The organism is Streptomyces sp. NPDC004788 (assembly GCF_053601115.1).
In genome coordinates this window covers 1-56,472 of sequence record NZ_JBSGBF010000007.1, presented here as the reverse complement: position 1 = coordinate 56,472, position 56,472 = coordinate 1, and the positions used below count along the sequence as shown (strand labels likewise).

Annotated in this window: 47 protein-coding genes (1 of these 47 only partly in view); 17 read left to right on the top strand and 30 right to left on the bottom strand. The window is 72.9% G+C overall.

What is annotated here, in order from left to right; translation table 11 throughout:
* Positions 1-370: the 5' portion of a TetR/AcrR family transcriptional regulator gene (locus ACWEJX_RS05955; RefSeq protein ID WP_451606299.1), read on the bottom strand. It extends 332 nt beyond the left edge of the window; 370 of the gene's 702 nt are visible here — the first part of the coding sequence; its start codon is at positions 368-370; its stop codon lies beyond the left edge, outside the window.
* Between the two features lie 127 nt (positions 371-497).
* Here ACWEJX_RS05955 and ACWEJX_RS05950 point away from each other — a divergent pair, with 127 nt between their 5' ends.
* Entirely contained in the window at positions 498-1,130 is a 633-nt protein-coding gene (locus ACWEJX_RS05950) for an NADPH-dependent FMN reductase (RefSeq protein WP_451606298.1), read from the top strand.
* 13 nt (positions 1,131-1,143) lie between these two features.
* Entirely contained in the window at positions 1,144-2,562 is a 1,419-nt protein-coding gene (locus ACWEJX_RS05945) for a DHA2 family efflux MFS transporter permease subunit (RefSeq protein WP_451606297.1), read from the top strand.
* A 202-nt stretch (positions 2,563-2,764) separates the two neighbouring features.
* On the opposite strand, the gene ACWEJX_RS05940 is transcribed toward ACWEJX_RS05945, so the two are convergent.
* Positions 2,765-3,559: an alpha/beta fold hydrolase gene (locus ACWEJX_RS05940; protein WP_451606296.1), complete on the bottom strand. Its 795-nt coding sequence runs from the start codon at positions 3,557-3,559 to the stop codon at positions 2,765-2,767.
* Between the two features lie 161 nt (positions 3,560-3,720).
* Between ACWEJX_RS05940 and ACWEJX_RS05935 the strand changes: the two genes are divergently transcribed.
* Positions 3,721-4,587 carry a helix-turn-helix transcriptional regulator gene (locus ACWEJX_RS05935; RefSeq protein WP_451606295.1) on the top strand — a complete coding sequence of 289 codons (867 nt, stop codon included), beginning with the start codon at positions 3,721-3,723 and terminating at the stop codon, positions 4,585-4,587.
* Between the two features lie 20 nt (positions 4,588-4,607).
* Here the strand turns inward: ACWEJX_RS05935 and ACWEJX_RS05930 are convergent, their stop codons facing one another.
* From ACWEJX_RS05930 to ACWEJX_RS05900, 7 genes are all read right to left on the bottom strand, one after another.
* Positions 4,608-7,130, bottom strand: coding sequence for a DUF4118 domain-containing protein (locus tag ACWEJX_RS05930; protein WP_451606294.1), 2,523 nt, complete (start codon positions 7,128-7,130; stop codon positions 4,608-4,610).
* Complete coding sequence (locus ACWEJX_RS05925) at positions 7,123-7,821, bottom strand: response regulator (RefSeq protein WP_451606293.1); 699 nt, start codon at positions 7,819-7,821, stop codon at positions 7,123-7,125. Before ACWEJX_RS05925 ends, ACWEJX_RS05930 begins: the two co-directional genes overlap by 8 nt.
* Before the next feature lie 93 nt (positions 7,822-7,914).
* Positions 7,915-8,643, bottom strand: coding sequence for a potassium-transporting ATPase subunit C (locus ACWEJX_RS05920; protein WP_451606292.1), 729 nt, complete (start codon positions 8,641-8,643; stop codon positions 7,915-7,917).
* A gap of 6 nt (positions 8,644-8,649) precedes the next feature.
* The gene (gene kdpB, locus ACWEJX_RS05915; RefSeq protein WP_451606291.1) at positions 8,650-10,776 is read right to left on the bottom strand and encodes a potassium-transporting ATPase subunit KdpB; all 2,127 of its coding nucleotides are present in this window, start codon (positions 10,774-10,776) and stop codon (positions 8,650-8,652) included.
* On the bottom strand, positions 10,773-12,437 hold the full coding sequence (kdpA, locus tag ACWEJX_RS05910; RefSeq protein ID WP_451606290.1) for a potassium-transporting ATPase subunit KdpA: 1,665 nt from the start codon (positions 12,435-12,437) through the stop codon (positions 10,773-10,775). Before kdpA ends, kdpB (ACWEJX_RS05915) begins: the two co-directional genes overlap by 4 nt.
* 8 nt (positions 12,438-12,445) lie before the next feature.
* Complete coding sequence (kdpF, locus tag ACWEJX_RS05905) at positions 12,446-12,535, bottom strand: K(+)-transporting ATPase subunit F (protein ID WP_327354689.1); 90 nt, start codon at positions 12,533-12,535, stop codon at positions 12,446-12,448.
* Positions 12,536-12,973: 438 nt separating this feature from the next.
* Positions 12,974-14,389 (bottom strand): hypothetical protein, encoded by a 1,416-nt coding sequence (locus ACWEJX_RS05900; RefSeq protein ID WP_451606289.1) that lies wholly within the window; start codon positions 14,387-14,389, stop codon positions 12,974-12,976.
* Between the two features lie 640 nt (positions 14,390-15,029).
* Between ACWEJX_RS05900 and kdpB (ACWEJX_RS05895) the strand changes: the two genes are divergently transcribed.
* The 4 genes from kdpB (ACWEJX_RS05895) (at position 15,030) to ACWEJX_RS05880 (ending at position 19,022) form a co-directional block, all read left to right on the top strand.
* The gene (gene kdpB / locus ACWEJX_RS05895) at positions 15,030-17,132 is read left to right on the top strand and encodes a potassium-transporting ATPase subunit KdpB (RefSeq protein WP_451606288.1); all 2,103 of its coding nucleotides are present in this window, start codon (positions 15,030-15,032) and stop codon (positions 17,130-17,132) included.
* Positions 17,133-17,414: 282 nt separating this feature from the next.
* On the top strand, positions 17,415-18,233 hold the full coding sequence (locus tag ACWEJX_RS05890) for an SDR family NAD(P)-dependent oxidoreductase (RefSeq protein ID WP_451606287.1): 819 nt from the start codon (positions 17,415-17,417) through the stop codon (positions 18,231-18,233).
* Positions 18,234-18,247: 14 nt separating this feature from the next.
* Positions 18,248-18,325: a 50S ribosomal protein bL37 gene (locus tag ACWEJX_RS05885; protein ID WP_389489116.1), complete on the top strand. Its 78-nt coding sequence runs from the start codon at positions 18,248-18,250 to the stop codon at positions 18,323-18,325.
* Positions 18,326-18,470: 145 nt separating this feature from the next.
* Positions 18,471-19,022 (top strand): hypothetical protein, encoded by a 552-nt coding sequence (locus tag ACWEJX_RS05880; protein ID WP_451606286.1) that lies wholly within the window; start codon positions 18,471-18,473, stop codon positions 19,020-19,022.
* 144 nt (positions 19,023-19,166) lie between these two features.
* Here the strand turns inward: ACWEJX_RS05880 and crcB are convergent, their stop codons facing one another.
* From crcB to ACWEJX_RS05865, 3 genes are read right to left on the bottom strand one after another with little or no spacing between them, the layout of a single operon-like run.
* Entirely contained in the window at positions 19,167-19,520 is a 354-nt protein-coding gene (gene crcB / locus ACWEJX_RS05875; RefSeq protein ID WP_451606285.1) for a fluoride efflux transporter CrcB, read from the bottom strand.
* Positions 19,517-19,876, bottom strand: coding sequence for a DUF190 domain-containing protein (locus ACWEJX_RS05870; RefSeq protein WP_451606284.1), 360 nt, complete (start codon positions 19,874-19,876; stop codon positions 19,517-19,519). Before ACWEJX_RS05870 ends, crcB begins: the two co-directional genes overlap by 4 nt.
* Positions 19,873-20,286 carry a FluC/FEX family fluoride channel gene (locus tag ACWEJX_RS05865; protein WP_451606283.1) on the bottom strand — a complete coding sequence of 138 codons (414 nt, stop codon included), beginning with the start codon at positions 20,284-20,286 and terminating at the stop codon, positions 19,873-19,875. The genes ACWEJX_RS05870 and ACWEJX_RS05865 overlap by 4 nt, the downstream gene beginning before the upstream one ends.
* 623 nt (positions 20,287-20,909) lie before the next feature.
* Between ACWEJX_RS05865 and ACWEJX_RS05860 the strand changes: the two genes are divergently transcribed.
* Positions 20,910-22,055: an IS701 family transposase gene (locus tag ACWEJX_RS05860; RefSeq protein WP_451606352.1), complete on the top strand. Its 1,146-nt coding sequence runs from the start codon at positions 20,910-20,912 to the stop codon at positions 22,053-22,055.
* A 204-nt stretch (positions 22,056-22,259) separates the two neighbouring features.
* Here the strand turns inward: ACWEJX_RS05860 and ACWEJX_RS05855 are convergent, their stop codons facing one another.
* The 4 genes from ACWEJX_RS05855 to ACWEJX_RS05840 all read right to left on the bottom strand — a co-directional run bounded on the left by ACWEJX_RS05855 (position 22,260) and on the right by ACWEJX_RS05840 (position 26,968).
* Positions 22,260-24,572 carry a helix-turn-helix domain-containing protein gene (locus tag ACWEJX_RS05855; protein WP_451606282.1) on the bottom strand — a complete coding sequence of 771 codons (2,313 nt, stop codon included), beginning with the start codon at positions 24,570-24,572 and terminating at the stop codon, positions 22,260-22,262.
* A gap of 176 nt (positions 24,573-24,748) precedes the next feature.
* A complete protein-coding gene (locus tag ACWEJX_RS05850) occupies positions 24,749-25,630 on the bottom strand; it encodes an AfsR/SARP family transcriptional regulator (protein ID WP_451606281.1) in 882 nt (293 codons plus the stop codon).
* Positions 25,631-25,866: 236 nt separating this feature from the next.
* Complete coding sequence (locus ACWEJX_RS05845; RefSeq protein WP_451606280.1) at positions 25,867-26,553, bottom strand: ScbR family autoregulator-binding transcription factor; 687 nt, start codon at positions 26,551-26,553, stop codon at positions 25,867-25,869.
* Positions 26,554-26,827: 274 nt separating this feature from the next.
* A complete protein-coding gene (locus tag ACWEJX_RS05840; RefSeq protein WP_451606279.1) occupies positions 26,828-26,968 on the bottom strand; it encodes a hypothetical protein in 141 nt (46 codons plus the stop codon).
* Between the two features lie 239 nt (positions 26,969-27,207).
* Here ACWEJX_RS05840 and ACWEJX_RS05835 point away from each other — a divergent pair, with 239 nt between their 5' ends.
* Positions 27,208-27,918 carry a DNA-binding response regulator gene (locus ACWEJX_RS05835; protein WP_451606278.1) on the top strand — a complete coding sequence of 237 codons (711 nt, stop codon included), beginning with the start codon at positions 27,208-27,210 and terminating at the stop codon, positions 27,916-27,918.
* Positions 27,919-28,020: 102 nt separating this feature from the next.
* Here the strand turns inward: ACWEJX_RS05835 and ACWEJX_RS05830 are convergent, their stop codons facing one another.
* Complete coding sequence (locus ACWEJX_RS05830; protein ID WP_451606277.1) at positions 28,021-28,863, bottom strand: ABC transporter permease; 843 nt, start codon at positions 28,861-28,863, stop codon at positions 28,021-28,023.
* Positions 28,860-31,493 (bottom strand): alpha/beta fold hydrolase, encoded by a 2,634-nt coding sequence (locus tag ACWEJX_RS05825; protein WP_451606276.1) that lies wholly within the window; start codon positions 31,491-31,493, stop codon positions 28,860-28,862. The genes ACWEJX_RS05830 and ACWEJX_RS05825 overlap by 4 nt, the downstream gene beginning before the upstream one ends.
* 126 nt (positions 31,494-31,619) lie before the next feature.
* Here ACWEJX_RS05825 and ACWEJX_RS05820 point away from each other — a divergent pair, with 126 nt between their 5' ends.
* Positions 31,620-32,039: an N-acetyltransferase family protein gene (locus tag ACWEJX_RS05820; RefSeq protein WP_451606351.1), complete on the top strand. Its 420-nt coding sequence runs from the start codon at positions 31,620-31,622 to the stop codon at positions 32,037-32,039.
* A gap of 84 nt (positions 32,040-32,123) precedes the next feature.
* On the opposite strand, the gene ACWEJX_RS05815 is transcribed toward ACWEJX_RS05820, so the two are convergent.
* The 5 genes from ACWEJX_RS05815 to iolC form a co-directional block, all read right to left on the bottom strand.
* Entirely contained in the window at positions 32,124-32,720 is a 597-nt protein-coding gene (locus ACWEJX_RS05815; RefSeq protein WP_451606275.1) for a DUF4291 domain-containing protein, read from the bottom strand.
* Between the two features lie 63 nt (positions 32,721-32,783).
* Positions 32,784-34,286: a CoA-acylating methylmalonate-semialdehyde dehydrogenase gene (mmsA, locus tag ACWEJX_RS05810; protein WP_451606274.1), complete on the bottom strand. Its 1,503-nt coding sequence runs from the start codon at positions 34,284-34,286 to the stop codon at positions 32,784-32,786.
* A 14-nt stretch (positions 34,287-34,300) separates the two neighbouring features.
* The gene (iolD, locus tag ACWEJX_RS05805; protein ID WP_451606273.1) at positions 34,301-36,172 is read right to left on the bottom strand and encodes a 3D-(3,5/4)-trihydroxycyclohexane-1,2-dione acylhydrolase (decyclizing); all 1,872 of its coding nucleotides are present in this window, start codon (positions 36,170-36,172) and stop codon (positions 34,301-34,303) included.
* Positions 36,169-36,987: a 5-deoxy-glucuronate isomerase gene (gene iolB / locus ACWEJX_RS05800; protein ID WP_451606272.1), complete on the bottom strand. Its 819-nt coding sequence runs from the start codon at positions 36,985-36,987 to the stop codon at positions 36,169-36,171. Before iolB ends, iolD begins: the two co-directional genes overlap by 4 nt.
* A 29-nt stretch (positions 36,988-37,016) precedes the next feature.
* Positions 37,017-38,153: a 5-dehydro-2-deoxygluconokinase gene (gene iolC / locus ACWEJX_RS05795; RefSeq protein ID WP_451606271.1), complete on the bottom strand. Its 1,137-nt coding sequence runs from the start codon at positions 38,151-38,153 to the stop codon at positions 37,017-37,019.
* Between the two features lie 147 nt (positions 38,154-38,300).
* On the opposite strand from iolC, the gene ACWEJX_RS05790 reads away from it, so the two are divergent.
* Positions 38,301-39,218, top strand: a complete 918-nt coding sequence (locus ACWEJX_RS05790) for a sugar phosphate isomerase/epimerase family protein (RefSeq protein ID WP_451606270.1) — start codon at positions 38,301-38,303, stop codon at positions 39,216-39,218.
* A 224-nt stretch (positions 39,219-39,442) separates the two neighbouring features.
* Positions 39,443-39,634, top strand: coding sequence for a helix-turn-helix transcriptional regulator (locus ACWEJX_RS05785; protein WP_451606269.1), 192 nt, complete (start codon positions 39,443-39,445; stop codon positions 39,632-39,634).
* Here ACWEJX_RS05785 and ACWEJX_RS05780 read toward each other — a convergent pair.
* Complete coding sequence (locus ACWEJX_RS05780) at positions 39,631-41,973, bottom strand: MMPL family transporter (protein WP_451606268.1); 2,343 nt, start codon at positions 41,971-41,973, stop codon at positions 39,631-39,633. The two genes, ACWEJX_RS05785 and ACWEJX_RS05780, sit on opposite strands and share 4 nt — an antisense overlap.
* Before the next feature lie 163 nt (positions 41,974-42,136).
* Between ACWEJX_RS05780 and ACWEJX_RS05775 the strand changes: the two genes are divergently transcribed.
* Positions 42,137-42,805: a TetR/AcrR family transcriptional regulator gene (locus tag ACWEJX_RS05775; RefSeq protein ID WP_451606267.1), complete on the top strand. Its 669-nt coding sequence runs from the start codon at positions 42,137-42,139 to the stop codon at positions 42,803-42,805.
* Here the strand turns inward: ACWEJX_RS05775 and ACWEJX_RS05770 are convergent.
* Positions 42,783-44,024: a cation:proton antiporter gene (locus tag ACWEJX_RS05770; protein ID WP_451606266.1), complete on the bottom strand. Its 1,242-nt coding sequence runs from the start codon at positions 44,022-44,024 to the stop codon at positions 42,783-42,785. The two genes, ACWEJX_RS05775 and ACWEJX_RS05770, sit on opposite strands and share 23 nt — an antisense overlap.
* A gap of 160 nt (positions 44,025-44,184) precedes the next feature.
* On the opposite strand from ACWEJX_RS05770, the gene ACWEJX_RS05765 reads away from it, so the two are divergent.
* Both ACWEJX_RS05765 and ACWEJX_RS05760 read left to right on the top strand, forming a co-directional pair.
* Complete coding sequence (locus ACWEJX_RS05765; protein ID WP_403792700.1) at positions 44,185-44,418, top strand: cation transporter; 234 nt, start codon at positions 44,185-44,187, stop codon at positions 44,416-44,418.
* 125 nt (positions 44,419-44,543) lie between these two features.
* Entirely contained in the window at positions 44,544-46,778 is a 2,235-nt protein-coding gene (locus ACWEJX_RS05760) for a heavy metal translocating P-type ATPase (protein ID WP_451606265.1), read from the top strand.
* A 369-nt stretch (positions 46,779-47,147) separates the two neighbouring features.
* Here ACWEJX_RS05760 and ACWEJX_RS05755 read toward each other — a convergent pair whose 3' ends face one another.
* The 5 genes from ACWEJX_RS05755 to ACWEJX_RS05735 all read right to left on the bottom strand — a co-directional run bounded on the left by ACWEJX_RS05755 (position 47,148) and on the right by ACWEJX_RS05735 (position 54,254).
* The gene (locus ACWEJX_RS05755) at positions 47,148-48,437 is read right to left on the bottom strand and encodes a citrate synthase (protein ID WP_403792697.1); all 1,290 of its coding nucleotides are present in this window, start codon (positions 48,435-48,437) and stop codon (positions 47,148-47,150) included.
* 179 nt (positions 48,438-48,616) lie between these two features.
* Positions 48,617-50,830: an SF1B family DNA helicase RecD2 gene (gene recD2 / locus ACWEJX_RS05750; RefSeq protein WP_451606264.1), complete on the bottom strand. Its 2,214-nt coding sequence runs from the start codon at positions 50,828-50,830 to the stop codon at positions 48,617-48,619.
* Positions 50,831-50,911: 81 nt separating this feature from the next.
* Positions 50,912-51,805 carry a sugar phosphate isomerase/epimerase family protein gene (locus ACWEJX_RS05745; protein WP_451606350.1) on the bottom strand — a complete coding sequence of 298 codons (894 nt, stop codon included), beginning with the start codon at positions 51,803-51,805 and terminating at the stop codon, positions 50,912-50,914.
* A 26-nt stretch (positions 51,806-51,831) separates the two neighbouring features.
* The gene (locus tag ACWEJX_RS05740) at positions 51,832-52,998 is read right to left on the bottom strand and encodes a dihydrodipicolinate synthase family protein (RefSeq protein WP_451606263.1); all 1,167 of its coding nucleotides are present in this window, start codon (positions 52,996-52,998) and stop codon (positions 51,832-51,834) included.
* Positions 52,999-53,096: 98 nt separating this feature from the next.
* Complete coding sequence (locus ACWEJX_RS05735; protein ID WP_451606262.1) at positions 53,097-54,254, bottom strand: Gfo/Idh/MocA family protein; 1,158 nt, start codon at positions 54,252-54,254, stop codon at positions 53,097-53,099.
* Between the two features lie 186 nt (positions 54,255-54,440).
* On the opposite strand from ACWEJX_RS05735, the gene ACWEJX_RS05730 reads away from it, so the two are divergent.
* Both ACWEJX_RS05730 and ACWEJX_RS05725 read left to right on the top strand, forming a co-directional pair.
* Complete coding sequence (locus ACWEJX_RS05730; RefSeq protein ID WP_451606261.1) at positions 54,441-55,484, top strand: LacI family DNA-binding transcriptional regulator; 1,044 nt, start codon at positions 54,441-54,443, stop codon at positions 55,482-55,484.
* Positions 55,485-55,828: 344 nt separating this feature from the next.
* A partial coding sequence (locus tag ACWEJX_RS05725; RefSeq protein ID WP_451606260.1) for an RCC1 domain-containing protein occupies positions 55,829-56,472 on the top strand: 644 nt, incomplete at its 3' end.

Sequence of the window (56,472 nt, the reverse complement as noted above, 5' to 3'; positions counted from 1 at the left end):
GGTAGTCGCTGATCAGGTCGGCGAAGGCGCGGGCGACGGCGACGAGATCGCGTTCGAGGGTGTCGGGGTGGGGCAGCCGCTCCGGGTTCAGCAGGGTGTGGATCCTGCCCAGTTGGGCGTCCCGCACCTCGTTGGCCGTCCAGGTGATGACGGTCTGGAACAGCTGGGCCTTGCCACCCGGGAAGTGGTTGTAGAGCGTGCGCGTCGAGACGCCGGCCGCGGCGGCGAGCGAGTCGACGGAGGCGCGCGCGTAGCCCTCGCGGCCGAAGACCCGGCAGGCCTGGCGGACGATCGCGATCTGTTTCTCCAGCTTGCGGGGCGGAACCTCGCGCCGGGCCCGTTCGATCCAGGCGTCGTTGCTGCTGCTCATATCGGCACCTTACCCCCGTACGGCCAGCCAGGTACAACGGGCGTTGCACTTTTTACAACGAGCGTTGTACCTTCTTGGTGTGCCGGACGCAGCGGGCGTCCCGGCCGCTCCTGGAGGGGAAACAGCCATGTCCACGACCGCCGTTGAGAACCGTGAGAACGCCATCGACGCCCACGCCCCGCTGCGCGTCGCCGTCCTCGTCGGCAGCGTCCGCGAGGGCCGGCAGGGCCGCGCCGTCGCCGACTGGTTCCTGGGCGTCGCCCAGCGGCACGGCGGCATGGAGTTCGACGTGATCGACCTCGCCGAGGTCGACCTGCCACTCGCCATGCCCGGCTGGGGCGGCACGCCCGGCGCGCAGGCCACCGCCGCGCTCGCCCAGGTCACGCCGAAGCTGGCCGCCGCCGACGCCTTCGTGGTCGTCACGCCCGAGTACAACCACAGCTTCCCCGCGGCCCTGAAGAACCTCATCGACTGGCACAACCCGCAGTGGCAGGCCAAGCCGGTCGGCTTCGTCTCCTACGGCGGGCTCAGCGGCGGTGTCCGCGCGGTCGAGCAGCTGCGCACGGTCTTCGCCGAGCTGCACGCCACCACCGTGCGCGACCAGGTCAGCCTGCACGGCCCGTGGAACGGGCTCGGCGAGGACGGCACCCCGCTCGACGGGACGATCGCCGAGGGCGCGGCCAAGGGCATGCTGGGCCAGCTCACCTGGTGGGGCCGGGCCCTGCGTACCGCCCGCGCCGAGCGCCCGTACCAGGCGTGAGGAGGCACGCACCATGAGCACCACCCAGCTCGGCGCGCGCCGCGCCTCCGAGGACGGCACGGCCGGGACCCCGCTCCGCCTCGTCCTCACCGTCACCGTCATCGGTTCCGTCATGTCCGTCCTCGACATGACCATCGTCAACGTCGCGCTGCGCAGCCTCTCGACGGCCTTTCACGCGCCGCTGACCACCATCCAGTGGACCGCCACCGCCTACACCCTCGCGCTCGCCGCCGTCATCCCGGCCGCCGCCTGGGCGATGGGCCGGATCGGCGCCAAGCGCACGTACCTCACCGCGCTCACCCTCTTCACCCTCGGCTCGCTGCTCGCCGCCTGCGCCTGGGACGCGGGCAGCCTGATCGCCTTCCGGGCGGTGCAGGGGCTCGGCGGCGGACTGCTGATGCCGGTCGGCATGGCGATGACCATGCGCGCCGCCGACCCGGCGCGGCTCGGCAAGGCGATGGCCGTGGGCGGACTGCCCATCCTGGTCGGCCCGGTGATCGGCCCCACGCTCGGCGGCTGGCTCGTCGACGCCGCCTCCTGGCACTGGATCTTCCTGGTCAACCTGCCCATCGGCGCGGCCGCCCTCTTCCTCGCGGCCCGGCTGCTGCGCCCCGACGCGCCGCGCGCCGGCGCCCGGGCGCCGCGCCTTGACGTCCCCGGTCTGCTGATGCTCTCCCCCGGTCTCGCCGTGCTGCTCTACGGGCTCGCGCGCGGCGGCGAGGCCGGCGACTTCACGGCCCTCGGGGCGTGGCTGCCCACGACCGCCGGCGTGCTGCTCGTCGCGGCCTTCGTCCGGCGCGCCCTGACGGCCCGTGCGCCGCTGCTCGACCTGCGGCTGCTGCGCGACCGCACCTTCGCCACGGCGATCGGCACCCTGGCCCTGTTCACCTGCGGCTACTTCGGCTCGATGCTGCTCGCCCCGCTCTACTGGCAGGGGGTACGCGGCTTCAGCGCGAGCTCGGCCGGCCAGCTGTCCATTCCGGTCGGCCTGACGGTCGGGCTGGCCATGCAGCTCGCGGCCCGGCGCATCGACCACGTCGCGCCCCGGCGCATGATCCCGGCGGGCGTCGCGCTCGCGGCGCTCGGCATGGCGCTGAGCGCGGTGCAGACCGGCCGGGACGGGGCGCCGGTCTGGCAGGTGGTCGGCTCGGCGATGGTGATGGGCGCCGGCGCGGGCATGGTCCTGATGCCGACGATGACCATCGCGAGCCGCGGCCTGCCGAAGGACCGGCTCGCCGCCGCCAGTACGGCCCTGAGCATCAACTCGCAGGTGGGCGCGTCGGTCGGCACCGCCCTGTGCTCGGTGGTGCTCGGCTCGACGGGCATCGACCCGGCCGGCTTCCGGACCACGTACGCGGTGGCGGCGACGCTGCTCGCCCTGGCCCTCGTACCGGCCCTGTTCCTGCCGGGCAGGTCACGGGCGGGCCGCTGACCTGGCCCTCGTACCGGCCTGCTCCTGCCGGGCAGGTCACGGGCGGGCCGCTGACCTGGCGCTCCTGCCGGCCAGGTCCCCGCAACAGGCGGGGACCCGGCCGTCGTCGCCTGCGGGCGGCCGCGGGACCGCCGCGTCAGCGCGTTCCGCTTCGGGGGAATGTCCGGCCGAGCCGAAGGCGGCCGCCGGAAGGCCTCGCGGCTCAGGAACCGAGTATCGCGCGGATCCGTGCCGCGGTTCCGCGCGGGTGGAAGACGTAGCCGTTGTGGCCGCCGGGAAACATCTCCAGGTGCGCCCCCAGTTCCCCGGCGAGCATCGCGGCGCACGTGTAAGGCCAGAGGTGGGCCGAGTTCTCGCTCGCGGCGGGCACGACGCGGGCGGGCGAGGACCTGAGCGCGGCCACGTCGAGGGCGTTGGCCCTGATGGACGGCATGTCGTGGGTGAGGAGAGCCTCCGCGTTCCGCAGGTGGTCGGGGTTCGGAGCGCGTGCCGGGACATCCGGCTCGCAGTCGTCCGGATCGATGTCGAGGTCGGCCGCGAACCTGCGCATCGCGGCGGCCGGGCCCGCCGCCTCGAAGGTCTCCTCGACGGTGAGCAGTTGCCGCAGGGCGAGGGCGCGCCCGGCTTCCGGAAGCAGGTGCGCGGCGGGCGGCTCGTGCGCGATGACCGCCTCGACCTGCTCGGGGTGCCGGACGGTCAGCTCCAGCGAGATCAGCCCGCCGATGCTGGTGCCGTAGACGAGTGCGGGTTCCGCCGTGAGGGCGGCGAGCAGGTGGGAGATGTCGTCGGCGTGCGTGGCGAGCGTCGTCGCGGGGGCGTCGGTGGTGCTCCCGGACAGGCCGCGCCGGTCGTAGGTGAGGACGGTGTACCGGTCGGCGAGGTGGCGGGCGAGCGGTTCGTTCGCGTCGGCACCGTGGTGGCCGCCGGCCACGAGCAGGAGCAACGGGCCCTCGCCGCGGACGACGTAGCGCAGTCGCGCGCCCGGCACTTCCAGCATGGATTCCCTCATGGTGCGACCACCGATCCTCTCGTCGGACAGGCCCTGGACGGGCCCTGTGTCGATCGTGCGGCCTCCGCCGGCACCGCGGGAGCGGAGCGCTTTCCCTAGGATCGGCGGTCCCAGGATCCCCCTTCACGACGTCGGTAGGCTCGGCGGACATGACACCGAACCGTCCCGACCTCGCCGACTTCCTGCGCCGGTCCCGGGAGCGGCTGACGCCGCGCGACGTCGGGCTCGTCGAAGGGCCGAGGAGGCGGACGCCGGGCCTGCGTCGCGAGGAGGTCGCGATGCTCGCCGGGATGTCGGCCGACTACTACATGCGGCTCGAACAGGCCCGCGGCTCCCAGCCCTCGGTGCAGGTGCTCGCCGCGCTGACGGGCGCGCTGCGGCTGAGCGAGGACGAGCGGGACCACCTGTATCTGCTCGCCGGGCACCGCCCGCCGGAGGACGCGCGGGCCGGGGAGTACCTGCGGCCGGGCCTGCGCTTCCTCCTCGACCGGCTGGACGGCGTGCCCGTACAGGTGGTGAGCGATCTGGGCGACCTGCTGGCGCAGAACGACCTGGCGCTCGCGCTGTTCGGGTGCGTGTGCACGGTCGCCGAGGAGGACCGCAACATCGTGCTGAGCTGGTTCACCGACCCGGGCGTCCGCGGTCACTTCGCGGTCGAGGAACACGAGGAGCAGGCCCGGCAGTTGGTCGCCGACCTGCGGGCCGCCACGACCCGCCGTGGCGACGACGCGGCGTCCCGCTCGCTCGTGACGCGGCTCCGGACCGCGAGCCCGGAGTTCGCGGCGCTGTGGGACCGGCACGAGGTCGCGGTGCGCAGGTCGCACCCGTACCGGCTCGTCCATCCCGACCTGGGCAGGATCGACCTGGACTGCGAGGTGCTCGCGACACCCGCGGCGGACCAGCGCCTGCGGATCTTCACCCCGCCGCCCGGTGGCACGACCGTGCTCGACGAGCTGCGGGCGCTCGGCCCGCGGCACCGGCACGACACCCGCACGGCGGGCGTGACCGCACCGTAGCTCCCGGGCGCAGCAGGCCCCTACGGCCGCACCGGCACCGTGATCGCGCGCGGCACCGTGATCGCCATCGACAGCCCGCCGCCCGGTGTGTCCTCGGCGGTCAGCGAGCCGCCCATCGCCTCGACGAAGCCACGGGCCACCGCGAGGCCGAGGCCCACGCCCGCGCCGCGCGGGGCGTCGCCGTAGCGCTGGAAGGCGCCGAAGATGCGGTCCTTGGCCTCGTCGGGGACGCCGGGGCCGCGGTCGACGACGCGGAGTTCGACGCGGTCGGCGAAGGCGCCCGCCTTGACGAGGACGGGGACGCCGGCCGGGCTGTACTTGACGGCGTTCTCCACGATGTTGGCGACGGCCCGCTCCAGCAGGCCGCGGTCGACGGCGACCATCGGCAGGGTCTCGGGGATGTCGAGGTCGACGCTGCCCTCGGGGACGCCGCCGAGGGCCATCGGCACCACCTCGTCGAGATCGGTCTCGCGTATCACCGGGGTGACCGTGCCGGTCTCCAGACGGGACATGTCGAGGAGGTTGCCGACGAGGTGGTCGAGCCGGTCGGCGCCGTCCTCGATGCCCTCCAGGAGCAGTGCCCTGTCGTCCTCGGTCCACTCGACGTCGTCCGAACGCAGCGACGACACGGACGCCTTGATGCCGGCGAGCGGGGTGCGCAGGTCGTGGCTGACGGCGGCGAGGAGGGACGTACGGATCTTGTTGCCCTCGGCGAGCCGGCGGGCCTCCTCGGCCTCGTCGACCAGCCGCTGCCGCTCCAGGACGACGGCGGCCTGCGCGGCGAACGCGCCGAGGACGCGCCGGTCCTCGGCGGGCAGCACCCGGCCGGTGAGGGCGAGCGCGAGATGGTCGCTGACCGGCATGTCGACGTCGGCGTCCTCGGGCCGGGCCACCGGCGCGGCGGCGCCCACGCTCGCCGTGCAGCTCCAGGGCTCCAGGTCACCGGCCCGTTCCAGGAGCGCCACGGACTCCATGGAGAAGGTCTCCCGGACCCGTTCGAGCAGCGACGCGAGCCCGGTCTCGCCGCGCAGCACGCTGCCGGCGAGGAAGGACAGGGTCTCCGCCTCGGCCCTCAGCCGGGCCGCCTGGTGGGTGCGGCGGGCGGCCAGGTCCACGACCGAGGCGACGGATATGGCCACGCCGACGAAGATCACCAGGGCGACGATGTTCTCCGGGTCGGCGATGGTCAGCTTCCCGACCGGTGGGGTGAAGTAGTAGTTCAGTACGAGGGAGCCGACGCCCGCCGCCGCGAGAGCCGGCAGCAGTCCGCCGAGCAGGGCCGCGGCGACCGTCAGCGAAAGGAACAGCAGCATGTCGTTGGCGAGCCCCATGTCCGGGGCCAGCCAGTCGAGCAGCAGTGCCAGCGGCACCGGGCCGAACACGCCGACCAGCCAGCCCCAGACGAGCCGGGCCCGGCCGAGCCGGGCCGTCCGGGCGGCCGGCAGACCCCGGCCCTTCGCCATCGCGTCGTGCGTGACGATGTGGACGTCCAGGTCGGGCCCGGACTCGCGGGCGACGGTGGCGCTGACACCGGGGCTGAGCACCGACTGCCAGGAGCGGCGGCGGCTGACGCCGAGCACGATCTGGGTGGCGTTGACCCCGCGGGAGAAGGACAGCAGCGCGGTCGGGACGTCGTCGCCGACGACGTGGTGGAAGGTGCCGCCGAGGTCCTCGACGAGGGTGCGCTGGACCGCAAGTTCCTTCGGTGACGCCGAAGTCAGGCCGTCGCTGCGGGAGATGTAGACGGCGAGCACCTCGCCGCCCGCGCCCTTCTCGGCGAGCCGGGCGGCGCGCCGGATCAGGGTGCGGCCCTCGGGGCCGCCGGTCAGGCCGACGACGATGCGCTCCCGGGAGGCCCAGATCTTCGAGACGCGGTGCTCGGTCCGGTACTCCTGGAGGTATTCGTCGACCCGGTCCGCCGTCCACAGCAGCGCCAGTTCGCGCAGGGCGGTGAGGTTGCCGGGGCGGAAGTAGTTGGACAGGGCCGCGTCGACCTTGTCCGGCTTGTAGATGTTGCCGTGGGCCATGCGCCGCCGCAGCGCCTGCGGCGACATGTCGACCAGCTCTATCTGGTCCGCCCGGCGCACGACCTCGTCCGGGACGGTCTCCCGCTGCCGTACTCCGGTGATCGACTCGACGACGTCGCCCAGGGACTCCAGGTGCTGGATGTTCACCGTGGACACGACGTCGATCCCGGCGGCGAGCAGCTCCTCCACGTCCTGCCAGCGCTTGGAGTTGCGCGAGCCGGGCACGTTGGTGTGCGGGAGTTCGTCGACGAGGGCGACGGCCGGCCTGCGGGCGAGCACGGCGTCGAGGTCCATCTCGGGGAAGGTGCTGCCCCGGTACTCGATCTCCTTGCGCGGTACGACCTCCAGGCCGTGCAGCATCACCTCCGTACGCGGCCGGCTGTGGTGCTCGACGAACGCCACCACGCAGTCCGTGCCGCGCTCGACGCGCCGGTGGCCCTCGGAGAGCATCGCGTACGTCTTGCCGACGCCGGGCGCCGCGCCCAGATAGATCCGCAGCCTGCCGCGCCTAGCCATCGGCCGTGTCCCCCGGTTCGAAGCGGTAGCCCATGCCGGACTCGGTGATCAGATAACGCGGGTGCGAGGGGTCGGGTTCCAGCTTGCGCCGCAACTGCGCCATGTAGACGCGCAGGTAGTTGGTGTTGCCGCGGTAGCTCGCGCCCCAGACCTCCTCCAGGAGCCGGCCCTGGGCGATCAGCCGGCCCGGGTTGCGGACCAGGATGTCGAGCAGGTGCCATTCGGTCGGCGTGAGCCGGATGTCGCTCCCGCCGAGGCGTACCTTGCGGGCCACCAGGTCGACGGTGAAGTGCGCGGTCTCGACGGTGGTGACCTCCGTCTCCGGGACGGCTTCGCGGCGCCGGGCGGCGGCGCGCAGCCGGGCGAGCAGCTCGTCCATGCTGAACGGCTTGGTCATGTAGTCGTCGGCGCCGACGTCGAGGGCGAGCACCTTCTCCTCGGAGGCGGTGCGGGCGGAGAGCACCAGGATCGGCACCCGCGTCCAGCCGCGCAGCCCCGCGATCACGTCGAGCCCGTCCATGTCGGGCAGTCCGAGGTCGAGGACCACGACGTCCGGCCGGCGGTCGGCGGCCAGGCGTAGCGCGGTGGCTCCGTCGGGCGCGGCGTCGACCTCGTACGTACGCGCCTGGAGGTTGATGACCAGTGCCCGCGAGAGCTGCGGGTCGTCCTCCACGACCAGTACCCGGGTCATCCGTGTGGGCCTTCCTGTTCGGGGGTTTCATGGCCGAAGGGCCCGGGAGGGTGTCCCGGGCCCGCGGCCTGCTGTGTGGTTGTCGTGCCGTGCTCAGCCCTTGGCCGAGACCAGCGCCTTCAGTGCGATGTTGAGCTGGAGCACGTTGACCCGGGGCTCACCCATGAAGCCGAGGATCCGGCCGTCGGTGTGGTCGGCGACCAGCTTGTCGACCTGGGCGACGGTGAGGTGGTTCAGCTCGGCGACCCGGTGGACCTGGAGCCTGGCGTACTCAGGGGAGATGTGCGGGTCGAGGCCGGAGCCCGAGGAGGTGACGGCGTCGGCGGGGACGTCGGACGGCTTCACCGTGAAGTCGGCGGTGGAGTTGTCCTTGATCACGGCCGCCTTGGCGTCGATGACCTGGGCACAGAGCGTGCCCTCCGCGGGCTTCTCCGGGCAGTACGCCTTGCCGTTCTTGTCCGTGACGGCGCCGTTGTCGGCGGAGCGGTTCGTCGCACCCGAAAGGATGATCTTGTACTGGGTGTTGACGGAGTTGGCGCCGAGGCCGTTCGACGGGCGCGGCTGGAACCACTTGAGGTCCGCGCTCGCCGTCTCCTCGCCGTTCTTCAGGGGCAGGTTGTAGGTCTGCCCGATGAGCTCGGAGCCGACGACCCTGCCGCTCGCGTCCTTGATCTCCGAGCCGTTGGCCTTGTTGTTGAACAGACCCTGGGCGATGCCGGTGACGACGAGCGGGTAGATCACGCCGCACACGACCGTGAGGACGAGGAGGGCACGCAGGCCCGCCCAGAGCAACCGCCCCGCGTTTCCAACAGAGTTATTCATTGGAGATCAGCCGATTCCGGGGATGAGGGAGATGAGCAGGTCGATGATCTTGATGCCGATGAACGGGGCGATCAGGCCGCCGAGTCCGTAGAGCCCGAGGTTGCGGCGGAGCATCTTGTCGGCGCTGGTCGGCTTGTACTGCACGCCCTTGAGGGCGAGCGGCACGAGCGCGATGATGATCAGCGCGTTGAAGACGACCGCGGAGAGGATCGCGGACTCCGGCGAGGCGAGCTGCATGATGTTCAGCTTGTCCAGGCCCGGGTAGGCGACCGCGAACATCGCGGGGATGATCGCGAAGTACTTCGCCACGTCGTTGGCGATGGAGAAGGTGGTCAGCGCGCCCCGGGTGATGAGGAGCTGCTTGCCGATCTCGACGATCTCGATGAGCTTGGTCGGGTTGGAGTCGAGGTCGACCATGTTGCCGGCCTCCTTCGCGGCCGACGTGCCCGTGTTCATCGCCACGCCGACGTCCGCCTGCGCGAGCGCCGGGGCGTCGTTCGTGCCGTCACCCGTCATCGCCACGAGCTTGCCGCCGGCCTGCTCGCGCTTGATGAGGGCCATCTTGTCCTCGGGGGTGGCCTCGGCGAGGAAGTCGTCGACGCCCGCCTCCTCGGCGATGGCCTTGGCGGTCAGCGGGTTGTCACCCGTGATCATGATCGTCTTGATGCCCATGCGGCGCAGCTCGTCGAACCGCTCGCGCATGCCTTCCTTGACGACGTCCTTCAGGTGGATGACGCCGAGGACGCGGGCGCCCCTGTCGTCCTCCACGGCGACGAGCAGCGGGGTGCCGCCGGCCTCGGAGATCGCGTCGGTGAGGGTACGGGCGTCGGCGGCGACGCTGCCGCCGCGCTCCTCGACCCAGGCGATGACGGAGCCGGTCGCGCCCTTGCGGACGCGGCGGACCTTGCCGTCCTCGGTGAGGTCGACGCCGGACATCCGGGTCTGGGCGGTGAACTCGATCCACTCGGCGTGGGCGAGCTCGCCCTGGTGGCGCTCGCGCAGCCCGTACCTCTCCTTGGCGAGGACGACGATCGAGCGGCCCTCGGGCGTCTCGTCGGCCAGCGAGGAGAGCTGGGCGGCGTCGGCGACCTCCGCCTCCGTCGTACCGCGTACGGGCACGAACTCGGCGGCCTGGCGGTTGCCGAGGGTGATCGTGCCGGTCTTGTCGAGCAGCAGCGTCGACACGTCGCCGGCGGCCTCGACGGCGCGGCCGGACATGGCGAGGACGTTGCGCTGGACCAGGCGGTCCATGCCGGCGATGCCGATCGCGGAGAGCAGCGCGCCGATGGTCGTCGGGATGAGGCAGACCAGCAGGGCGGTCAGCACGATCATCGACGTCTGCCTGTCGGCGCCCGCGTAGATCGCGAAGGGCTTCAGGGTGACGACGGCGAGCAGGAAGACGATGGTGAGCGACGCGAGCAGGATGTTGAGGGCGATCTCGTTGGGCGTCTTCTGCCGGGCGGCGCCCTCGACCAGGTTGATCATGCGGTCGATGAAGGTCTCGCCGGGCTTCGTCGTGATCTTGATGACGACGCGGTCGGACAGCACCTTCGTACCGCCGGTGACGGCCGAGCGGTCGCCGCCGGACTCACGGATGACGGGCGCGGACTCGCCCGTGATCGCCGACTCGTCGACCGAGGCCACGCCCTCGACGACGTCACCGTCGCCGGGGATGATGTCGCCGGCCTCGCAGACCACCAGGTCGCCGATCTTCAGCTCGGTGCCCGGGACCTGCTCCTCGCCCGTCTCGGTGATCCTCCGCGCCACGGTGTCGGTCTTGGCCTTGCGCAGGGTGTCGGCCTGGGCCTTGCCGCGACCCTCGGCCACGGCCTCCGCCAGGTTGGCGAAGATGTTCGTCAGCCACAGCCAGGCGGCGATCGCCCAGCCGAACCAGTCGCCCGGGTTCAGAATCGCGAGCACGGTGGTGACCACCGAGCCGACCAGGACCACGAACATGACCGGCGACTTGACCATCACGCGCGGGTCGAGCTTGCGCATCGCGTCCGGCAGCGACTTCAGCAGCTGCTTGGGGTCGAACAGGCCCCCGCCGACCCGTCCTGCGTCGGACTCCTTGTGCGGAGCCCGGTTCGCGTCCTCGTCGTGCGGGGCGCGAGTGGGTGTGAGGGTGCTCATGCTGCGAGTCCTTCGGCGAGCGGGCCAAGGGCCAGGGCCGGGAAGTAGGTGAGACCGGTGATGATCATGATGGTGCCGACGAGCAGGCCGGTGAAGAGCGGCTTCTCGGTGCGCAGGGTGCCCGCCGTCTCGGGGACGGGCGTCTGCTCGGCGAGCGAGCCGGCCAGCGCGAGCACGAACACCATGGGCAGGAAGCGGCCGAGCAGCATCGCGATGCCGATCGTCGTGTTGAACCACGTGGTGTCGGCGTTCAGGCCGGCGAAGGCGGAGCCGTTGTTGTTGGCGCCGGAGGTGTAGGCGTAGAGGATCTCGGAGAAGCCGTGCGCACCCGTGTTCGTCATCGAGTCGGCGGGCGTCGGCAGGGCCATCGCGAGCGCGGTGAAGATCAGCACGAGCGCCGGGGTGACGAGGATGTAGCAAGCCGCGTACTTCATCTCGCGGGTGCCGATCTTCTTGCCCAGGTACTCGGGGGTGCGGCCGACCATCAGGCCGGCGATGAACACCGCGACGATCGCCATGATCAGCATGCCGTAGAGGCCGGAGCCGGTGCCACCGGGCGCGATCTCGCCGAGCTGCATGCCCAGCATGGCGATGCCGCCGCCGAAGCCGGTGAAGGAGGAGTGGAAGGAGTCCACCGCGCCGGTCGAGGTCAGCGTGGTGGAAACCGCGAAGATCGACGAGCCGCCGATGCCGAAGCGGGTCTCCTTGCCCTCCATGGCGCCGCCCGCGATGTCGAAGGCGGGGCCCGGGTGCGCGAACTCGGTCCACATCATCAGCGCGACGAAGCCGAGCCAGATGATGCCCATGGTCGCCAGGATCGCGTAGCCCTGCTTGATCGAGCCGACCATGCGGCCGAAGGTGCGGGTCAGCGCGAACGGGATGACCAGGATCAGGAAGATCTCGAAGAGGTTCGTGAACCCGTTGGGGTTCTCGAAGGGGTGGGCGGAGTTGGCGTTGAAGTAACCGCCGCCGTTGGTGCCCAGCTCCTTGATGACCTCCTGCGAGGCGACCGCGCCGCCGTTCCACTGCTGCGTGCCGCCCATGAACTGGCCGACCTCGTGGATGCCGGCGAAGTTCTGGATGGCGCCGCACGCGACCAGGACGATCGCGCCCACGACGGAGATCGGCAGCAGGATGCGGACGCAGCCGCGGACCAGGTCGGCCCAGAAGTTGCCGAGCTCACCGGTGCGGGACCGGGCGAAGCCGCGCACGAGGGCCACCGCCACGGCGATCCCCACCGCCGCCGAGACGAAGTTCTGCACCGCGAGGCCGCCGGTCTGCACGACGTGGCCCATGGCCTGCTCGCCGTAGTACGACTGCCAGTTGGTGTTCGACACGAAGGACGCGGCGGTGTTGAACGCCTGGTCCGGGTCGATGGAGACGAAGCCGAGCGAGCCGGGCAGGGAGCCCTGGACGCGCTGCAGCAGGTAGAGGAAGAGGACGCTCACCGCGGAGAAGGCGAGCACGCCGCGCAGGTACGCGGGCCAGCGCATCTCGGTGTCGGGATTGGCTCCGATGGCCTTGTAGATCCACTTCTCGGGCTTGAGGTGCTTGTCCGAGGAGTAGACCTTCGCCATGTAGTCACCCAGCGGCCGGTACGACAGGCCGAGGGCGACGATCAGCGCCAGGAGCTGGAGAACCCCAGCAAGAACGGGACTCATGTCGGGGCTCAGAACCTCTCCGGCTTGACGAGGGCGAGGACGAGGTACCCGAGCAGGGCGACGGCGACGACGAGGCCGACGATGTTCTCGGCACTCACAGCTTCGCCACCCCCTTGGCGATGAAGGCCACCAGCGCGAAGACCGCGAGCGTGGTGACCACGAAGGCCACGTCGGCCATCGTGAGCTCCTGACAGAGAGAGCGGATTTTCTGACGTCATGAGGAAACCGCCTTTCGGCCAGGTCACCGCCGCTGTTGACGGGCCCCTAACGCCGTTGACGGTCGTCTTGACGCGTCCTCTACGCCGGTTTCGGTCAGGACCGGTCAGGCGGCCTCAGCGCGGCCCGGAAGGGTGCGGCCGGACCCGCGTCAGCAAGAAGTCGAGGCCCCGGCTCGTGGTGGCCAGAACCACCCGGTCCCCGGCCCGCAGCACCCGCCCGTGCGCCGGCCGCCAGTCCAGGCCGGGCTCCGCGGTCGGCCGGAACCCGGCCAGGGTGTCCGTCGACGACGCCGGTACGGGCCCGCCGGCCGCCCCGTCTCAGCGGTACTCGGCGAGGCGCGGTCGCAGGCCGAGGGCCAGCAGCCCGGCGGCGAGCAGCAGGGCCGCGCCGGAGGCCGGGAGGAGGGTGCCGAGGTCGGCCCGGCCCTCGCCGACGGCGCTCGTGAAGTGGGCGCGGTTGATGTCGGTGAGCTTCTGGAGCTCGGTCATCCAGGCGCCGAAGTGGGCGTTGGACTGGCCGGGCTGCCAGCCGATGCAGAAGACGACGGCCTCGCGCTCCCTGCCCTGCTTGATGAGCGTGCGCAGGGTGTGGTCGTCGTGCTGGTAGGTGGCGTACGCGTCGACGGTGCGCTCGGCGGCGGCGCGCTCGCCCGGGAAGGTGATGTTGTCGAGTTCGCGCCGGAACTCGCCGGTGAAGCGCAGGTCGGAGTGGTCGGCGCGGTAGGCGGCCCAGGTGGTGTCGAGCCGGGCGGGGTACGCGTCGAGGCCGGTGCCCTTGATGCCGTACAGCTTCTGGGACTTCTCCAGGAACAGGCCCTCGTAGGTGGTCCGCAGGTCGGGGAAGAGCAGGTAGCGGCTCTCGTCGGCGTTCGCCCGGTAGGCGAGGGCACGCGCCCGGGAGAGGGCGACGACCGAGTCGTACGAGTCGTGGCGGGCGGCCCGCATCTGCTCGGCGCTGCCCGAGAGGCCCTGTCCGCCGAGGACGAGCGCGGTGACGGCGCACAGGGTGGCGGCGACGAGGCCCGGGTTGAGGATCCGCTGGAAGCTACGGGCCAGGAACCACTGCAGGGCGCCGAGCGCGAGCAGGAGCAGGCCGCCGAGGGCGAGCAGGGTGAGGTTCTCGGCGTCGAGCGCGTCGCGGGCGTCGGTGGAGTCGGCCAGGTAAGCGTTGTCGTTGACGCGGACGAGGGTCTCGGACTCGGGCAGCAGCTCGTCGCCGAGGAGCTGGTTGGCCGACTGGTAGTCGGCACGGGCGGCGGCCTTGCCGCCGGGCCTGGCGTCGTTCTCCAGGGCGCGGCCGATGCGCTCCTGGTAGATCGCGAAGTTCTCGGTGAGCTGGTCGACGGTCTTCTCGGCGGCCGGGTCGCCCTCGGCGGCGACGGCGAGCACCCGCAGCTCGTGGCTGACGGTGCGGCGGGCGTCGTCGTAGAAGCCGGTGGCCTTGACGTACGACTCGTCGAGCCGGCCCTTTCCGGCGTCGCCGCTGGACAGCAGGATGTTGACGGCCTGGGCGTCCATGTCGTCGAGCGCCAGGTCGAGTCCGGCGGCGCTGGTGATGGTGGGCGCGTGGCTGTGCTCGGCGGTGTCCCAGGCGCGCCCGGCGGCGAGGCCGGAGCGCAGCAGCAGGGCTCCGAGCAGGGCGAGGACCAGCAGGACGGCGGCGCGGGCGAGTTTCAGCCGGGCCGGGGTGGTGGCGGTGTGGCGGCGGGCGGTGTCGGCGAACCGGCCCGCCACTCGGCGGAGGAACGGTTCCTCGGAACCTTCCTCCGCCGGGTGTCCGGACCGCGACCCCCCTCGTGATCGCGGCCCGGACGGGCCCGATGGCCGTACGGCCGTCGCTTGGCGTGAGTGTGCGGCTGGTGTCCGGGCCCCCGCGCCCGGACCGTGCTGCGCATTTCCGGCGGTGAGACTCACTCGCCCTCCAAGATCACGCCGCGGACCGGTCGTCCGCCCCCCGTGTCGATCAGTCTTGGCCGGTTCGAGCACCTGATCGACGCCCCTGACGCCCTCCTGACGAGGTGTCGGCCCTTCCTGACGCCACCTTGACGGGATCCGTCAGAGTGACGTCAACACGCGCCCGAGAGCGGGGTGTTCGCCCCCGGCGGGGCCTAGAGTCCTGTCCGGCCGCTCTACTTCGAGCAGACGGGACGTCAGTGGCCTGACCCCGCTCGAAGGCTGCCGACGCGGCGCAGCGCCTCCTCGCCCGCCGCGCCCCGCCCAGCGGCCCGCCGGTCCGCGGTACACCCATCCCTCGACCGGCGGGCCGCGACGGCTCGACCGAACCGCTGACCGTTCACCGTTCACCGTTCACCGCTCGCCGCCGCCCCGCCACCGCGGGACGGCGGCTCCTTCATGACGTCACGAAGGTGTCCCCATGTCCTCCGCCACCTCCCGCGCCTCCCACCGGGCCGTCCAGGGCGGCCTCCTCGACCCCGTACAGCTCCTCACCTCCTTCCCGGAGGCGCTGCGCAAGCTCCATCCACGCGTGCTCGTGCGCAATCCGGTGCTGTTCGTCGTGGCCGTCGGCTCGGTCCTCACCACCCTCTCCGCGCTGATCCATCCGTCCGTCTTCACCTGGGTGATCAGCGTCTGGCTGTGGCTGACGGTCGTCTTCGCGAACCTCGCCGAGGCCGTCGCGGAGGGCCGCGGCCGCGCCCAGGCCGAGTCGCTGCGCCGGGCCCGTACGGACACGGTGGCGCTGCGCCTCAAGCACTGGCGGTACGGGACCAACCTGCACACCGCGGAGACGGAGGCGGTCCCGGCCACCGACCTCAAGCAGTTCGACTTCGTCCTCGTCGAGGCCGGCGAGCTGATCCCGGCGGACGGCGACGTCGTGGACGGGGCGGCTTCGGTCGACGAGTCGGCCGTGACGGGCGAGTCCGCGCCGGTGATCCGCGAGGCGGGCGGCGACCGCTCCGGCGTCACGGGCGGTACGACGGTGCTGTCCGACCGGATCGTCGTACGGGTCACCTCGCGGCCCGGCCACTCCTTCCTGGACCGGATGATCGCCCTGGTGGAGGGCGCCCGGCGGCAGAAGACGCCCAACGAGATAGCGCTCAACATCCTGCTGGCCGCGCTGACCGTGGTCTTCGTCCTGGTCGTTCTGGCCCTCCAGCCGATGGCCGAGTACGCCGGGGCCGCCCAGTCCACCACGGTCCTCGTCGCGCTCCTGGTCACCCTGATCCCGACCACGATCGGCGCGCTGCTCTCCGCGATCGGCATCGCCGGCATGGACCGGCTCGTCCAGCGCAACGTCATCGCCATGTCGGGCCGGGCCGTCGAGGCCGCCGGCGACGTCAACACCCTGCTCCTCGACAAGACCGGCACCATCACCCTGGGCAACCGCGAGGCCGCCGACTTCGTGCCGCTGCCGGGCGTCGACGAGGGCCTGCTCGCCGACGCCGCCCAACTCTCCTCGCTCGCGGACACGACGCCCGAGGGCCGCTCCGTCGTCGTCCTCGCCAAGGAGAAGTACGGGCTGCTGCCGCCCGGGCCGGGCGAGTTCGCCGAGGCGCACTATGTCGAGTTCAGCGCCCGCACCCGGATGAGCGGGGTCAACCTGCGCTGGGCGGACGGCTCCGGCGCCGCCGTACGGAAGGGGGCGGCGGCCCAGATCATCGAGTGGGTCCAGCTGCGCGGCGGGGCCGCCCCGGCCGAGGCCCGCACCTGGTCGGACGCCATCGCCGCGAGCGGCGGCACCCCGCTCCTCGTCGCCGCCCACGACGCGGACGGGCCCCGGGTGCTCGGCATCGTCCACCTCAAGGACGTCGTGAAGGACGGCATCCGCGAGCGGTTCGCGGAGCTGCGCCGGATGGGCATCCGGACCGTCATGGTCACCGGCGACAACCCGCTGACGGCCCGGGCCATCGCCCACGAGGCCGGGGTCGACGACTTCCTCGCGGAGGCCACGCCGGAGGACAAACTCGCGCTGATCAAGCGGGAGCAGGCCGGCGGCAAGCTCGTGGCGATGACGGGTGACGGCACGAACGACGCCCCGGCGCTCGCGCAGGCGGACGTCGGCGTGGCGATGAACACGGGCACGTCGGCCGCGAAGGAGGCCGGCAACATGGTCGACCTCGACTCCAACCCGACCAAGCTCATCGAGATCGTCGAGATCGGCAAGCAGCTCCTCATCACCCGGGGCGCGCTCACCACCTTCTCGATCACGAACGACGTGGCGAAGTACTTCGCGATCATCCCGGCCATGTTCGCCGGCGCCTATCCGGGCCTGGGCGCGCTCAACATCATGGGCCTGCACAGCCCGACCTCGGCGATCACGTCCGCGATCGTCTTCAACGCCCTGATCATCGTGGCGCTGATCCCGCTCGCCCTGCGCGGCGTGCGCTACACGCCCGCCTCCGCGCACGACCTGCTGAAGCGGAACCTGATGGTGTACGGGCTCGGCGGCCTGGTGCTGCCGTTCGTCGGCATCAAGCTGATCGACGTGCTGGTGTCGGCCGTTCCGGGCATCGGGTGAATCCCCGTCAAAGCAGCATCAGGGAAAGCCGGTTGTCCTTGCCGGGGGAGACGGCCCGGAGTTCGATGAGAGGCGTGAACAGCGCGTGGCTCCTGCTCGACCGGCCGCCTCATCAGGCGTCGCCGTGTCGCACGCCCCGCTGCCGTCCGGGCGCGTCCGCCCTGCGCTGACGCCCGCCCGCACCTTCTTCACGTCACCCGGGGCGCCGTGACCGTACGAGGTCCGGCGCCCCTTTCCCGTATCCACAGCACCTCACCCATCACACCTATCCCGGGACAAACCATGCCTTCTTCCCTGCCCGCATCGCTCTCCGGACTGACCGTCCTCGTCACGGGCGCCACCTCCGGCATCGGCCACCAGACCGCCCGGCTGCTCGCCGAGCGCGGCGCCACCGTCCTGGTGCACGGCCGCACCGCCGAGGAGGCCAACGCCGCCGTCGACCGGCTCGTGACGCTCTCCGACGTGCCGGCCGAGCGGCTGTGCGCGTACGGGGCGGACTTCGCCCGCCTGGAGGAGGTCGAGCGGCTCGCGGCCCGCGTCGTCGCCGCCCACCCGCACCTGGACGTGCTCGTCAACAACGCCGGCATGGCCGCGCCCGAGCGGCACACGGTCACCGCCGACGGCAACGAGATCGCCTTCCAGGTGAACTTCCTCGCCCACTACCTGCTGACCAACCTCCTGGAGCCCGCCCTCAGCTCCGAGCCGGGCGGCCGGGTGGTCAACGTGTCGTCCTCCCTGCACCGCAGCGGCTCCATCCAGTGGGCCGACCCCAACCGCTCCCGCCGCTACTCCCGGCTCGCCGCCTACGCCCAGTCGCAGCTGGCCCTGACGGTCTTCGCGGCCGACCCGCGGGTCACCGCCGTCTCCGTCCACCCGGGCATCTGCGCCACCAACCTGCTGTCGCTCTACGCCCACGAGGGCGACTCGCCCGCCGAGGGCGCGAGCCATGTCGTACGGCTCTGCGACCCGGCCGTCGAGATCGTCAACGGCGCCTACTACGACCGCGACCAGCGCGTCGCCCCGGCGGCCGCCGCGACCGAGGAACGCACGATCAAGCGCCTCAACAAGCTCGCCGACGTGCTCGTCGGCCACACCGCCTGAAGGGATTCCAGCCGATGTCCAAGCGCGCCCGCAAGAAGAGGGACCGCCGCAAGAAGAAGGCGAACCACGGCCGCAAGGCCGGACAGCGCTGACCCCACGGGGCTCGTGCGCGAGTCCACGCACTACGTGACCGGGCCCGTCCGGCCCGTCAGGCCGGCGTCAAGGTTGCCGTACGCGGCGTAAGCGGTCCGTCAGGGCCGCGTGGCGCTCCCGCGGCCCGGACCTACCGTCCGTTACATGCACCCCATGAAGCCGATGAAGGTCCGTCCCGACGCCGACGACGCGGAACCCCCCGGCACCGCCCATGACACCACCTGGGCCGGGGAGGCCCGCACCGCCGTGGGCGCCGCCGGGCTGCTGCTCGCCGCCCTGTTGGTCGTGGACGCGGTCGACGGCGGTCTGGAGACCTGGAGCGTGGTGCTGTGGGTGACCCTCGCCGTGCTGCTCCTCGTCATCCTGCTGCCGGCCCGGGTGAGCGCGGCCCCGGGCCGGCTCAGCGTGCGCGGGCTGTGGACGCGGCACACCGTGCGCACCGACCGGCTCGCGTCGGTGCGCTGGTCCAACGGCGTGGCGCAGCGGCTCGTGCTGCGCGACAAGGACGGCGGCCGGGCCGAGCTCGACCCGCAGGTCCTGATCGCGAACCCGCCGTTGTGGCAGCTCGTCGACACCGCCGCCCGTACGTCCCTGCGGGACGGCACGCTGCTGTGCGGCCAGACCGCGCTGCACCAGATGCAGCGGCGGATCGACCGGGAGACGGCGGAACGGGTGTTCCAGGTCTCCGGCCTCTGAGCCCCGTCGCTCCGGCCCCCGTACGTACGACAGGGCGGCGAGGCCCTGGAGCGCGGTGAGCCGGTGCCGGGCGCCGGGATCGGACCCTGCCGTATCCGGAGGCTCCTCCGCGCCCTGCTCGGCAGTGCTCTCGGTCGGAGGCGTTCAGAAGCCCTTGGCCAGCTCCACGCCCAGCCAGACCGCGCCGAGCCCGGCGGCGGTGCTGCCGAGGACGTTCGCGGCCGCGTAGGCGCGGGCCCCGCCCTCGTACAGCTTCAGGGTCTCGAAGGAGAAGGTGGAGTACGTGGTGAGGGCGCCGCACAGGCCGGTGCCGAGCAGCAGTCCGGTACAGGCCGAGGCGACGCCGGTGAGCAGGCCCAGGACCAGCGAGCCGACCACGTTCACGACGAACGTGCCCCACGGGAAGACGGAGTCGTGGCGGGCCTGGACGGCGCGGTCCGTGAGGTAGCGCAGGGGCGCGCCGACGGCGGCGCCCACGACGACGAGCAGCCAGTTCACTCCTTGGGCTCCCCGGGCCCGTACCGGACGACCTCGCAGTCGTCGAGCAGCACCAGGCCGCCGTCCGTGAGCAGTTCCTCCAGCTCGGGCAGAAAGGCCCGGACCCGCTCCTCGGTGTCCACGACCAGCACCGCGACCGGCAGGTCCTCGGTGAGCGAGAGCAGCCGGGTGGTGTGGACGAGGGCGGAGGAGCCGAAGCCCTCGATGCCGCGGAAGACGGAGGCGCCGGCGAGCCCGGCGGCGTGCGCGCGGTGCACGATCTCGCTGTAGAGCGGGCGGTGGTGCCAGGTGTCGGTCTCGCCGACGACGATCGTCATGCGGAGCGCCCGGCCCGCGAGCCGTGTGCGTGCGGTCATGCCGTCCTCCTCGCTCGTACGGCGGCCCGGGTGGCGAGGACGGCCGCCGCCACGGCGGCGAGCGCGGTGAGCGCGGTGGCCGCGAGGTAGATCGTTCCGCGGGCGACGTCGCCCGCGGCGAGCAGCCGCTGGCTGTCGAGGGCGTAGGTCGAGAATGTCGTGAAACCGCCGCAGACCCCGGTGCCGAGGAAGGGGCGCAGGAGCGGATGCGGCGGGCTGACGGTCTCGGTCGCGAGGACCATGACCACGCCGAGGACCGCACAGCCGACCGCGTTGACGGCCAGGATCGTCCAGGGGAAGGCGCCGGCGGGAGTGGGCCAGGCGAGGATCGCGGCATAACGCGCCACGGCGCCGAGCGCGCCGCCCGCGGCGACCACCCCGACGACCGGCAGCTGCGCGCGGAATCCCATGGAGCCAGGTTAGTCGGCGACGGGCCGCCGGTCTCGGGCGGGCCGCTTGCGGCGGGGTCGGCGGTCCCGAGCCGGACTGGTCACCGCGTCGCAGGTCCCGGGACGGGGCGATTACCGACGCGTCGCAGGTCCTGGGCGGCCGGATCACCGAGGGGTCGCCTGTCCACGGCGGCCGGGTCACCGGCGGTTCGCCTGCCACACGGCGGCCGGTTTACCCGCGGGTCTACCCGTCCGTACGGAACCCGCCGCCACCGCCGGCGGGCGGGAAAAAGGCAAGGCGCACAGGCGCGGGCCCCGGCCTGGGGCATTAACCGGAGCCCGGCCCGTGCTGCCTCGACCCGATCGTCCGGCGGGGCGTCGCACCGGTCAAAGCCCGTACGGCGAGTCTGTCAGATCCCCCCGCGGGGTATGGCGGTGGTCCGGCCACCATCGAGGCGCCCAGACGGGTGCCGCGTACACCTCGTGCCACGCGCCGCGACAGGCGACGGTGGAGGGGCAGCTGGAGGGAGCTGCGCAATCCGTAGGGCAGGAGTGTCGTGAGTACATCCGTCACCACCAGATTCAGAACCGTCGCCGCGCATCGGGAGCTCCGGGGGGAGCTTCGGGACACGGCCGACGACGACGTGTACGGCGAACTCTGCGCCGCGCTCTTCTCCGGCTTCCCGCGCCGTGACCAGCGCATGAAGGCGGAGCAGTACCTGCGCGGGCTGCTCACCGCGCAGGGCCGCAAGTCGATCCGCAACATCGCCGCGCAGATCGGCGGCCCGGCGGCCGAGCAGAGCCTGCACCACTTCATCTCCAGCTCGACCTGGGACTGGCGGCCCATGCGGGCCGAGCTCGCGCGCTATCTGCAGCGGCACGGCGCCCCGCAGGCGTGGGTGGTGCGGCCGATGCCGATACCGAAGGCCGGCCAGCACTCGGTCGGCGTCGACCGGCGCTTCGACCCCGAGCAGGGGCAGGTGTTCCGCGGCCAGCAGGCGTTCGGCGTGTGGTTCGCGGGCGAGGAGACCAGCGTCCCCGTCAACTGGCGCCTGTTCCTGCCCGATCCGTGGGTGAAGGACCCGACGCGCCGGGACCGCGCCGAGGTGCCGGAGGGCGCCGGCGAGGAGACCCTGGAGGAGTGCGCGGTCAACGCGGCGCTCGACACGGCCCGTTGGCCCGACGTGGCCCGCAAGCCGGTGCTGCTCGACATCCGCGGCGGCGCCGGGCGCGCCGCCCTGCACCGGCTCGCGCTCGCCGGCGTCCCCGTGGTCGCCCGGATCGGCACGAACTGCCGGCTGACCGTCGCCGACCGCTCGCTGCCCGGCTTCGGCGCCGGGCCGCTCACCGCGCTGCAGATCCTGGAGTCGCTCAAGGGCCTGCGCCGCCCGGTGAGCTGGGTGGACTCGGCGGCCGGGGTGCGCAGCTCGCGCACCTCGCTCGCCACCGCCGTGCGCGTCACCCTGCCCGTGCCGCCGGGCGAACGGCAGCGACCGCTGCTCCTGCTCGGCGAGTGGGACGACCCGCGGCGCTCGCCCGCCCGGCTGTGGATCACGGACCTGACGGGCTCGGCGGTCGGTCCGCTGCTGCGGCTGACCAAGCTGTCGCGCCGGGTGGAGCGGGACTTCCGGCAGGTCGGCGAGGGTGCGGGGCTGCGGGACTTCGTGGGGCGCTCGTTCCGCGGCTGGCACCGGCACATCACGCTGGCCTCGGCCGCGCACGCGGCGACCGTCCTCGGGACCGAGCGGATCGCGCCGTACTGCGAGATCCAGGCCCGCTCGGCGGGCTGACCTCGCCGCGGCGGAGAGCCGGCCTCCGCCCGAGGGCATCGGCAGGGGCCCGGGAGCCGGGGCTCCCGGGCCTCGTACGCTCGCCGCACACCGACCCGCGCCGCGGCCGCTCGCACTCCCGGGCGGTCGGGCACCCGGCGGGTCATCCCCAGGCGCTCGGACTCCCGGACGGTCGGCCTCCCGGACGCTCGGACTCCCGGGCGCTCAGACCTGGCGGTCGGCGCAGGGCGGGCCGGCCGTCGGGCGCTGCTCGGCGAGGGCGGCGCGACGGCGGGCGAGGACGGCCCGGGTGCGCTGGAGCCGGAGCGCCAGCTGGACCTCCAGGACCTGGCCGGGCTTCTGCCACTCCGGGCCGAGGAGTTCGCCGATGCGTTCCAGCCGCCGCGAGACGGTGTTCGGGTGGACGTGCAGCGCCTCGGCCGCGTTCGTCGGGCTGCCGCCGGACGCGAAGTACGCCTCCAGGGTGTGGATCAGATCGGTGACCCGCTCGGCGTCGTAGTCCAGTACGGGCCCGATCGCCGACTCGATGAAGCCGTCCACGTCGTGGTCGTCCGACAGGAGCAGGCCCAGGAAGCCCAGGTCCTCGGCCGACGCCGCCGCGCCCGCGCCGCCCAGTGCGCTCATCGCGTCCAGGCAGCGCATGGCCTCCTGGAACAGCCGGCCCACGCCGTCCGGGCTCCAGCCGGGACCGGCCGCGCCCACCGACACCGGGTGGCCCAGCAGCGGGGCGAGCTCGCCGGAGACGGCCTGGGCGGCGCCCGACGCGTCCACACCGGGCAGCAGGAGGACGACGCTGCCGCCCTGCACGGTCTTCAGGCCGGACATCCGGTAGGCGTACGAGGACGCCCACACCACGGCCCGGCCCTGCTCGCCGCCCTCGGGGCGGGCGACCACGACGACGTGCGGTTCGCGCAGGTCGATGCCGAGGCGGCGGGCGCGCTGGGCGATCTGCTGCGGGGCGTGCTGCGGCTCGGCGAGCAGGTCGTCGAGCAGCTCGTCGCGGACCGGCCCCTCGGCGACCGCCGTGGAACGCTGCATCAGGATCAGCAGGGCGACGGACTGCGCGGCGAGTTCGAGCAGCCGCTCGTCCTCGCCGCTGAGCGGGGTCGCGGCGCGCACGACGAGCACGCCCAGGTCCTCGGAGCCGGCGATGACGGGCGCGATCCAGGTCCCGGGCCGCTGCCGCGGCCGCCGGGTGCGGCCTAGGCCCCAGCGGGCGTACGGGGCGAGGTCGTCGAGACCCTCGCCGAACTCCTCGCCGAACTCCTCGGCGTCGTCGGCGAAACCGTCGGCGAGGCCGTTGCCCAGGTCGTCCCCGAGACCGCCGGCGGGGCGCGGGTCATGACCGCGGCCCGGCCGCGGCGCGTCCTCCGGATCGCCGTCCGCCGCCTGTTCGCGCGCCGACCCCCGCTCCCCGTCCCGCTCCTCCGCCCGCTCGTCCTCCGCGGCCTCCTCCGGGCCGCCGCCCACGAGGACCGGCCGGCGGCTCGCGTGGGCGTCGAGGGACGCCTTGGCCACGACCTCCTCGTCGAGTTCGCCGATCTCGCCGGTGGAGGCGAGGGTGCGGCCGCCCGGATCGCGGATCAGGACGCAGGCGTCGAGCGCGTCCCCGGTCGCCTTGGCCACGCCGCGCAGGTCGCCGCCGGCCAGGATCAGGTTCATGATCCGGCCGTGGGCCTCGCCGAGGTGGCGCATGCGGGTGAGCGCGGTGCGGACGCGGGAACTGTCCCGCTCCAGTTCGGTGACCTCGGCCCTGGTCTGGTCGAGGAGCCCGGCCTTCTCCGTGGCGACGGCGGCCAGGTCGGCGAGCGAGCTGATGAGCCCGATCTCGCCCGGGCTGTAGCGGCGGACCCGCCGGTCGGCCCCGTAGAGGAGTCCTATGACGGTGTCGCCGGCGCGCAGCGGCACGGCGACGACGGCCCGCATCCCCTCGTCCCGGACGAGCTGGTCGAGGACGCCCGTATGGGGAAAGCGCTGGTCCTTGAGGTAGTCCTCGGTCCAGACGGGTTCGCCGAGCGTCTGGGCGAGTTCGCTGAGTCCGCCGCCGATGCGGTCGTGACCGTCGCCGTCGAGCGCGGCGGACCAGTCCGCCGGGTCGCGCCGGCTGTCGCTGCCCTCGGAGGCGTGGATGACCCGGACGCCGTGCGCGTCGCCGCTCAGGGTGAGGCAGGCGAGGTCCAGTTCGAGCACCCGCTTGGCCCGGCGGAGGACGGTGCGGAGCAGTCCTTCGAGGTCGTACGGGAGGGTCAGGTCGCGTGCGGTGTCGGAGAGGGCGTCGAGGCCGGTCTCGCAGCGGTCGCGGCGCGCGAGGAAGTGCGCGACCCCGCCCGCGAGCTGCACGGCCCGCTCCAGCTGGGCCCGATCGGCGCCCTCGGTCCCCGAGGCGCGGGCCTGGTCGAGGAGTTCGGTGAACCGCTCGGGCGGCTCCCGCCGGGCCAGCATCTCCAGGACGGCGAGCGCGTCGATGCCCACGACCGGGCCCCCGCCCCCGTCCGCGTCTGCGCCGTGGTTGGTCATGCTTCAACTCCCGCTGCTGAGCAGAACCGGGTGACGCAGTGGAAACCCGTACCGCTGGCCGAAACTGAATCCGCCGTGGATGACGGTCAACGGTAGGATCGCCCGATTCATTCCCGTTCGCTCCCCCTCCGCCGCCTCCCCCGGCGTCCGCTATTTTCCCCTGCCCTGACGGAGAATCAGACCGCCGCGGTCGCCCTCGGGGCCACGGAGGACGTCGCCGTCACCGGAACCGCTGTGGGACCACCGCGGAACCGGGGCTGCGTCGGCACCCGGGGCAGCACCGTGTCCCGTACGGAGAGGAGCGAGCGGTGGAGGCGGCGCAGGCGCGCCGAGGGCGTCCGGCCGCCGTCGCGCTCGAGCATGGCGCACAGCCGCTGGTAGACCTCCAGGGCGTCGTCGGTGCGGCCGGTGCGCAGCAGGGCGATCATGAAGTGGGCGTTGAGCGCCTCGCTCAGCGGGTACTGGGCGGCGTGCATGGCGAGTTCGGGCACCATCTCGGCATGCAGGCCGAGCCCCAGCTGGGCCTCCGCCCACTGGTCGAGCACGCTCAGCCGGGAGGCTTCGAGGCGCTCGACCTCGGCGGCCAGCCGGGGACCGGAGGCGACTCCGGCGTACGGCTCGCCGCGCCAGAGCGCGAGGGCCTCGCCGAGCCGGAGCGCGGCACGCGGCAGGTCGCCGGCCTCCATGGCGCGGTAGCCGGCGCCGGCCGCGCGCTCGAACTGCCAGACGTCGTGGGAGCCGCCGCCGGTGTCGAGCCGATAGCCGCCGGTCTCGGCGGCGAGCACGGTCTCCGGCGTGCGCCCGCCCTCACCGGTACGGCCCTCGGGCCGCGCGGAGGCGAGCAGGGAGCGCAGGCCGAGCACATGGGCGTGGAGTTCGGCGCGGGCGCCGCGCGGGGCGCCGGACGGCCAGAGCTCCTCCATGAGGACGGAGACCGGCACGATCTGGTCGGCGGACGCGGCGAGCAGGGCGAGCAGTTGTCGTGGCGCGGCCGCGGCAGGGGTGATCGACACCCCGTTCTCGCGCACCGAAAGCCCCCCCAGGATCCGGACGTCCACCCTTGCCCCCTCAGCGTCAGCGCACACGCGCAACGGATGCTCCCCCGGGGACGATTAGAAAAGAGACCGGGAAGCATGTCAATAAGAAACCGCCTGGTACGGAATCGGTGCACTGTCCGACCTGGAAAATTGCCCTCTTTGGGGTGATTCATCAGCATCAGGGCGGCATCAAGATGCAGGGAAACGTACCGGGGAAAGCGGCAACTGGACCCGCAGGTATGCTTTGTGGGCTGTTTTCAGCCCCGCTCCGGCCCGTTGAAACGCGCGTCGAGATCCTGGTCGCGGCCCTCGTCGAGACCCAGTGCGCGGGCGCCGCGGCCGGGCTCCAGGTCGAGCGCGGTCAGGACGGCGGGGACGACGACGCTGGGCAGTAAGTGGTGGTAGAGCGTCGAGGCCCAGCGCTCCATCGAGGACCGGTCGCCCTCCATCGCGAAGGTCATCAGGTTGAGCCCGGCATAGGCGGCGACGACCAGGCCGGCCACCTCCGCGGGGTCGACGTGCGGCAGCAGCTCACCGCGCTCCTTGGCCGCGGTGAGATGCCGCAGGTTGATCTCGGTCCACTCGCGGTAGGGGCCGCTGCGGTCGAGTTCGTGGCCACCCTGGTCGAGGGTGAGCCGCACGCTGCCGCTCAGCACCCGGTCCCGGGTCAGCCGGTGCGCGAACACCATGCCGACGTCGACGAACTCCTGCACCTTGGAGATCTGCGGGGGCGCCGTGGGCACGACCGCCACCTGGGCGTCGAGCACCGCGTGCGCGAGGTCTTCCTTGGAGTCGAAGTGGAAGTAGAGCGCGCCCTTGGTCACCTGGGCGAGCGCGAGTATGTCGGAGAGCTTGGCCGACTCGTAGCCGCGCTCGTCGAAGACGGCGGCCGCCGCCTCCAGGATCGCCTTGCGGGTACGGATCGCACGATCCTGCTTCGCCATGGGGAAGTCCGTCCCTCTCATCGCCCGAACCGGCATCCCGGCAGCCCGACAAAACAAACCCATGGGTATCTGTTTTCCGGCGAGTGGAAGATACCCGAAGCCCTGTTCGCCGTGAACACGGAACATCGGCCAGTCGCCGAACCGCACGTCTGACCAGCGACTTTGACGACGGGTTCGGTCATCAGAACGTCAGGTCGAAGGTCGGTCCCGACCCCGGTCCACGCACCCCCTCATCCGGGGCGACGAAAAAACCGACGCCCCGGTTGACTCGGTTTCAAGGACCGGTCGGCGCATCGGGCAGCGGACCGTTGCCGCCCGGGCGGTCCGCCTGGTAGGAACCGCCGCCCGACCGGCCGGAACCGCCGGCGAGCGGCAGCGCGGCCGCGAGCACCCCTGCGGCGAGTCTTCGTTTCATGAGCAACTCCCCCTTCCGCCAACGCCGTTCGTACGGCACTGGTGAATGTGACGTCCGGGGAGGCGGCAAGGAGCAGACGAGGGAGTTGCGGATGGATCTCAATGCGGCAACGGCGGCGGGGGCACGCCGCTGTGGCAGGGACTCGCCATCCTTTTCAACAGGGGTTGTCACCGTGCGCAGTCGCGTGCGTACATGGAGTGGCATAGGGTGGCACACCGATCGGGCGGGGGTGGTCAGCGGTGGCAGAGACTGCGGGCTCCGTGATGCTCGCCCGTTCGGCGATGGGCCGCGCCGGACCGGATCCGCAGCGCCTGGCCGGGCGCCCGGTCCGCGGCACCCGCCGGGTCAGCGCCGCGCTCGCCGGGCTCGCGGCCTCGGCCCGGCACGAGTTGCTGACCTTCGACGACCCGGCCGCCTCCGCGTCGCGCGCGATCCCCGAGCCGTTCCTGGAGCTTGCAGGAGCGTGCATGCGGGCGGCGGCGGAGCGGGCCTCGGAGGTCCGCCGCATCGTGCCCCGCCACGCGCTCCCCCACGTGGCGGGCACGGTGCGGGTGCCGGGGCGGGCGCGGGTCAGCGACTCGATCCCCTTCAAACTGATCGTCGTCGACCGCACGGTCGCGGCCGTCCCCCTCGACCTCGAACTCCTCTACAACGGCCTGCTCCTGATCCGCGACCCGGTCGTGATCGCCGCCCTGGTCCGCGCCCACCACACCTCCTGGGACACGGCCCAGGAACTCTCCGGCCTCACCCCACCCACCCGTGACCTCCCGCCCCAACTCCGCCCGGTCCTCGACGCGCTGCTCGCGGGCCTGACGGACGAGACGGCGGCGACCCGCCTCGGCATGTCGCCGCGAACGTACAGCCGACGGGTGGGTGAGCTGATGTCGGCCCTCGGCACGACGAGCCGCTTCCGCGCGGGCGCGGAAGCGGCTCGTAGGGGGTGGGTGTGAGGGGCGCCCCAGGCCCGGACGCCCTGCCGGCTCGCTACAGGGACCGCAGACCGGGTGTCCTCACGGGCGCCCCGTACGTCGGGTCGCCATCTCCCGCACCGCTCACGACACGATGTCCTTCCTCGCGAACCCCCGGAACGCCAGCGCGAAGAAGACCAGCGAGTACGTGACCGACACCGCCGCCCCCTTCACCATCCCCGCCCCCTCCAGCTGCGGCTGCAGCGCGTCGATCCAGGCGAACTGCCAGTGCGCCGGCAGGAAGGCGCGCCAGTCGCCGAGGGCGGTGACGGCGTCCAGGACGTTGCCGAGGACGGTGAGGCCGACGGCGCCGCCGACGGCGCCGAGCGGGGCGTCGGTGCGGGTGGAGAGCCAGAAGGCGAGGGCCGCGGTGACGAGTTGGGAGACGAAGAGGTAGCCGACGACGAGGGCGAGGCGGAGCACGGCGGTGGCGGCGGGGAGGGCGCCGCCGGTGGGGAGGGCGAGGGGGCCCCAGCCGTACGCGACGGTGCCGGCGGCCAGGGCGACGAGCGGGAGCAGGAGCATCGCGGCGGCGCTGAAGGCGAGGGCGACGGCGAGCTTGGACCACAGCAGGCGGGCCCGGGGGACGGGCGCGGCGAGCAGGTAGCGCAGGGAGGACCAGCCGGCCTCGGCGGCGACGGTGTCGCCGCAGAACAGGGCGACCGGGATGACGAGCAGGAAGCCCGCGGAGACGAAGAGGCAGGTCGCCGCGAAGTTGGCGCCGGAGGCGGTGGCGGTGTCCATCAGGGTGATGCGGTCGTTGCCGGCGCCGTCCGGGCCGCCGCCGATCGCGAAGGCGGTGATGAGGACGAACGGCAGGGCGGCCAGGATCAGGCCCATCACGAGGGTGCGGCGGCGGCCGAGTTGGCGTACCGCCTCCACCCGGAACCGCAGGGTGCGGTGAGGTGCGTAGCCCGGGGCGGTCATGCGTTCTCTCCTCCGATCAGGGTCAGGAAGGCGTCCTCCAGGCGCCGGTGCGGGCCCACGCCCGTCACCGGCACGTCGAGCCGGACCAGTTCGCCGATCAGCTGCGTGGAGGTGCGGTCCGTGAGCCGGACCAGCAGGCCGGCCTCCGTCCGTACCGCGCCGAGCTTCTCCACGACCGCGTCCGGCACCGGGCCGTCCAGGGTGACGAGGAGGGTGTCGCCGGAACCGCTGATCTCGCCGACCGGGCCGGCCGTGACGAGGCCGCCGCGGTCCATGACGACCAGGTGGGTGCAGGACTGTTCGACCTCGGCGAGGAGGTGGCTGGAGACGATGACGGTGCGGCCGCCGGCCGCGTACCGGATCATCACCTCCCGCATCTCGCGGATCTGCGGCGGGTCGAGCCCGTTGGTCGGCTCGTCGAGGATCAGCAGGTCGGGCAGGCCCAGCATGGCCTGGGCGATGGCGAGCCGCTGCCGCATGCCCTGCGAGTAGGTGCGTACGGACCGCTGGAGCGCGCCGCCCAGGTTGGCGATCCGCAGCGCCTCGTCGAGGTGGGCGTCCTCGGCGGGGCGGCCGGTGGCGCGCCAGTAGAGCTCCAGGTTCTCCCGCCCGGACAGGTGCGGCAGGAAACCGGCGCCCTCGACGAACGCGCCGACCCGGGAGAGCACCGGGGCGCCGGGGCGGATCGCCTGGCCGAAGACCCGGATCTCGCCCTGGTCGGGGGTGATGAGGCCCATGAGCATGCGCAGGGTGGTGGTCTTGCCGGCGCCGTTGGGGCCGAGCAGGCCGAGGACCTGGCCGCGTTCGACGCGGAAGGAGAGGTCGCGGACGCTGTACCGGTCGCCGCCCGCGTACTTCTTGGTCAGTCCGGTGATCTGCAGCGGCACGTCGGCCAGTCCGGGGTCGGCGGGCGGTGCGGTGGTGCGGCGCCGGGCGGTGAGGAGGAGTACGGCGGCGACGAGCGCGCCCGCGAGCGGCAGGCCCCACACCCACCACGGCAGGCCGGCCGCCCGGCCGGTCACGGCCGGGGCGGTCGGGACGGTGAGGGGGCTCGCGACGGAGACCGTGTACGTGGCGGGCGCGGCCGGCGAGGCGTAGCCGAGGTCCGTCGCGGCGAGCACGAGCCGCAGCCGGTGCCCGGTCGGCACCTCGTGGTCCACGGCCGGCAGGGTGAGCGTCAGCTCCCGGCCGAGGGCCGCGTGCTCCACCCGTACCGGTGTGACGAGTTGCGCGGGGAGCACCTGCTGCCGGCCGTCCGGCCCCACGTCGTACACCTTGGCGAAGAGCACCGCCGAGCCGTCGGGCGCGGTCGAGGTGACCCGGATGCGGACGGTCGGGGTGCCGGTGACGCGGATCGGGCGGGTCTGCGGCCGGGCGTCGAAGGCCGCGAACTGGCCCGGGAAGTCGAGCGAGAGGCCCACTCCGAGGGAGGAGGAGAGAGCGGAGAGGCCGCCGCCGAGGCCGGGCACGGCGGAGAGGGCGGGCGGGTTCGCGCCGGCCGGGTTGGCGAAGGACTGGGGCCGGCCCGACAGGACGACGTGGACGGGGCCGGCGGCGAGGCCGGGGTAGCGGTCGGCGGTGGCGGCGCGCAGGGTGGCCCGGCCGTCGGTGGAGTCGACGCCTCCGGTACGGCTGACGCGGAAGGCGGGCCCGGTGTCGACGGACGTGTCCCGCTTGAGGTGACGGTCGAACCAGGCGGTGATCCGGGCCTCGATCCGCCCGGTCTCGCGGTCGCCGCCGTCGTGGCCGCCGGCCGTCCAGTCGACGGCGACGGGCGCGCCGTTGGCGGCGATGGCGCGGGCCATGACGTCCGCCTGGCCGAGCGGGAAGAGCGAGTCGGCCTGGCCCTGGACGATGAGCGCGGGCACCTTGATGCGGGCGCCGACGGCGGACGGGCTGCGGGCCTCCAGGAGCGCGCGGGCGGCGGCGTCGGGGCGGCCGGAGACGGCGACGCGCTGGTAGAGGGCGCAGACCTCGGGGCTGAACCGCCCGCAGGAGCCCTTGCCGGCCCCGGATCCCGTCGTGAAGAAGATGCCGGACCAGAGCTTCTTGAACACGCCGTTCGGGAACAGGGCGTCGGCGAGGTTCCAGTACGTGATCTGCGGGGCGATCGCGTCGACGCGCGGGTCGTACCCGGCGGCGAGCAGCGCGACCGCGCCGCCGTACGACGCGCCGGTGACGCCGACGCGCGGGTCGCCCGGCTTGTCGAGCAGCACCTCGGGGCGGCGGGCCAGCCAGTCGACGAGGCCGCGCACGTCCTTGACCTCGCGCTGCGGGTCGTTGAGGCCGATCTGTCCGGTGGAGGCGCCGAAGCCCCGGGCGGACCAGGTCAGGACGGCGTAGCCGTCGCGGGCGAGCTGTTCGGCCTGGGCGCGGACGTCGTCCTTGGAGCCGCCGAAGCCGTGCCCGAGGAGGACGGCGGGGCGCCGGTGGCCGGGCTCTCCGGCGGTGAAGTACGAGGTGTCGAGCCGTACTCCGTCGAGGGCGAGCGTCCGGTCGGCGCGTCGGACGGGCGCCGGTTCGTCGGAGGCGACGGCACTCCAGGTGCCGGCGCCGCCGGCGAGGACGGCGAGGGCGGCGGCGGCAGCGGCCCACCGCGGCAGGCCCCTCCGGGGGAGTCGCAGCTTCATGGGTCGAGCCTAGGTGCCGGACGGGGCGGGCTCGGCTGCCCAGGGGCGGAGGTCGGCGGCCTTCTCAGGGCGTAGCCGCTACGGTCGTCGTACACCAGCCGCGGTATGCGCAACGGGAGGTACGGGGTGGAGATCCGGCGGGCGACGACGGTGGCGGAACTGCTCGCGGCGGCCCAGCTGTACGACGCGCCGCCCCGCGAGGACTGGGCGGCGGACTTCCTGGCCGCGCCGGGGCACGTGCTGCTGATCGCGTACGCGGCGGACGGCTCCCCCGCCGGCTTCGTGTCGGGGATCGAGATGCGCCACCCCGACAAGGGCGTGGAGATGTGCCTGTACGAGCTGTCCGTGGACGAGGCGCACCGGCGGCGGGGCGTCGGCCGGGCCCTGACGGAGGCCCTGGCGGCGGAGGCACGCTCGCGCGGCTGCTACGACATGTGGGTCGGCGTGGACACCGACAACGAGCCGGCGCTGCGCACCTACCGGTCGGCGGGCGCGGCGGACGAGGGGGTCTTCGCGATGCGCGTCTGGACGTTCGACGCCGGCTGATTGTTCGGGCCGCTGGGAAGCCGGGGGGCCGGGGGGCGGGGGGCCGGGGGCCGGGGGCCCGGGGGGGCCGCGACGACGCGGTCCTCACGGCACCAGGTGCGCCAGGAACTCCTCGCCCGCCGGGTACGGCCGCTCCTCGGGCAGCGACTCCCGCGCCTCCGTCAGCCGCCCCGCGCGTACGAGGCCGTGGATCTCGCGGGTCAGCGGCGTCACGTCGCGGATCCCGACCGTCCACTCGTCCGCGTACCGCCGCGACGCCTCGCCGGCCAGGCCGAGCTGGAGCGAGCGGTGGTCGAGCGCCCGCAGGTGCAGGTCCCGCTCGGGGTCCCACTGGACGCGGGCCGGCGCGCGCTTCAACTCACGCTGCCAGGAGGCCTGGTCGGTGTGGAAACCGCGCACGTAGTGGGAGAGGCAGGCGTGCCGCAGCGCCCACTCGAAGCCCTCGCGGGTGATCTCGACGGCGAGGACGGTCTCCTGGCCCTCCTTCAGGCCCCAGCCGCAGCGGTAGGCCATCCACAGGAACGAGGGCTTGATCCAGGTCATCCGGTCCCGCTTCCACGCGGCCGGGAAGCGCCCGTCGCGGGCGGCCGGGAGGCCGATCGACGGGGTGTACGCCTGGTAGACGGTCACCGTGGTGTCGGTGTGGACGGCCCTGATCTGGTGTTTCGGCGGAACGTTCATGGCCCCCAGGGTGCGTCGGAACACACCCAGGGGGCCACCGGATTACCGCCCGTCAGTGGACCGTCAGTGGTTGCGCGGGAAGCCCAGGTCCACGCCCGCCGGGGCCTCGGAGGGGTCGGGCCAGCGGGTGGTGACGACCTTCCCGCGGGTGTAGAAGTGGACGCCGTCGTTGCCGTAGATGTGGTGGTCGCCGAAGAGCGAGTCCTTCCAGCCACCGAAGGAGTGGTAGCCCACCGGCACCGGGATCGGCACGTTCACGCCGACCATGCCCGCCTGGATCTCCAGCTGGAAGCGGCGGGCGGCGCCGCCGTCGCGGGTGAAGATGGCGGTGCCGTTGCCGAACGGCGAGGCGTTGATCAGGGCCACGCCCTCCTCGTACGTCTCGGCGCGCAGCACGCACAGGACCGGGCCGAAGATCTCGTCCTGGTACGCCTTGGCGGTGGTGGGGACGTGGTCCAGGAGGGACAGGCCGATCCAGTGGCCGTCCTCGTAACCGTCGACGGTGTAGCCGGTGCCGTCGAGGACGACCTCGCAGCCCTCGTCCGCCGCGCCGTGGACGTAGGAGGCGACCTTGTCGCGGTGGACGGCCGTGATGAGCGGGCCCATCTCGGAGGTCGGGTCGTTGCCGGGGCCGATCTTGATCTTCTCGGCGCGCTCGCGGATCTTCTGGACCAGCTCGTCGCCGATCGCGCCGACCGCGACGACCGCGGAGATCGCCATGCAGCGCTCGCCGGCCGAGCCGTACGCCGCCGAGACCGCCGCGTCGGCGGCCGCGTCCAGGTCGGCGTCGGGCAGCACCAGCATGTGGTTCTTGGCGCCGCCGAGCGCCTGGACGCGCTTGCCGTTGGCGGAGGCGGTGGTGTGGATGTAGCGGGCGATCGGGGTCGAGCCGACGAAGGAGATCGCGGAGACGTCCGGGTGCTCCAGGAGCCGGTCCACGGCCACCTTGTCGCCGTGCACGACGTTGAAGACGCCGTCCGGCAGGCCGGCCTCGGCGAGCAGCTCGGCGATCTTCAGGGACGGCGACGGGTCCTTCTCGCTGGGCTTGAGGATGAAGGTGTTGCCGCAGGCGATGGCGATGGGGAACATCCACATCGGCACCATCGCCGGGAAGTTGAACGGGGTGATGCCGGCCACGACACCCACCGGCTGGCGGATCGCGGCCACGTCCACCCGGTTGGACACCTGGGTGGACAGCTCGCCCTTGAGCTGGGTGGTGATGCCGCAGGCCAGGTCGACGATCTCCAGGCCGCGGGCGACCTCGCCGAGCGCGTCCGAGTGCACCTTGCCGTGCTCGGCGACGATCAGCTCGGCGATGGCGTCGCGGTTGGCGTCGAGCAGCGCGCGGAACTTGAAGAGGATCGTGGTGCGCTGGGCCAGCGAGGAGGTGCCCCAGGTCAGATAGGCGTCCTTGGCGGCGGCGACGGCCGCGTCGACCTCCTCGACGGACGCGAGCGCCACCTGCGTGGTGACGGCGCCGGTGGCCGGGTCGGTGACCGGGCCCCAGTTGCCCGACGTGCCCTCGACGGTCTTGCCACCGATCCAGTGGTGGACGGTCTTCGTCATGACGAGTTACTCCTTCAGAGATGGCGGCGTCGGGCGGTGACGTGCCGGTCGTACTCCTCGCGGGCCTTGACCGCCGACGGTCGGGTCGAGGTCTCGGCCACGGGCACATCCCACCACGCCTGGGCGGGGGGCGCGCCCGACACACTGTCTGCCGTTTCGGTCTCGACGTAGACACATGTGGGAACCGTCGCCTCCCGTGCGTCCGCGAGCGCTTCCCGCAGGTCACGCACGGTGCGGGCGCGCAGCACCCGCATGCCGAGGGAGGCGGCGTTGGCGGCCAGGTCGACGGGCAGGGGCGGCCCGGTGAAGCCGCCGTCCGCCGCCCGGAAGCGGTAGTCGGTGCCGTACCGCTCGGCTCCCACGGCCTCCGACAGGCCGCCGATCGACGCGTAGCCGTGGTTCTGCAGGATGACCACCTTGATCGGCAGGCGCTGCTGCACGGCGGTGACGATTTCGGTGGGGTTCATCAGATACGTACCGTCGCCGACGAGCGCCCAGACGGGCCGGCCGGGCGCGGCGAGGGCGACGCCGATGGCCGCCGGGATCTCGTAGCCCATGCAGGAGTAGCCGTACTCGACGTGGTACTGGTCCGAGGAGCGGGCCCGCCACAGCTTGTGGAGGTCGCCGGGGAGCGAGCCGGCCGCGTTGACCAGGATGTCGTCGGCGGTGATCAGAGTGTCGAGTGCGCCGAGCACCTGGACCTGGGTGGGGCGGGCGTCCTCGCTCTCCGGGGCGTACGCCGCGTCGACGCGGGCTTCCCAGCGGAGCTTCTCCTCGGCGTACTCGTGCGCGTAGTGCGCGCTGACGTGGTGCTGCTCCAGCAGCGCGTGGAGCTGCTCCAGGCCCTCGCGGGCGTCCGCGACCAGCGGCAGCGCCGCCATCCGGTGGCTGTCGAAGGCCGTGACGTTGAGGTTGACGAACCGCACGGCGGGGTGGCCGAAGAGGGTGCCGGACGCGGTGGTGAAGTCGGTCCAGCGGGTGCCGATCCCGATCACCAGGTCCGCGGTGCGGGCCAGGTGGTCGGCGGCGGCCGTGCCGGTGTGGCCGATGCCGCCCATGTCCTGCGGGTGGCCGTGGGGCAGCGCTCCCTTCCCGGCCTGGGTGGAGGCGACCGGGATGCCGGTCCGTGCGGCGAAGTCGGAGAGCGCCTCCTCGGCCTCGCTGTACCTGACACCGCCGCCGACGACGATCAGGGGCCGGGACGCCCGGCCGATGGCGGCGGCCGCCGCGTCCAGTTCGTCCTCGTCCGGCGACAGGCGCCGGACCCGCCAGGTGCGCTCGGCGAAGAACTCCTCGGGCCAGGCGTACGCCTCTGCCTGGACGTCCTGCGGAAGGGCGAGGGTGACGGCGCCGGTCTCCGCGGGGTCGGTGAGGACCCGCACCGCTTCGAGGGCGGCCGGGATCAGCGCCTCGGGGCGAACGATCCGGTCGAAGTACCGGGAGACGGGCCGCAGGCAGTCGTTGACGGAGACGTCGCCGGCGTACGGCACCTGGAGCTGCTGGAGGACGGGGTCGGCGGGGCGGGTGGCGAAGGTGTCGCCGGGCAGCAGGAGGACGGGGATCCGGTTGATCGTGGCGAGGGCGGCACCGGTGACGAGGTTGGTGGCGCCGGGACCGATGGAGGTGGTGACGGCGTGCGCCTGGAGCCGGCGGGACTGGCGGGCGTAGCCGACGGCCGCGTGCACCATGGCCTGTTCGTTGCGGCCCTGGTGGTACGGCATGAGCGCGCCGTACTCGACGAGCGCCTGGCCGATCCCAGCGACGTTGCCGTGGCCGAAGATGCCCCAGGTGGCGGTGATCAGGCGGCGGCGCACGCCGTCGCGCTCGGTGTGCTGCGCGGCGAGGAAGCGCACCAGGGCCTGGGCGACGGTCAGCCGGACGCTCATGCGTATCCCTCCGTGTGGTCGGGGTGGAAGCTGATCCGCCACTCCCGCTCGGAGCCGGGGCCCGCCATGACGTTCAGGTAGTAGAGGTCGTGGCCGGGCTGCGCGATCGACGGCCCGTGCCAGCCGTCGGGGACGAGGACGGCGTCGCCGGTGCGGACCTCGGCGAGCAGCTCGGCGCCGCCGGGGCGGGACGGGGTGATCCGCTGGTAGCCGTAGCCGTGCGGGCCGCGGACCTCGTAGTAGTAGATCTCCTCCAGGACGGACTCCTCGCCCGGGCGGTGCTCGTCGTGCTTGTGCGGCGGATAGGAGGACCAGTTGCCGCCGGGGGTGAGCACCTCGACGGCGATCAGCCGGTCGCACGGAAACGCGTCGGCCGCGGCGAAGTTCCGCACCTGGCGGGCGCGGTTGCCGCTCCCGCGGGTCTCGACGGGAACCTCCGGCGCGGGGCCGTAGCGGGCGGGGAGTCGTCGCTCGCACTTCGCTCCTGCCAAAGCGAAGCGGCCTCCCGCACCGGAGGCGATCTGGGCGTGGGCGTCCCTGGGCACATAGGCGAAGTCCGAGACCCCGTCGAACACGCTCGCGCGCCCCACGAGTTCGAGGATTTCCCCGTCTGCGCGCACCGTACCGCCCCCGGACAGCGGAAGCACCACCCATTCGCTGTTCCCTGCCTCGAACTCGTGGGTCCCGCCGGGCGGCAGGTCGAGCACGCGCAGCGAGCTGTGCGCCCAGCCGGCCAGCGAGGGCTCGATGTCGACGGCGTAGGGCCCGCGGGCGGCGGCTCCGGAGGGGAGGTGCAGGTGCGGTGTGACTTCCATGATCTGTGCCTACCCGTTGTCCGGCGGCCTCACCGGCCGCGCGGGGAGTTCCGGGTGATCTCGGGGTCCCCGGGGCCGAGGTCCTCGGGGTTCCCGGGGCTGCGATTCTCGGGGTTCCCCGGGCCCCTGGCCCCGAGGAGGTCAGGGTTCTCGGGGATGTCGGAGTTCTCGGGGATCGAGCCGGTGCCGTGCTCCAGTGCGAGGGCGATCTCGGTGTCGTACGGCATCGCGGAGGAGCAGGCGAGCCGGCCCGCGACGATCGCGCCGGCCGCGTTGGCGTGGCGCAGCACCCGCTCCAGGTCCCAGCCGGCGAGCAGGCCGTGGACGAGCGCGCCGCCGAACGCGTCGCCCGCGCCGAGGCCGTTGACGACGTCGACCGGCAGCGGCGGGACCTCGGCGCCGGTGCCGTCGGCGGCGAGGGCGAGCACGCCCTTGGGGCCCTGTTTCACGACGGCGAGCCGCACGCCCGCGGCGAGCAGGGCGCGGGCGGCGGCGTGCGGCTCGCGCTCACCGGTCGCGATCTCGCACTCCTCGACGTTGCCGACGGCGACCGTGGCGTGCCGCAGCGCCTCCCGGTAGAGCGGCCGGGCCTCGTCGGCGGGCGTGTCGCCGTCCCAGAGGGTGGGCCGCCAGTCCAGGTCGAAGACGGTCGGCGCGTCGGGAGCGGCGTGCGCGGCCCGCTCGCGCAGCGCGGCGAGCGTGGCCGAGCGGCTGGGCTCGGCGCTCAGGCCGGTGCCGGTCGCCCAGAAGGCGCGCGCGGTCCGCAGGGCCGCCAGGTCCAGCTCGCCGGGGTGGATCTCCAGGTCGGGGGCCTTGGGGTGGCGGTAGAAGTGAAGGGGGAAGTGGTCGGGCGGGAAGATCTCGCAGAAGGTGAGCGGCGTGGGATGGGCGGCGACCTCGGTCACCCAGCGGTCGTCCACCCCGAACGCCCGCAGCTCGCGGTGCAGGTACGTGCCGAACGGGTCGGCGCCGGTGCGGCTGACGAGTGCGACCCGCCGGCCCAGGCGCGCGGCGGCGACGGCGACGTTGGCCGGCGAGCCGCCGAGGAACTTCCCGAAGGTCTCGGCCCGGGCCAGCTCCACCCCGACCCGCAGCGGATAGAGGTCCACGCCGAGCCGGCCCATCGTGATCAGGTCGTACGGCTGGTCGTACGGCTCCGCCGCCATGCCACGTCACCTCTCGCCACGGCCCCCCGGGCCCACGCCCCAGGTCTATCCACGGCCCCGGACGGTGTCAACGACATGTCCTGACATTCGGACGCGCCGTCGGACGACGTCTTGACGGCTTTCCGGGTCCGTCCCAAGGTGGCATTCATGACGATCCCGACGAACCCGTCGCCGCCGTCCCGTATCCGTGTGGGTTCCGCCCCCGACTCCTGGGGGGTGTGGTTCCCGGACGACCCCCGGCAGGTGCCGTGGCAGCGGTTCCTCGACGAGGTGGCGGGCGCCGGATACGCCTGGATCGAGCTCGGCCCGTACGGCTATCTGCCCACCGATCCGGGCGTCCTCGCCGAGGAGACCGCCCACCGGGGGCTGAGCGTCTCGGCCGCGACCGTGTTCACCGGGCTGCACCGCGGCCCGGAGGTGTGGGAGCGGACCTGGGGACATGTGGCCGAGAACGCTGCCCTCGCCCAGGCGATGGGCGCCGAGCACCTGGTCGTGATCCCCTCCTTCTGGCGGGACGACCGCACCGGCGCCGTCCTGGAGGACCGCGTCCTCGGCGCCGAGCAGTGGCGCCATCTGACCGGTCTGACCGAGCGGCTCGGCCACGAGGTCCGGGAGCGCTACGGCCTGCGGATCGTCGTCCACCCGCACGCCGACACCCATCTCGACAGCGAGGAGAACGTCACCCGCTTCCTGGACGCCACCGACCCGGACCTGGTCTCGCTCTGTCTGGACACCGGGCACTACGCCTACTGCGGCGGCGACAGCGTCAAGCTGATCGAGACCTACGGCGAGCGGATCGGCTACCTGCACCTCAAGCAGGTCGATCCCGAAGTGCTGGCCCAGGTCGTCGCCGACGAGGTGCCGTTCGGCCCGGCGGTGGCCCGCGGGGTGATGTGCGAGCCACCGGCCGGTATCCCGGCCCTCGAACCGGTCCTCGCCGCCGCGCGGGCCCTGGACGTCGACCTGTTCGCGATCGTCGAGCAGGACATGTACCCGTGCGACCCGGACCGGCCGTACCCGATCGCCGAGCGCACCCGCCACTTCCTCCGCTCCTGCGGTTACTGATGTCCCGCTGATGCGGTGTGTCACTTTCGTTCCATCCGTCCTCCCTTCGTCACACATATCTCCATTACGCGGGTTTTCCGTCACAGGCGCTCAACAGCCGCTCTCCTCCTGTCGGCAGGGGCCGCTCTCCGGGCACAGGCTCAGTGATCACCAGTGACGTCCGGCGACTCCCCCGACGGCGCCCCCGCGCCGAGGCCGCCGGACACGCAGGAGAGGTGCCACGCATGACGGACAGAAGGCTCTGGTCGTACAAGGACATCGCCGCGCACATCAGGGTGCAGCCGGACACGGTCCGCTCCTACCGGAAGCACGGGCTGCTCCCGGCCCCCGACCACGTCGAGTCGGGCAAGCCCTACTGGTACGCGGACACCATCCACGCCTGGGTCGCCAACCGACCGGGAAACCGGAGGTCCTAGCCGACCGGCTCGGGCGCCCGCTCCCCCTCGGAACGGGGCGCCTCCGGTATCCCGCCGCCGTTGCCACCGCCACCGCCTCCGTGGCCGTTGCCACCGCCGCCGTTGCCGTCGCCGCCCTCGCTGATGCCGAAGCGGTCGTGGAGGCGGCGCAGCGGCCCGGGGGCCCACCAGGTGAGGCGGCCCGTCAGCTTCATGACGGCCGGGACGAGCAGGCTGCGCACCACCATGGCGTCCATGAGGACGGCGAGGGCGACGCCGAGGCCGAGCATCTTGGTGTTGGTGACCCGGGAGGTGCCGATCGCGACCATGACGACGGCCAGGATGACGGCGGCCGCGGTGATCAGGCCGCCGGTGCGGCGCAGTCCGAAGCGAACGGCGTGCTCGTGGTCGCCGGTGGCGTCGTACTCCTCCTTGATCCGGGAGAGCAGGAACACCCCGTAGTCCATGGAGAGTCCGAAGGCCACGCAGAACATCAGGACGGGCAGGGTGGTCTCGATGTCGCCGCTCGGGGTGAAGCCGAGCAGTCCGGAGAGGTGGCCGTCCTGGAAGACCCAGACGACGGCGCCGAACATGGCGGTGAGGCTGAGCGCGTTGAGCACGACGGCCTGGACCGGTATGAGGACGCTGCCGGTGAGCAGGAAGACGAGGACCAGGGTGACGACGGCGATGATGCCGGCCGCCCAGGGCAGCCGCCCGCCTATCGCGTGCTTGGAGTCGACGAGGACGGCGGCGACGCCGGTGACGGAGGTGTCGAACGGGGCTCGCTCGGCGCGCAGTTCGCCGACCACCCGCTGGGCCCCGGCGCCGACGCTCTCGCCGTGGGGGACGACCGTGAAGTAGGCGCGGGCCCGCCCGCCGGCCGGGGAGGTCACCGGCCCGTCGACCCGGGCGACCCCGTCGAGCCGGGCGATCCGGTCCCGGTAGTCGGCGTACTGGCCGGGAGTGGCCCGGCCCTCGGCGAGCACGGTGAGCGCGCCGCCGGGGTTGCCGGGGAAGCCGTCGCGGAGCTGGTCCTGGACGACGCGGGACTCGCTGGTGGCCGGGAGCTGCCGGTCGTCGGCGGTGCCGAACGTGACGCCCAGGAAGGGCAGTCCGAGCAGCACGAGCCCGGTGGCGGTGGCGACGGCGAACCAGGGCGCCCGCCGCATCACGAGGGCCGCCGCCCGTCCCCAGCCCGTGCCTTCCTCGGCGCTCTGCGCGCCCTGGGCGGACTTGCGGCGGAAGAGCCGGCGCAGGTCGAGGGCGTTGACCCGGTCGCCGAGGAGCAGCAGCGCGGCCGGCAGCAGGATCAGGGCCGCCGCGGCGGCCAGCAGGACGACGGCGATGCCGGCGTACGCGAAGGAGCGCAGGAAGTACTGCGGGAAGACCATCATGGCGGCGAGGGAGACGGCGACGGTCAGGGCGGAGAAGAGCACGGTCCGCCCGGCGGTGCGCAGCGTGGTGGCGACGGCCGTCGCCGGCGTGGCTCCGCCTGCCAGTTCCTCGCGGAAGCGCCGGACCACGAACAGGGCGTAGTCGATGGCGAGTCCGAGGCCGAGGGCGGTGGTGAGGTTCAGGGCGAAGACGGAGACGTCGGTGACCTCGGTGAGGCCGCGCAGCACGGCGTTGGTGCCGAGGATGGCGACGACGCCGATGCCGAGCGGCAGCAGGGCGGCGACGGCGCTGCCGAAGACCATGACGAGCAGCACGAGGGTGAGCGGCAGGGCGATCAGCTCGGCCCGCAGCAGGTCCTCCTGGATGAGCGTCTGCATCTCGTGGCGGACGGCGAGCGGGCCGCCGACGGAGACCCGTACGGGCCCGTGGGTGCCGCGGAACTCGGGGGCGATGCGCTCCAGGACCGCGCCGGCGGCCTTCTCGTCGCCGTCGATCCGGGCGGCTATGACGGCCTGGTGCCCGTCCTTGGAGCGCAGGGCCGGGGAGCCGGTCTGCCAGTAGGAGCCGACGCCGGCGACGCCCGGCTCGGCGTCGAGCCGGGCGGCGAGCCGCCGGGCCTCGGCGGCGACGGCCGGGGAGTCGACCCCGGCCCGGCCGGCGTCGAGGAGCAGCAGCACATTGGGCTGGGAGGCGGGGAACTCCCGCTCCAGGGTCTTGAGCGCGTACGTGGACTGGGCGTCCGGGTCCTCCCAGCCGCCGCTGCCCATCCGGTCGGCGACACCGCTGCCGGCGAACACCGCGAGCGCGGTGATCACGAGCGCGAGGAGGAGCGAGAGGCGCGGCCGGGCCGTGACGAATCTCGTCCAGCCACCCGGCCCGTCACCCACCGGCCCGTCACCCACCGGCCCGTCGCCCACCGGCCCGGACCCACCCCCCGTGAGCAGCGCTTTCTTGACTTCGGCCATGAGGCGGTGTCCCCTTCACCGTGGCCCCCGCAGACCGTGCGGGGGTCGTCCAGTGCCCGTCCATTGCCCATAGACTGGCAAACACGAGTGATAACTCGCGTTTTTCAAGAATGCGAGCGACCTCTCGTGTTTGTCAATCGCGTTCAGAGAGCTGGGGACAGCCATGTCCGAGGAGACTCCCGGGACGACCCCCGAGGAAACGAAGCCGCGCCGCCGCCAGGCCCGCGGCGAGCGCCGCATCGCGCAGCTGCTCCAGGCCGCCGCGAACGTCTTCTGCGCGAAGGGCTACACGGCGGCGAGCACCAACGCGATCGCGCGCGAGGCGAGCGTCTCGCCCGGCACGCTCTACCAGTACTTCCCGAACAAGGAGGCGATCGCCCTCGAACTCGGCGACCGGCTGCTCGCCGACATGCGGGCGGCCCACGGCCAGGCGTTCACCACAGCGAACCTGGGCCTGCCGCTCCCCGAGCTCGTCGACGCCGTCCTCGACCCCCTGATCGAGTTCAACTGCCAGAACCCGGTCTTCCTCGCGCTCATGCACGGCTCGGAGATCCCCGGCCGGATCGCCGAGGAGCACGATGCCCTGCACGCCTCGATGCTGGCCGCGGTCGGCGAACTGATGGCCCACTACCTGCCCGCGAGCGAGGCCGCCCAGCGCACCCGGATCTCCGACATGATCTTCGCCATCGTGAAGGCGGGACTCGCTCTCGTCCTGGCCGCACCCGAGGGTCAGGAGCGGGAGGCGGTGATCACCGAGCTGAAGACGGTCCTGTTGCGGTACCTCGGCCCGCTCCTGACGGACCGGGCACTCACCACGACTCCGAGCCCGTGACCCGCTCCCGCTCCTGCTCCCGCTCCTCCGCGCGCCCGGACACCGGGCCGCCCTCCCCCGCCGCCCGCAGCCGCATCGCGAGCAGCGGGAACACGAGCACCGACACCATCCCGGCCCCGACCAGCGCCGCCGCCTCACCTGCCGTGAGCGCCTTGTCGTCGACGCCGATGGTGGTGATCGCGACGACGAGCGGCAGCGCCGTGGAGCCGTAGAGGACGAGCGCGCCCCGGTCGCGCAGGCCGAGGTCGCGCGGCGCCAGGAGCCAGACCGGCCCGCCCCGCACGACGAGGAACAGCGCCAGGAAGAGCGGCAGGAGCAGCAGCGTACGGCCGCCGCCGAGCAGCGAGTCGAGGTCGAACTCGATGCCCGTGACGACGAAGAAGACGGGCACGAGGAAGCCGAAGCCGACCGCCTCGACCTTCTCCAGGATCTGCGGCCCGCTCTCCGGCGCCGCCCCGGCGAGCAGCAGCCGGGTGATGAGACCGGCGGCGAACGCGCCGAGCAGCACGTCGAGCCCGAGCGCCTGCGAGGCGCCCAGCATCAGGGCGAGCAGCAGGAAGACGAAGCGGACCGCGAACTGGGCGCTGGTGTGCAGGGTCCGGGCGATGATCCGGGAGAACCAGGGCGGGCGCGGCCGCAGCGCCCAGAAGACGGCGCCCGCCGTGAGCGCGGCGAAGACGGCGAGCAGCGCCGTGGACTCGGCCGGCTTGCGGCCGCTGAGCAGCAGCGCCATGGCGATGATCGGCCCGAACTCGCCGACCGCGCCGAAGGCCATGACCACGGAGCCGAAGCGCCCGTGCAGATCGCCGGCGTCGCGCAGCACGGGCAGCACGGTGCCGAGGGCGGTGCTGGTCAGGGCGACGCCGATGAAGACGCCCTTGTCGTAGCCGCCGCCGAGCAGCACGCCGGCGACGAGGCCGAGCGCCAGGGCGGCCAGCCAGGCCCACACCGATCGGCGCAGGGTGTCGCCGCGGACCTTGCCGAACTCGATCTCGTACCCCGCGAGGAAGATCAGCATGGTGAGGCCGAGCTGGGAGAGCCCGTCGACGAGCGCGTCGGGCTCCGCCCAGCCGAGGACGTCGGGGCCGATGACGATGCCGAGCAGGATCTCGAAGATGACGAGCGGCACGGGGAGCCAGCGGCCGGCCCCGTAGGCGAGCAGCGGCGCCAGGACGGCGACCGTCATGATCAGGATCAGCGTGGTCCCCGAATGCGACATATGGGGTGAATACCATAGGGCTCGGCCCGGCCGCGGGAGCGGCGCGAGGAGGGTCACAGGGCGGATTGATACCCCCTGGGGGTACACTGGGTGGTAGTACGGCGTACGGACCCGCGACGCGCGGGACCGCGCACCCCGAACGCCTCGAAGAGGAGAGCCGATGACCGCCGAGACGAAGACCGAACTCACCACCGTCTACCAGGTCAAGGGCATGACCTGTGGCCACTGCGAGGGCGCGGTGGCCGGCGAGATCTCCGAGATCGCCGGCGTCTCCTCGGTCACGGCCGTCGCCGCGACCGGCCGGGTCACCGTCGTCTCCGCCGCCCCGCTCGACGAGGAGGCCGTCGCCGCCGCCGTCGACGAGGCCGGCTACGAACTGGTCGGCCTCGCCTAGAGCCTCGCTCACCCAGGGCGTCGGTCAGGGCATCGCCCGGAGCCTCGCCCGGAAGGCGTTCCCGCAGCGCTGCCGCAGGGCCGTACGGTGACTACGTACGGCCCTGCTCCCCTTTGGAACCGCTGATGACCTCCACGATCACCGAGCTGACGATCGGCGGGATGACCTGCGCCTCCTGCGCGGCCCGCGTCGAGAAGAAGCTCAACCGGATGGACGGGGTGACGGCCACCGTCAACTTCGCCACGGAGAAGGCCCGGGTCGAACACCCGGCCGCGGTCCCGGTCGCCGAGCTGATCGCCACGGTCGTCAGGACCGGCTACACCGCCGAGGAACCCCCTCCGCCGGAGCCCGAGCCCGAGCCCGCCGGGCAGGAGGAGCCGGAGCGGGACCCCGAGCTCGCCTCGCTCCGCGAGCGGCTCACCGTCTCCGCCGTCCTCGCCCTGCCCGTCGTCCTGCTCGCGATGGTCCCGGCCCTCCAGTTCGAGAACTGGCAGTGGCTCTCGCTCACCCTCGCCGCACCCGTCGTCGTCTGGGGCGGCCTGCCCTTCCACCGCGCCACCTGGACGAACCTCAGGCACGGCGCCGCCACCATGGACACCCTCGTCTCGGTCGGCACGCTCGCCGCCTTCGGCTGGTCGCTCTGGGCGCTCTTCCTCGGCGACGCCGGCATGCCCGGCATGCGGCACACCTTCGACCTCACCGTCTCCCGCGACCACGCCTCCTCCACCATCTACCTGGAGGTCGCCGCCGGGGTCGTCACCTTCCTCCTGCTCGGCCGCTACCTGGAGGCCCGCGCCAAGCGGAAGGCCGGCGCCGCCCTGCGCGCCCTGATGCGGCTCGGCGCCAAGGACGTGACCGTCCTGCGGGCCGGCGCCGACGGGCGCGTCACGGAGGTACGGATCCCGGTCGACGGGCTGGCGGTCGGCGACCGCTTCGTCGTACGGCCCGGGGAGAAGATCGCCACCGACGGCACCGTCACCGAAGGCGACTCCGCCGTCGACGCGTCCATGCTGACCGGCGAGTCCGTGCCCGTCGACGTGATCCCGGGCGACGCCGTCACCGGCGGCTGCGTCAACACCTCCGGTCGCCTCGTCGTCGAGGCCACCCGGGTCGGCGCCGACACCCAGCTGGCCCGCATGGCCAGGCTCGTCGAGGACGCCCAGAACGGCAAGGCCGAGGTGCAGCGGCTCGCCGACCGCATCTCGGCCGTCTTCGTGCCCGTCGTGATCCTGATCGCGCTCGGCACCCTCGTCACCTGGCTGCTCGCCACGAGCGACACCACGGCCGCCTTCACGGCCGCCGTCGCCGTCCTGATCATCGCCTGCCCGTGCGCCCTCGGCCTCGCCACCCCGACCGCGCTCATGGTCGGCACCGGCCGCGGCGCGCAGCTCGGCATCCTGATCAAGGGCCCGGAGGTCCTGGAGTCCACCCGCCGCGTCGACACCGTCGTCCTCGACAAGACCGGCACGGTCACCACCGGCCGGATGGAGCTGACCGGCGTGCACGTGTACGGGGGCGCCTACGGCTCCGGCGGCACGGACGAGGCGGAGCTGCTGCGGCTCGCGGGCGCCCTGGAGCACTCCTCCGAGCACCCGGTGGCCCGGGCGATCGCGGCCGGCGCCGCCGAGAAGGTCGGCGAGCTTCCCGTACCGAAGACCTTCGAGAACGTGCCCGGGCTCGGGGTGCGGGGCTCGGTCGAAGGGCATCTGGTGCTCGTCGGACGCGCCGGGCTGCTCGCGGCCGAGGGCGTCGACGTGCCCGCGGAGGCCGCTGCGGGCGTGGTGCACGTGGCCTGGGACGGGCGGGCGCGCGGGACCCTCACGGTCGCCGACGCGGTCAAGGGGACCAGCGCGGAGGCGGTGGCCCGGCTGCGCGGCCTGGGGCTGCGACCGGTGCTGCTCACCGGGGACGCCCGGGCCGTGGCCGAGCGGGTGGCGGCGGAGGTCGGCATCGACGAGGTGATCGCCGAGGTGCTGCCGCAGGACAAGGTGGACGTGGTCAGGCGGCTCCAGGCCGAGGGGCGCACGGTCGCCATGGTCGGCGACGGCGTGAACGACGCCGCGGCCCTGGCCACCGCGGATCTGGGTCTGGCGATGGGCACCGGCACCGACGCGGCCATCGAGGCGGGCGACCTCACGCTGGTGCGCGGGGACCTGCGGGTCGCGGCGGACGCGATCCGGCTGTCCCGGCGGACCCTCGCGACGATCAAGGGGAACCTCGGCTGGGCCTTCGGCTACAACCTGGCCGCGCTGCCGCTGGCGGCGGCCGGACTGCTCAACCCGATGATCGCCGGCGCAGCGATGGCCTTTTCGTCCGTGTTCGTCGTCACGAACAGCCTGCGGCTGCGCCGGTTCTCGTGAATTGACCTACACGTGACTCACAGGACCTTCACAAAGAGATCTAGATCACAGATATTTGGGGGTAACCATCTGGGCCGTTCGCGAGTCTAAGTGGGCGATGCCGAGAACGTCTTGGGGGACGTTCATGGGATGTCTTGGGGGACGTCCCAGGCAAGCGCGGCCGGGGCACGTGCACCGGGGAGCTTTGAGCGGCCCTCCCGTATACGTACCCCGGCAGACCGCGCCGCACGGCGCCCGGCCCGGATCCCGTGGGGGGAATCCGCACCGGGGATATGGGAAGCGCCCCGTCCGTCGACCCGTGGGGGGATCGACGGCGGGGCGCTTCCGCTTACGGCTCGGCCGGTCTCACGGCAGTGCGGTGACCTCGGGTCAGCGGGCCTCGACCGGGACGAAGTCGCGCTCGACGACACCGGTGTAGATCTGGCGCGGGCGGCCGATGCGGGAGCCCGGCTCCTTGATCATCTCGTGCCACTGGGCGATCCAGCCCGGGAGGCGGCCGAGGGCGAAGAGGACCGTGAACATCTCGGTCGGGAAGCCCATCGCGCGGTAGATCAGACCCGTGTAGAAGTCCACGTTCGGGTAGAGGTTGCGCGAGACGAAGTACTCGTCGGAGAGCGCGTGCTCCTCCAGCTTGAGCGCGATGTCGAGCAGCTCGTCGGACTTGCCGAGGGCCGACAGGACGTCGTGCGCCGCCGCCTTGATGATCTTGGCGCGCGGGTCGAAGGACTTGTACACCCGGTGGCCGAAGCCCATCAGGCGGACGCCGTCCTCCTTGTTCTTCACCTTGCGGATGAAGGAGTCGACGTCGCCGCCGTTGGCCTGGATGCCCTCCAGCATCTCCAGGACGGACTGGTTGGCGCCACCGTGCAGCGGGCCCCACAGGGCCGAGATGCCGGCGGAGATCGAGGCGAACATGTTCGCCTGCGAGGAGCCGACCAGACGGACGGTGGACGTCGAACAGTTCTGCTCGTGGTCCGCGTGCAGGATCAGCAGCTTGTCGAGCGCCGAGACCACGACCGGGTCCAGGTCGTACTCCTGGGCCGGGACCGAGAAGGTCATGCGCAGGAAGTTCTCGACGTAGCCGAGGTCGTTACGCGGGTAGACGAACGGGTGACCGATCGACTTCTTGTACGCGTAGGCCGCGATCGTCGGCAGCTTGGCGAGCAGCCGGATCGTGGAGAGGTGGCGCTGCTTCTCGTCGAACGGGTTGTGGCTGTCCTGGTAGAAGGTGGACAGCGCGGAGACCACGGAGGACAGCATCGCCATCGGGTGGGCGTCCCGCGGGAAGCCGCGGAAGAAGTTCTTGACGTCCTCGTGGACCAGCGTGTGCTGGGTGATCTCGTTCTGGAACGTGGTGAGCTCGTCCGCCTTCGGCAGCTCACCGTTGATCAGCAGGTACGCCACCTCCAGGAAGGTGGACTGCTCGGCCAGCTGCTCGATGGGGTAGCCGCGGTACCGCAGGATGCCCTGCTCACCATCGAGGTAGGTGATGGCGGATTTATAGGCGGCGGTGTTGCCGTATCCGCTGTCCAGGGTGACCAGACCGGTCTGGGCTCGGAGCTTGCCGATGTCGAAGCCCTTGTCGCCGACGGTGCTGTCGACCACCGGGTAGGTGTATTCACCGTCCGCGTACCGCAGTACTACAGAGTTGTCGCTCACGTCATCCCTCACCGACGTAGTGCCTCTTCTTCGAGGTGCCCTGACTGTCTCTACCATCCCCCATTTGGCTCAGGAGAGTGCACTCGGGGTCGACCATTGGGCCATTTGGCGGCACTCAGTGCCGCCAACCTGCTCATCCTGCCCCCTTCGCCCCGGTTCCGGTAGTCCTCCGTGATCTTTCACACCAGAGTGGCCCCTGTGAGCCGATGGGCCAGTGAGGTAAAGCGGCGACCGGCCGAAACCGTACGCACCGCCTGGGCGATCGCGCGGCGCGACCCGACGAGCACCACGAGCTGCCGGGCGCGGGTGACGGCCGTGTAGAGCAGGTTGCGCTGGAGCATCATCCAGGCGCTGGTGGTGACCGGGATCACCACGGCCGGGTACTCGCTGCCCTGCGAGCGGTGGATGGTCACAGCGTAGGCATGGGCCAGCTCGTCCAGCTCGTCGAAGTCGTACGGCACCTCCTCGTCCTCCTCCGTGCGGACCACGAGCCGCTGCTCGACCGCGTCGAGGGAGGTGACGACGCCCACGGTGCCGTTGAAGACGCCGTTGGCGCCCTTCTCGTAGTTGTTGCGGATCTGGGTGACCTTGTCGCCGACCCGGAAGACCCGGCCACCGAAGCGCTTCTCGGGCAGGTCCGGGCGGGCCGGGGTGATCGCCTGCTGGAGCAGCCCGTTGAGCGAGCCGGCGCCGGCGGGGCCCCGGTGCATGGGGGCGAGGACCTGGACGTCGCGGCGCGGGTCGAGGCCGAATTTGGCGGGAATCCGGCGGGCGGCGACCTCCACCGCCACCCGGGCGGCGTCCTCCGTCTCCTCCTCGGCGAAAAGGAAGAAGTCCGGCAGGCCGGTGGTGACGGGCGGGACGCCCGCGTTGATCCGGTGCGCGTTGGTGACCACCCCGGACTGCTGCGCCTGCCGGAAGATCCGGGTCAGCCGGACCGCCGGGACCGGGCTGCCCGGGGCGAGCAGATCGCCGAGCACCTCGCCCGCGCCGACCGACGGGAGCTGGTCCACGTCCCCCACCAGGAGCAGGTGGGCACCCGGTGCCACCGCCTTGACCAGCTTGTTCGCGAGCAGCAGGTCCAGCATGGAGGCCTCGTCGACCACGACCAGGTCGGCGTCGAGCGGCCGGTCCCGGTCATAGGCCGCGTCGCCGCCCGGCTTCAGCTCCAGGAGCCGGTGCACGGTCGACGCCTCCGCCCCGGTGAGCTCCGCGAGCCGCTTCGCCGCCCGGCCGGTGGGAGCGGCGAGCACCACCCTGGCCCGCTTGGCCCGGGCCAGCTCCACGATCGACCGGACCGTGAACGACTTGCCGCAGCCCGGTCCGCCGGTCAGCACCGCGACCTTGCGGGTCAGGGCGAGCCGCACCGCCTGCTCCTGCTCCGGCGCGAGCGAGGCGCCCGTACGGTCCGCGAGCCAGGCCAGCGCCTTGTCCCAGGCCACGTCCTGGAAGCCGGGCATCCGGTCCTCGTCGGTGGTGAGCAGACGGCGGACCTGACCGGCGAGGGACAGCTCGGCCCGGTGGAACGGGATCAGGTACACGGCCGTGACCGGCAGCCCCTCCGGTCCCGGCACCTTCTCCCGCACGACCCCCTCCGGATCCTCGGCGAGGTCACCCAGGCAGTCGATGACCAGGCCCGTGTCCACCTGGAGAAGCTTCACGGCGTCCGAGATCAGGCGCTCCTCCGGCAGGAAGCAGTGCCCCTGGTCGGACGACTGCGACAGCGCGTACTGCAGCCCGGCCCGCACCCGGTCCGGGCTGTCGTGCGGGATGCCGACGGCCTGGGCGATCCGGTCCGCGGTGAGGAAGCCGATGCCCCAGACGTCGGCGGCGAGCCGGTAGGGCTGGTTCTTCACGACGGAGATCGAGGAGTCCCCGTACTTCTTGTAGATCCGCACGGCGATGGAGGTCGACACGCCGACCCCCTGGAGGAAGACCATCACCTCCTTGATCGCCTTCTGCTCCTCCCAGGCCGCGCCGATCAGCTTCGTCCGCTTGGGCCCGAGGCCGGGCACCTCGATGAGCCGCTTCGGCTCGGTCTCGATGACGTCGAGGGTGTCCGTGCCGAAGTGGTCCACGATCCGCTCGGCGATCCGGGGCCCGATGCCCTTGATCAGGCCCGAGCCCAGATAGCGGCGGATGCCCTGGACCGTGGCCGGCAGCACGGTCGTGTAGTTCTCCACGGTGAACTGCCGTCCGTACTGCGGATGCGAGCCCCAGCGCCCCTCCATCCGCAGGGACTCCCCCGGCTGGGCACCGAGCAGCGACCCGACGACGGTGAGCAGCTCGCCGGAGCCACGGCCGGTGTCGACGCGGGCGACCGTGTACCCGTTCTCCTCGTTGGCGTAGGTGATCCGCTCCAGGACGCCTTCGACCACTGCGGGATTGGACATGATCCGACGGTAGCGAAGGGCTCGGACAGCGGGGGCGGGGCTGTGGAAAACCGGGGAGGGCGGCCCCGCCCCAGGCCCCGCTCACACTGCCAGGAACGCCTCCACCGTCTCCTCCAGGACCTCCACGCCGTCCCGCGCCCACAGCTCGTCGTTGAACAGCTCGACCTCCACCGGGCCCCGGTAGCCCGCCTTCTCCACCAGCTCGCACCACGCGGCCAGGTCGATCGCTCCCGACCCGAGCTGACCCCGGCCGTTCAGCACGCCCGCCGGCAACGGGGTGATCCAGTCGGCCAGTTGGAAGGAGTGGATACGGCCCTCGGCGCCCGCGCGGGACACCGCCGCCGGGGCGCGGTCGTCCCACCAGAGGTGGTAGGTGTCGACGACGACGCCCACCTCGTCGGCGGGGAAGCGCCCGGCGATGTCCAGGGCCTGGTCGAGGGTGGAGATCGCGCAGCGGTCGGCGGCGAACATGGGATGGAGGGGCTCGATGGCCAGGCGGATGCCGCGCTCGGCCGCGTACGGGGCGAGGGCGGCGATCGCGCCGGCGATGCGGGCGCGGGCGGCGGGCAGGTCGCGGGTGGCGGCAAGGTCGCGAGTGGCGGGCAGGTCGCGGGTGGCGGCAAGGTCGCGAGTGGCGGGCAGGTCGCGGGTGGCTGGGAGGTCGCGGGTGGCGGCGGGCAGGTCGCGCGGGCCCGGGCCGCGGGCCGGCAGGCCGCCGGAGACGAGGACGAGGGTGTCGGTGCCGAGGGCGACGGCCTCGTCGATCGCCGCGCGGTTCTCCGCCTCCCATCCGTCGCTCGTGAAGAAGCCGCCGCGACAGAGGGTGGTGACGGTCAGCCCGGCGTCCCGGACCAGCGCGGCGGCGGCCTCGACCCCGTACTCCCGCACGGGTTCGCGCCACAGGCCGACGCCCGGGACGCCGAGCCGGACGCACTGGGCGACCAGGTCGGGCAGCGGGAGCTGCTTGACGGTCATCTGGTTGACGCTGAGGCGGTCGAGGTTCACCGGGGCACTCCATAGACCGTGAGCAGGGAACGCATGCGGGATGCCGCGAGCGCCGGGTCCGGGAACAGGCCGAGTCCGTCGGCGAGTTCGTACGCCCGGGCGAGGTGCGGGAGGGAGCGGGCGGACTGGAGGCCGCCGACCATCGTGAAGTGGTCCTGGTGGCCGGCGAGCCAGGCGAGGAGGACCACGCCGGTCTTGTAGTAGCGGGTCGGGGCCTCGAAGAGGTGCCGGGAGAGCGCGACGGTCGGGTCGAGGAGGGCACGGAAGCCGGCCGTGTCGCCCGTGTCGAGGACCCGCACCGCCTCCGCCGCCAGCGGGCCCAGCGGGTCGAAGACGCCGAGCAGCGCGTGGCTGAATCCCCGGGCGTCGCCCGCGATCAGCTCGGGGTAGTGGAAGTCGTCGCCCGTGTAGCAGCGGACGCCGTCGGGCAGCCTGCGCCGCAGCGCGATCTCCCGCCCCGCGTCGAGCAGCGACACCTTGACGCCGTCGACCTTGTCCGGGTGGGCCGCGATCACCTCCAGGAAGACGTCCGTCGCCGCGTCGAGGTCCGCCGTACCCCAGTAGCCCTCCAGGGCCGGGTCGAACATCGGGCCCAGCCAGTGCAGGATCACCGGCTCGGCCGCCTGGCGCAGCAGCTGCCCGTACACCTCCAGGTAGTCCTCGGGCCCGGTCGCCGTCGCCGCGAGGGCGCGCGAGGCCATGAGGATCGCCTGGGCGCCCGACTCCTCGACGACGGCGAGCTGCTCCTCGTAGGCCCGCCGGATCGACGACAGGTCGGCGGGGAGGGTGAGTTGGTCGGTGCCGACTCCGCAGGCGATCCGGCCGCCCACCGCCTTCGCCTCGGCGGCCGAGCGGCGGATCAGCTCGGCGGCCCCCGCCCACTCCAGGCCCATGCCGCGCTGTGCGGTGTCCATCGCCTCGGCGACGCCGAGCCCGTGCGACCACAGGTGGCGGCGGAAAGCGAGGGTGGCGTCCCAGTCGACGGCGGCGGGGCCGCCGGGGGTGGTGTCGGCGTACGGGTCGGCGACGACGTGCGCGGCGGAGAAGACGGTACGGGAGGTCGGCGGCCGTCCGGTCGCGGTGAGCGCGAGGGGCTCGGCGCGCGGCTCGTACGCCCGCAGCCCGCCGCCGGCTTGGGGCAGCCGGACGGATGCAGGACGCACGCGGCCGGGGCTCGGGCGCGCGGGACTCACGCGGGCGGGGGCGGGGTTCGGGGGTACGGTGCTCGCCCGCGCGGCAGCGGGGCTCACGCGGTCGGGGCTCACAGCGTCACCTCCGGGACCTCGAACCGGCGGCCCTCGGCCGCCGACCTGAGCCCGAGTTCGGCGAGCTGCACGCCGCGCGCGCCCGCGAGCAGGTCCCAGTGGTACGGCTCGCCGAGCACGACGTGGTGCAGGAACAGCTCCCACTGCGCCTTGAAGCCGTTGTCGAACTCCTCGTTGTCCGGCACCTCCTGCCACTGGTCCCGGAAGGACGGGCCCGCGCCGAGCGGCAGGTCCGGGTTCCAGACCGGCTTGGGCGTGGCGGAGCGGTGCTGGACGCGGCAGCCGCGCAGCCCGGCGACGGCGGAGCCGTGGGTGCCGTCGACCTGGAACTCGACGAGTTCGTCGCGGTGGACCCGTACCGCCCAGGAGGAGTTGATCTGCGCGACGGCCCCGCCCGCCAGCCGGAAGATGCCGTACGCGGCGTCGTCGGCCGTGGCCTCGTAGGGCTTGCCCTGCTCGTCCCAGCGGCGCGGGACGTGGGTGGCGACGGTGGCGGTGACGGAGGTGACGCGGCCGAAGAGCTCGTGGAGCACGTACTCCCAGTGCGGGAACATGTCGACGACGATGCCGCCGCCGTCCTCGGCGCGGTAGTTCCAGCTGGGGCGCTGGGCCTGCTGCCAGTCGCCCTCGAAGACCCAGTAGCCGAACTCGCCGCGCACGGAGAGGATCTCGCCGAAGAATCCGCCGTCGACGAGCCGCTTGAGCTTGCGCAGGCCCGGCAGGAACAGCTTGTCCTGGACGACGCCGTGGCGGATGCCCTTCGCCTCGGCCAGGCGGGCGAGTCCGAGGGCGCCGGCCAGGTCCGCGGCCGTGGGCTTCTCGGTGTAGACGTGCTTGCCGGCGGCGATGGCCCGGGTGAGGGCGTCGACGCGGGCGGAGGTGACCTGGGCGTCGAAGTAGATGTCGATGCTGTCGTCCGCGAGGACGGCGTCGAGGTCGGTGGACCACTCGGTCAGGCCGTGCCGCTCGGCGAGGGCGCGCAGGGCGTGCTCGCGGCGGCCGACGAGGACCGGCTCGGGCCACAGGGTCTCGCCGTTGCCGAGGTCGAGGCCGCCCTGCTCGCGCAGGGCGAGGATCGAGCGGACGAGGTGCTGGCGGTAGCCCATGCGTCCGGTGACGCCGTTCATGGCGATGCGGACTGTCCTGCGGGTCACGGAGGGGTTCCTCTCGTTCGACGGGCGGGGCGGAGGGGAGGGAAGACGCGAGGGAAAGCGCGAGGGAGCGCGGGAGAAAGGGCGGTGGAAAGCGCGGGAGAAAGCACGGTAGAAAGCGCTTTCTGTCGACGGTGACGCTAGCCTGCCGACATCACCGTCGACAAGGGCCCCGGAGGTACGTACGCGATGACCGTCACCCTGGCGGACGTGGCCGCCCGCGCACGGGTCTCCCCCGCGACCGTCTCCCGCGTCCTGAACGGCAACTACCCGGTCGCCGCCGCCACCCGCGAGCGGGTGATGCACGCGGTCGACGAGCTGGACTACGTCCCCAACGGCCCCGCGAGCTCGCTCGCCGCCGCCACCTCCGACCTCGTCGGCATCCTCGTCAACGACATCGCCGACCCGTTCTTCGGGATCATGGCGGGCGCGGCGCAGGGCGCGATGGGCGCCGGCGACCCCGGACTCGCCGGGAGCGAGAAGCTCGCCGTCGTCTGCAACACCGGCGGCTCCCCCGAGCGCGAACTCACCTACCTCACCCTGCTCCAGCGCCAGCGCGCCGCCGCCGTCATCCTCACCGGCGGCTCCCTGGAGGACGACGAGCACCAGGCGGCGGTCACGGCCAAGCTGGCACGGCTCGCCGAGGGCGGGACCCGGGTGGTGCTGTGCGGTCGGCCGCCCGTCCCCGGCGTCGCCGCCGCCACGCTCGCCTTCGACAACCGCACCGGGGCGCGCCTGCTCACCGAGCACCTGCTGGCCCTCGGTCACCGGCGGATCGGTTACGTGGCGGGACCGGCCGGCCGGACCACCACCCGGCACCGCCTGGAGGGCCACCGGGCGGCCCTCGCCGCGGCCGGGGTGCCCGAGGGACCCACGGCGCACGGCCCGTACGACCGCGCCGCCGGCCACACCGCCACCGTCGAACTCCTGCGCCGCGCCCCGGACCTGACCGCCGTCGTCGCCGCCAATGACACCGTCGCCCTCGGCGTCTGCGCGGCGCTGCGCGAGCGGGGCCTGGGCATCCCCGGGGACGTCTCGGTGGCCGGCTTCGACGACCTGCCGTTCTCCGTCGACGTGGTGCCCGCGCTGACGACCGTACGACTGCCGCTGTACGAGGCGGGGGCCCGCGCCGGACGGCTCGCGCTCGGCACGGAGCCGGCGCCGCCGGGAGGCGCGGCGGCGATCCCGGCCGAGCTGGTGGTACGGGGGTCGACGGCGCCGCCGCGGGGGTGACGCGAGGGCCGACGGCGCGGCCGCCGAGGTGACACGGATGTCGACGGCGCGGCGGCCCGGGGGGGGTGACGTGGGCGCCGACGGGGCGGCCGCCGGGGTGACCTGGGCGCCGACAGGGCGGCCGCCGGGGTGACCTGGGCGCCGAAGGCGCCGCCGCCGGGCTACCTGGGCGCCGGGGTGACGCGGGCGCCGGGGGTGACGCGGGCGCCGGGGTGACGCGGGCGCCGGGCCGCGCCAAGTGAGTGATCAGCCGGTTGCCCGGCATGACTGGCAGGCCGGGCGGAGCGCCCGAAGGCTTCCTCTCGACAGCCCCGATTCAAGGGCCCCCGAACCGAGAGGTGACCATGAGAGGAAACCCCCTGCCGCCGGGCGGGCCCGGATCAGTGCGCAAGCGGCTCGCGGCCGTCTGTGCCGCGGCGCTGCTGGCCGTCGGCCTCGCCCCGGCGGCGGCGCAGGCGTCACACGCACCGGGCGGGCGCGCGGCCGACCGGCAGACCGCCGCGCCCGGCACCGCCGTCGCCTGGGGCATCAACTTTGACGGCGAGCTCGGCGACGGCGCCACGACGCAGTTGTCCACCACCCCGGTCGGGGTGTGCGGCGGCTCCCCGTGCCCGAAGCCCTTCGACCAGGTGGTCGCGGCCGACGGCGACCACCAGCACAATGTGGCGCTGCGGTCCGACGGAAGCGTCTGGACCTGGGGAAGCAACAGCAGCGGCGAGCTGGGCGACGGCACCCTGACCCCGAGCTCCACGCCCGTGCAGGTGTGCGCCGTCGGGCAGACCGCGCCCTGTACCAGCTTCCTGACCGGAGTCTCCGCCGTCGCCGCGGGCTTCCACTACACCCTGGCCCTCCGCACGAACGGCACCGTGGTCGCGTGGGGCTCGAACGGCGCCGGCCAGCTCGGCAACGGATCGAACACCGACAGCAGCGTGCCCGTCGTCGTCAACGACATCATCGACGTGGCGTCGATCGCCGCCGGCGACAGCAG

Excerpts from the sequence above, each read along its gene's own strand:
- ACWEJX_RS05825 (WP_451606276.1), bottom strand. The coding sequence starts at position 31,493 with ATGAAGCTGCGACTCCCCCGGAGGGGCCTGCCGCGGTGGGCCGCTGCC.
- ACWEJX_RS05785 (WP_451606269.1), top strand. The coding sequence starts at position 39,443 with ATGACGGACAGAAGGCTCTGGTCGTACAAGGACATCGCCGCGCACATC.
- ACWEJX_RS05930 (WP_451606294.1), bottom strand. The coding sequence starts at position 7,130 with ATGGCTAGGCGCGGCAGGCTGCGGATCTATCTGGGCGCGGCGCCCGGC.
- mmsA (WP_451606274.1), bottom strand. The coding sequence starts at position 34,286 with ATGACGAAGACCGTCCACCACTGGATCGGTGGCAAGACCGTCGAGGGC.
- iolD (WP_451606273.1), bottom strand. The coding sequence starts at position 36,172 with ATGAGCGTCCGGCTGACCGTCGCCCAGGCCCTGGTGCGCTTCCTCGCC.
- iolB (WP_451606272.1), bottom strand. The coding sequence starts at position 36,987 with ATGGAAGTCACACCGCACCTGCACCTCCCCTCCGGAGCCGCCGCCCGC.
- ACWEJX_RS05890 (WP_451606287.1), top strand. The coding sequence starts at position 17,415 with ATGCCTTCTTCCCTGCCCGCATCGCTCTCCGGACTGACCGTCCTCGTC.
- ACWEJX_RS05765 (WP_403792700.1), top strand. The coding sequence starts at position 44,185 with ATGACCGCCGAGACGAAGACCGAACTCACCACCGTCTACCAGGTCAAG.
- ACWEJX_RS05940 (WP_451606296.1), bottom strand. The coding sequence starts at position 3,559 with ATGCTGGAAGTGCCGGGCGCGCGACTGCGCTACGTCGTCCGCGGCGAG.
- iolC (WP_451606271.1), bottom strand. The coding sequence starts at position 38,153 with ATGGCGGCGGAGCCGTACGACCAGCCGTACGACCTGATCACGATGGGC.
- ACWEJX_RS05780 (WP_451606268.1), bottom strand. The coding sequence starts at position 41,973 with ATGGCCGAAGTCAAGAAAGCGCTGCTCACGGGGGGTGGGTCCGGGCCG.
- ACWEJX_RS05840 (WP_451606279.1), bottom strand. The coding sequence starts at position 26,968 with ATGAAACGAAGACTCGCCGCAGGGGTGCTCGCGGCCGCGCTGCCGCTC.
- ACWEJX_RS05790 (WP_451606270.1), top strand. The coding sequence starts at position 38,301 with ATGACGATCCCGACGAACCCGTCGCCGCCGTCCCGTATCCGTGTGGGT.
- ACWEJX_RS05935 (WP_451606295.1), top strand. The coding sequence starts at position 3,721 with ATGACACCGAACCGTCCCGACCTCGCCGACTTCCTGCGCCGGTCCCGG.
- recD2 (WP_451606264.1), bottom strand. The coding sequence starts at position 50,830 with ATGTCCAATCCCGCAGTGGTCGAAGGCGTCCTGGAGCGGATCACCTAC.
- kdpB (WP_451606291.1), bottom strand. The coding sequence starts at position 10,776 with ATGAGCACCCTCACACCCACTCGCGCCCCGCACGACGAGGACGCGAAC.
- ACWEJX_RS05815 (WP_451606275.1), bottom strand. The coding sequence starts at position 32,720 with ATGAACGTTCCGCCGAAACACCAGATCAGGGCCGTCCACACCGACACC.
- ACWEJX_RS05830 (WP_451606277.1), bottom strand. The coding sequence starts at position 28,863 with ATGACCGCCCCGGGCTACGCACCTCACCGCACCCTGCGGTTCCGGGTG.
- ACWEJX_RS05925 (WP_451606293.1), bottom strand. The coding sequence starts at position 7,821 with ATGACCCGGGTACTGGTCGTGGAGGACGACCCGCAGCTCTCGCGGGCA.
- ACWEJX_RS05775 (WP_451606267.1), top strand. The coding sequence starts at position 42,137 with ATGTCCGAGGAGACTCCCGGGACGACCCCCGAGGAAACGAAGCCGCGC.
- kdpA (WP_451606290.1), bottom strand. The coding sequence starts at position 12,437 with ATGAGTCCCGTTCTTGCTGGGGTTCTCCAGCTCCTGGCGCTGATCGTC.
- ACWEJX_RS05865 (WP_451606283.1), bottom strand. The coding sequence starts at position 20,286 with ATGGGATTCCGCGCGCAGCTGCCGGTCGTCGGGGTGGTCGCCGCGGGC.
- ACWEJX_RS05770 (WP_451606266.1), bottom strand. The coding sequence starts at position 44,024 with ATGTCGCATTCGGGGACCACGCTGATCCTGATCATGACGGTCGCCGTC.
- ACWEJX_RS05730 (WP_451606261.1), top strand. The coding sequence starts at position 54,441 with ATGACCGTCACCCTGGCGGACGTGGCCGCCCGCGCACGGGTCTCCCCC.
- ACWEJX_RS05845 (WP_451606280.1), bottom strand. The coding sequence starts at position 26,553 with ATGGCGAAGCAGGATCGTGCGATCCGTACCCGCAAGGCGATCCTGGAG.
- ACWEJX_RS05855 (WP_451606282.1), bottom strand. The coding sequence starts at position 24,572 with ATGACCAACCACGGCGCAGACGCGGACGGGGGCGGGGGCCCGGTCGTG.
- ACWEJX_RS05950 (WP_451606298.1), top strand. The coding sequence starts at position 498 with ATGTCCACGACCGCCGTTGAGAACCGTGAGAACGCCATCGACGCCCAC.
- ACWEJX_RS05870 (WP_451606284.1), bottom strand. The coding sequence starts at position 19,876 with ATGACCGCACGCACACGGCTCGCGGGCCGGGCGCTCCGCATGACGATC.
- ACWEJX_RS05745 (WP_451606350.1), bottom strand. The coding sequence starts at position 51,805 with ATGACCGTCAAGCAGCTCCCGCTGCCCGACCTGGTCGCCCAGTGCGTC.
- ACWEJX_RS05920 (WP_451606292.1), bottom strand. The coding sequence starts at position 8,643 with ATGAATAACTCTGTTGGAAACGCGGGGCGGTTGCTCTGGGCGGGCCTG.
- ACWEJX_RS05945 (WP_451606297.1), top strand. The coding sequence starts at position 1,144 with ATGAGCACCACCCAGCTCGGCGCGCGCCGCGCCTCCGAGGACGGCACG.
- ACWEJX_RS05760 (WP_451606265.1), top strand. The coding sequence starts at position 44,544 with ATGACCTCCACGATCACCGAGCTGACGATCGGCGGGATGACCTGCGCC.
- ACWEJX_RS05880 (WP_451606286.1), top strand. The coding sequence starts at position 18,471 with ATGCACCCCATGAAGCCGATGAAGGTCCGTCCCGACGCCGACGACGCG.
- ACWEJX_RS05885 (WP_389489116.1), top strand. The coding sequence starts at position 18,248 with ATGTCCAAGCGCGCCCGCAAGAAGAGGGACCGCCGCAAGAAGAAGGCG.
- kdpB (WP_451606288.1), top strand. The coding sequence starts at position 15,030 with ATGTCCTCCGCCACCTCCCGCGCCTCCCACCGGGCCGTCCAGGGCGGC.